60 protein-coding genes, 2 tRNA genes and 1 pseudogene (2 of these 63 only partly in view) are annotated in these 55,792 nt (G+C 58.0%); 31 read left to right on the forward strand and 32 right to left on the reverse strand.

The features are described 5' to 3' along the window. Positions 1 to 411, forward strand: partial view of a polyhydroxyalkanoate depolymerase gene (phaZ, locus tag B30_RS05175; RefSeq protein WP_009570966.1) — the end only. The gene continues 894 nt to the left of window position 1, outside the view; 411 of the gene's 1,305 nt are visible here — the last part of the coding sequence; the start codon falls outside the window, past its left edge; its stop codon occupies positions 409 to 411. 82 nt (positions 412 to 493) lie between these two features. Here phaZ and B30_RS05180 read toward each other — a convergent pair whose 3' ends face one another. Both B30_RS05180 and B30_RS05185 read right to left on the reverse strand, forming a co-directional pair. Further along, on the reverse strand, positions 494 to 1,207 hold the full coding sequence (locus tag B30_RS05180) for an alpha/beta fold hydrolase (RefSeq protein ID WP_040401951.1): 714 nt from the start codon (positions 1,205 to 1,207) through the stop codon (positions 494 to 496). 52 nt (positions 1,208 to 1,259) lie between these two features. Further along, positions 1,260 to 2,003 (reverse strand): alpha/beta fold hydrolase, encoded by a 744-nt coding sequence (locus tag B30_RS05185; protein WP_009570968.1) that lies wholly within the window; start codon positions 2,001 to 2,003, stop codon positions 1,260 to 1,262. 342 nt (positions 2,004 to 2,345) lie between these two features. Between B30_RS05185 and thrS the strand changes: the two genes are divergently transcribed. From thrS to B30_RS05210, 5 genes are all read left to right on the forward strand, one after another. Further along, the gene (gene thrS, locus B30_RS05190) at positions 2,346 to 4,295 is read left to right on the forward strand and encodes a threonine--tRNA ligase (RefSeq protein WP_009570969.1); all 1,950 of its coding nucleotides are present in this window, start codon (positions 2,346 to 2,348) and stop codon (positions 4,293 to 4,295) included. Positions 4,296 to 4,621: 326 nt separating this feature from the next. After that, positions 4,622 to 4,933, forward strand: a complete 312-nt coding sequence (locus B30_RS05195) for a BufA1 family periplasmic bufferin-type metallophore (protein ID WP_009570970.1) — start codon at positions 4,622 to 4,624, stop codon at positions 4,931 to 4,933. Positions 4,934 to 5,001: 68 nt separating this feature from the next. Next, a complete protein-coding gene (gene bufB / locus B30_RS05200) occupies positions 5,002 to 5,874 on the forward strand; it encodes an MNIO family bufferin maturase (RefSeq protein WP_009570971.1) in 873 nt (290 codons plus the stop codon). Then, a complete protein-coding gene (locus B30_RS05205) occupies positions 5,871 to 6,602 on the forward strand; it encodes an HvfC/BufC N-terminal domain-containing protein (protein ID WP_009570972.1) in 732 nt (243 codons plus the stop codon). The genes bufB and B30_RS05205 overlap by 4 nt, the downstream gene beginning before the upstream one ends. Continuing rightward, positions 6,595 to 7,134, forward strand: a complete 540-nt coding sequence (locus B30_RS05210; protein ID WP_009570973.1) for a DoxX family protein — start codon at positions 6,595 to 6,597, stop codon at positions 7,132 to 7,134. The genes B30_RS05205 and B30_RS05210 overlap by 8 nt, the downstream gene beginning before the upstream one ends. Here B30_RS05210 and B30_RS05215 read toward each other — a convergent pair. Then, positions 7,113 to 7,427 (reverse strand): arsenate reductase family protein, encoded by a 315-nt coding sequence (locus B30_RS05215; protein ID WP_040401952.1) that lies wholly within the window; start codon positions 7,425 to 7,427, stop codon positions 7,113 to 7,115. The genes B30_RS05210 and B30_RS05215 overlap by 22 nt on opposite strands. 241 nt (positions 7,428 to 7,668) lie before the next feature. Here B30_RS05215 and B30_RS05220 point away from each other — a divergent pair, with 241 nt between their 5' ends. Together B30_RS05220 and B30_RS05225 are read left to right on the forward strand one after the other, a co-directional pair. Then, entirely contained in the window at positions 7,669 to 7,875 is a 207-nt protein-coding gene (locus B30_RS05220; protein ID WP_009570975.1) for a cold-shock protein, read from the forward strand. A gap of 76 nt (positions 7,876 to 7,951) precedes the next feature. Beyond that, a complete protein-coding gene (locus B30_RS05225; protein ID WP_009570976.1) occupies positions 7,952 to 8,599 on the forward strand; it encodes a GDSL-type esterase/lipase family protein in 648 nt (215 codons plus the stop codon). A 57-nt stretch (positions 8,600 to 8,656) separates the two neighbouring features. Here the strand turns inward: B30_RS05225 and B30_RS05230 are convergent, their stop codons facing one another. The 3 genes from B30_RS05230 to B30_RS05240 form a co-directional block, all read right to left on the reverse strand. Next, entirely contained in the window at positions 8,657 to 8,968 is a 312-nt protein-coding gene (locus tag B30_RS05230; protein ID WP_040401879.1) for a hypothetical protein, read from the reverse strand. Between the two features lie 155 nt (positions 8,969 to 9,123). Then, the gene (locus B30_RS05235) at positions 9,124 to 9,597 is read right to left on the reverse strand and encodes a dihydrofolate reductase (protein WP_009570978.1); all 474 of its coding nucleotides are present in this window, start codon (positions 9,595 to 9,597) and stop codon (positions 9,124 to 9,126) included. 11 nt (positions 9,598 to 9,608) lie between these two features. Next, positions 9,609 to 10,403, reverse strand: coding sequence for a thymidylate synthase (locus B30_RS05240; protein WP_009570979.1), 795 nt, complete (start codon positions 10,401 to 10,403; stop codon positions 9,609 to 9,611). A gap of 147 nt (positions 10,404 to 10,550) precedes the next feature. Between B30_RS05240 and B30_RS05245 the strand changes: the two genes are divergently transcribed. Then, positions 10,551 to 10,973 (forward strand): VOC family protein, encoded by a 423-nt coding sequence (locus B30_RS05245; protein WP_009570980.1) that lies wholly within the window; start codon positions 10,551 to 10,553, stop codon positions 10,971 to 10,973. Further along, entirely contained in the window at positions 10,967 to 11,719 is a 753-nt protein-coding gene (locus B30_RS05250) for a DUF1194 domain-containing protein (protein ID WP_009570981.1), read from the forward strand. The genes B30_RS05245 and B30_RS05250 overlap by 7 nt, the downstream gene beginning before the upstream one ends. A gap of 19 nt (positions 11,720 to 11,738) precedes the next feature. Here B30_RS05250 and B30_RS05255 read toward each other — a convergent pair whose 3' ends face one another. Continuing rightward, on the reverse strand, positions 11,739 to 12,236 hold the full coding sequence (locus B30_RS05255; protein ID WP_009570982.1) for a MarR family winged helix-turn-helix transcriptional regulator: 498 nt from the start codon (positions 12,234 to 12,236) through the stop codon (positions 11,739 to 11,741). 148 nt (positions 12,237 to 12,384) lie between these two features. Further along, positions 12,385 to 12,699 (reverse strand): succinate dehydrogenase assembly factor 2, encoded by a 315-nt coding sequence (locus tag B30_RS05260; protein ID WP_051130591.1) that lies wholly within the window; start codon positions 12,697 to 12,699, stop codon positions 12,385 to 12,387. A 144-nt stretch (positions 12,700 to 12,843) separates the two neighbouring features. Between B30_RS05260 and B30_RS05265 the strand changes: the two genes are divergently transcribed. Then, positions 12,844 to 14,046 (forward strand): pyridoxal phosphate-dependent aminotransferase, encoded by a 1,203-nt coding sequence (locus tag B30_RS05265; protein WP_009570984.1) that lies wholly within the window; start codon positions 12,844 to 12,846, stop codon positions 14,044 to 14,046. Then, a complete protein-coding gene (locus B30_RS05270) occupies positions 14,043 to 14,456 on the forward strand; it encodes a hypothetical protein (protein ID WP_009570985.1) in 414 nt (137 codons plus the stop codon). The genes B30_RS05265 and B30_RS05270 overlap by 4 nt, the downstream gene beginning before the upstream one ends. A 5-nt stretch (positions 14,457 to 14,461) precedes the next feature. On the opposite strand, the gene B30_RS05275 is transcribed toward B30_RS05270, so the two are convergent. From B30_RS05275 to B30_RS05295, 5 genes are all read right to left on the reverse strand, one after another. Continuing rightward, entirely contained in the window at positions 14,462 to 15,820 is a 1,359-nt protein-coding gene (locus tag B30_RS05275) for an MATE family efflux transporter (protein ID WP_009570986.1), read from the reverse strand. A gap of 76 nt (positions 15,821 to 15,896) precedes the next feature. Then, positions 15,897 to 16,787 carry an NAD-dependent epimerase/dehydratase family protein gene (locus B30_RS05280; protein ID WP_009570987.1) on the reverse strand — a complete coding sequence of 297 codons (891 nt, stop codon included), beginning with the start codon at positions 16,785 to 16,787 and terminating at the stop codon, positions 15,897 to 15,899. Between the two features lie 20 nt (positions 16,788 to 16,807). Next, complete coding sequence (locus tag B30_RS21275) at positions 16,808 to 17,368, reverse strand: lipocalin family protein (RefSeq protein WP_009570988.1); 561 nt, start codon at positions 17,366 to 17,368, stop codon at positions 16,808 to 16,810. Continuing rightward, positions 17,356 to 17,706: a hypothetical protein gene (locus B30_RS05290; protein ID WP_009570989.1), complete on the reverse strand. Its 351-nt coding sequence runs from the start codon at positions 17,704 to 17,706 to the stop codon at positions 17,356 to 17,358. Before B30_RS05290 ends, B30_RS21275 begins: the two co-directional genes overlap by 13 nt. Positions 17,707 to 17,731: 25 nt before the next feature. After that, the gene (locus B30_RS05295; RefSeq protein WP_009570991.1) at positions 17,732 to 18,772 is read right to left on the reverse strand and encodes an aldo/keto reductase; all 1,041 of its coding nucleotides are present in this window, start codon (positions 18,770 to 18,772) and stop codon (positions 17,732 to 17,734) included. A 281-nt stretch (positions 18,773 to 19,053) separates the two neighbouring features. On the opposite strand from B30_RS05295, the gene metG reads away from it, so the two are divergent. Together metG and B30_RS05305 are read left to right on the forward strand one after the other, a co-directional pair. After that, entirely contained in the window at positions 19,054 to 20,772 is a 1,719-nt protein-coding gene (gene metG, locus B30_RS05300) for a methionine--tRNA ligase (RefSeq protein ID WP_009570993.1), read from the forward strand. A gap of 162 nt (positions 20,773 to 20,934) precedes the next feature. Further along, positions 20,935 to 21,852, forward strand: a complete 918-nt coding sequence (locus tag B30_RS05305) for a glycosyltransferase (RefSeq protein ID WP_009570994.1) — start codon at positions 20,935 to 20,937, stop codon at positions 21,850 to 21,852. Here B30_RS05305 and B30_RS05310 read toward each other — a convergent pair. Together B30_RS05310 and B30_RS05315 are read right to left on the reverse strand one after the other, a co-directional pair. Continuing rightward, the gene (locus B30_RS05310) at positions 21,836 to 22,678 is read right to left on the reverse strand and encodes a hypothetical protein (protein WP_009570995.1); all 843 of its coding nucleotides are present in this window, start codon (positions 22,676 to 22,678) and stop codon (positions 21,836 to 21,838) included. The two genes, B30_RS05305 and B30_RS05310, sit on opposite strands and share 17 nt — an antisense overlap. 78 nt (positions 22,679 to 22,756) lie before the next feature. Beyond that, a tRNA-Leu gene (locus B30_RS05315) sits at positions 22,757 to 22,842 on the reverse strand. A gap of 206 nt (positions 22,843 to 23,048) precedes the next feature. On the opposite strand from B30_RS05315, the gene B30_RS05320 reads away from it, so the two are divergent. Further along, complete coding sequence (locus B30_RS05320; protein ID WP_040401958.1) at positions 23,049 to 23,792, forward strand: rhomboid family intramembrane serine protease; 744 nt, start codon at positions 23,049 to 23,051, stop codon at positions 23,790 to 23,792. After that, on the forward strand, positions 23,789 to 24,166 hold the full coding sequence (locus B30_RS05325; RefSeq protein WP_009570997.1) for a GFA family protein: 378 nt from the start codon (positions 23,789 to 23,791) through the stop codon (positions 24,164 to 24,166). The genes B30_RS05320 and B30_RS05325 overlap by 4 nt, the downstream gene beginning before the upstream one ends. A 44-nt stretch (positions 24,167 to 24,210) precedes the next feature. On the opposite strand, the gene B30_RS22115 is transcribed toward B30_RS05325, so the two are convergent. Then, positions 24,211 to 24,408 (reverse strand): hypothetical protein, encoded by a 198-nt coding sequence (locus tag B30_RS22115; protein ID WP_009570998.1) that lies wholly within the window; start codon positions 24,406 to 24,408, stop codon positions 24,211 to 24,213. Between the two features lie 194 nt (positions 24,409 to 24,602). Next, positions 24,603 to 25,391, reverse strand: a complete 789-nt coding sequence (locus B30_RS05335; protein WP_009570999.1) for an inositol monophosphatase family protein — start codon at positions 25,389 to 25,391, stop codon at positions 24,603 to 24,605. A gap of 163 nt (positions 25,392 to 25,554) precedes the next feature. Between B30_RS05335 and B30_RS05340 the strand changes: the two genes are divergently transcribed. Continuing rightward, a complete protein-coding gene (locus tag B30_RS05340) occupies positions 25,555 to 25,905 on the forward strand; it encodes a DUF1428 domain-containing protein (protein ID WP_009571000.1) in 351 nt (116 codons plus the stop codon). On the opposite strand, the gene B30_RS05345 is transcribed toward B30_RS05340, so the two are convergent. Continuing rightward, the gene (locus tag B30_RS05345; protein WP_009571001.1) at positions 25,906 to 26,811 is read right to left on the reverse strand and encodes a LysR family transcriptional regulator; all 906 of its coding nucleotides are present in this window, start codon (positions 26,809 to 26,811) and stop codon (positions 25,906 to 25,908) included. Positions 26,812 to 26,904: 93 nt separating this feature from the next. Between B30_RS05345 and metF the strand changes: the two genes are divergently transcribed. After that, positions 26,905 to 27,741, forward strand: coding sequence for a methylenetetrahydrofolate reductase [NAD(P)H] (gene metF, locus B30_RS05350; protein WP_009571002.1), 837 nt, complete (start codon positions 26,905 to 26,907; stop codon positions 27,739 to 27,741). Here metF and B30_RS05355 read toward each other — a convergent pair. Together B30_RS05355 and B30_RS05360 are read right to left on the reverse strand one after the other, a co-directional pair. Continuing rightward, entirely contained in the window at positions 27,738 to 28,772 is a 1,035-nt protein-coding gene (locus B30_RS05355) for a DUF2235 domain-containing protein (RefSeq protein WP_009571003.1), read from the reverse strand. The two genes, metF and B30_RS05355, sit on opposite strands and share 4 nt — an antisense overlap. An 85-nt stretch (positions 28,773 to 28,857) precedes the next feature. Further along, a complete protein-coding gene (locus B30_RS05360; RefSeq protein ID WP_009571004.1) occupies positions 28,858 to 30,000 on the reverse strand; it encodes a type III PLP-dependent enzyme in 1,143 nt (380 codons plus the stop codon). Positions 30,001 to 30,301: 301 nt separating this feature from the next. On the opposite strand from B30_RS05360, the gene B30_RS05370 reads away from it, so the two are divergent. Then, entirely contained in the window at positions 30,302 to 30,733 is a 432-nt protein-coding gene (locus B30_RS05370; protein ID WP_009571005.1) for an Lrp/AsnC family transcriptional regulator, read from the forward strand. Positions 30,734 to 30,749: 16 nt separating this feature from the next. Here B30_RS05370 and B30_RS05375 read toward each other — a convergent pair whose 3' ends face one another. Next, entirely contained in the window at positions 30,750 to 31,895 is a 1,146-nt protein-coding gene (locus tag B30_RS05375) for a serine hydrolase domain-containing protein (RefSeq protein ID WP_009571006.1), read from the reverse strand. 180 nt (positions 31,896 to 32,075) lie between these two features. Between B30_RS05375 and B30_RS05380 the strand changes: the two genes are divergently transcribed. Then, positions 32,076 to 35,201, forward strand: a complete 3,126-nt coding sequence (locus B30_RS05380) for a valine--tRNA ligase (protein ID WP_040401882.1) — start codon at positions 32,076 to 32,078, stop codon at positions 35,199 to 35,201. 73 nt (positions 35,202 to 35,274) lie between these two features. Here B30_RS05380 and B30_RS05385 read toward each other — a convergent pair whose 3' ends face one another. Beyond that, complete coding sequence (locus B30_RS05385) at positions 35,275 to 36,072, reverse strand: crotonase/enoyl-CoA hydratase family protein (RefSeq protein ID WP_009571008.1); 798 nt, start codon at positions 36,070 to 36,072, stop codon at positions 35,275 to 35,277. Between the two features lie 113 nt (positions 36,073 to 36,185). Here B30_RS05385 and B30_RS05390 point away from each other — a divergent pair, with 113 nt between their 5' ends. Further along, a complete protein-coding gene (locus B30_RS05390) occupies positions 36,186 to 37,301 on the forward strand; it encodes a pyridoxal phosphate-dependent aminotransferase (protein WP_040401960.1) in 1,116 nt (371 codons plus the stop codon). Between the two features lie 5 nt (positions 37,302 to 37,306). Here the strand turns inward: B30_RS05390 and B30_RS05395 are convergent, their stop codons facing one another. Continuing rightward, a complete protein-coding gene (locus tag B30_RS05395; protein ID WP_009571010.1) occupies positions 37,307 to 38,500 on the reverse strand; it encodes a pyridoxal-phosphate-dependent aminotransferase family protein in 1,194 nt (397 codons plus the stop codon). Between the two features lie 191 nt (positions 38,501 to 38,691). Here B30_RS05395 and B30_RS05400 point away from each other — a divergent pair, with 191 nt between their 5' ends. After that, positions 38,692 to 39,381 carry a tyrosine-protein phosphatase gene (locus B30_RS05400; RefSeq protein WP_009571011.1) on the forward strand — a complete coding sequence of 230 codons (690 nt, stop codon included), beginning with the start codon at positions 38,692 to 38,694 and terminating at the stop codon, positions 39,379 to 39,381. 12 nt (positions 39,382 to 39,393) lie between these two features. After that, positions 39,394 to 41,307, forward strand: coding sequence for an ABC transporter ATP-binding protein (locus tag B30_RS05405; RefSeq protein WP_009571012.1), 1,914 nt, complete (start codon positions 39,394 to 39,396; stop codon positions 41,305 to 41,307). On the opposite strand, the pseudogene B30_RS21935 reads toward B30_RS05405, so the two are convergent. Beyond that, a pseudogene (locus B30_RS21935) lies at positions 41,234 to 42,016 on the reverse strand (glycosyltransferase); the annotation flags it as partial. The gene B30_RS05405 and the pseudogene B30_RS21935 sit on opposite strands and share 74 nt — an antisense overlap. On the opposite strand from B30_RS21935, the gene ygfZ reads away from it, so the two are divergent. Together ygfZ and B30_RS05415 are read left to right on the forward strand one after the other, a co-directional pair. Continuing rightward, complete coding sequence (ygfZ, locus tag B30_RS05410; protein WP_009571014.1) at positions 41,915 to 42,652, forward strand: CAF17-like 4Fe-4S cluster assembly/insertion protein YgfZ; 738 nt, start codon at positions 41,915 to 41,917, stop codon at positions 42,650 to 42,652. The pseudogene B30_RS21935 and the gene ygfZ sit on opposite strands and share 102 nt — an antisense overlap. Positions 42,653 to 42,764: 112 nt before the next feature. Continuing rightward, on the forward strand, positions 42,765 to 43,598 hold the full coding sequence (locus tag B30_RS05415; protein ID WP_040401962.1) for a 3-keto-5-aminohexanoate cleavage protein: 834 nt from the start codon (positions 42,765 to 42,767) through the stop codon (positions 43,596 to 43,598). Between the two features lie 36 nt (positions 43,599 to 43,634). On the opposite strand, the gene B30_RS05420 is transcribed toward B30_RS05415, so the two are convergent. Continuing rightward, positions 43,635 to 43,946 (reverse strand): hypothetical protein, encoded by a 312-nt coding sequence (locus B30_RS05420; RefSeq protein WP_009571016.1) that lies wholly within the window; start codon positions 43,944 to 43,946, stop codon positions 43,635 to 43,637. Positions 43,947 to 44,076: 130 nt separating this feature from the next. Further along, complete coding sequence (gene efp, locus B30_RS05425; RefSeq protein WP_009571017.1) at positions 44,077 to 44,640, reverse strand: elongation factor P; 564 nt, start codon at positions 44,638 to 44,640, stop codon at positions 44,077 to 44,079. 245 nt (positions 44,641 to 44,885) lie between these two features. On the opposite strand from efp, the gene B30_RS05430 reads away from it, so the two are divergent. The 3 genes from B30_RS05430 to B30_RS05440 all read left to right on the forward strand — a co-directional run bounded on the left by B30_RS05430 (position 44,886) and on the right by B30_RS05440 (position 47,361). Then, positions 44,886 to 45,200 (forward strand): DUF6280 family protein, encoded by a 315-nt coding sequence (locus B30_RS05430; protein ID WP_009571018.1) that lies wholly within the window; start codon positions 44,886 to 44,888, stop codon positions 45,198 to 45,200. Positions 45,201 to 45,323: 123 nt separating this feature from the next. Beyond that, positions 45,324 to 45,821, forward strand: coding sequence for a cupin domain-containing protein (locus B30_RS05435; RefSeq protein ID WP_009571019.1), 498 nt, complete (start codon positions 45,324 to 45,326; stop codon positions 45,819 to 45,821). A gap of 76 nt (positions 45,822 to 45,897) precedes the next feature. Further along, the gene (locus B30_RS05440) at positions 45,898 to 47,361 is read left to right on the forward strand and encodes a cobyric acid synthase (protein ID WP_009571020.1); all 1,464 of its coding nucleotides are present in this window, start codon (positions 45,898 to 45,900) and stop codon (positions 47,359 to 47,361) included. On the opposite strand, the gene B30_RS05445 is transcribed toward B30_RS05440, so the two are convergent. From B30_RS05445 to B30_RS05455, 3 genes are all read right to left on the reverse strand, one after another. Beyond that, the gene (locus tag B30_RS05445) at positions 47,362 to 48,402 is read right to left on the reverse strand and encodes a hypothetical protein (protein WP_009571021.1); all 1,041 of its coding nucleotides are present in this window, start codon (positions 48,400 to 48,402) and stop codon (positions 47,362 to 47,364) included. A gap of 145 nt (positions 48,403 to 48,547) precedes the next feature. After that, the gene (locus B30_RS05450) at positions 48,548 to 49,942 is read right to left on the reverse strand and encodes a TolC family outer membrane protein (RefSeq protein WP_009571022.1); all 1,395 of its coding nucleotides are present in this window, start codon (positions 49,940 to 49,942) and stop codon (positions 48,548 to 48,550) included. A gap of 64 nt (positions 49,943 to 50,006) precedes the next feature. Continuing rightward, positions 50,007 to 50,660, reverse strand: a complete 654-nt coding sequence (locus B30_RS05455) for a protein-L-isoaspartate O-methyltransferase family protein (protein ID WP_009571023.1) — start codon at positions 50,658 to 50,660, stop codon at positions 50,007 to 50,009. A 175-nt stretch (positions 50,661 to 50,835) separates the two neighbouring features. Here B30_RS05455 and B30_RS05460 point away from each other — a divergent pair. Then, positions 50,836 to 50,909, forward strand: a tRNA-Cys gene (locus B30_RS05460). Between the two features lie 166 nt (positions 50,910 to 51,075). On the opposite strand, the gene B30_RS05465 is transcribed toward B30_RS05460, so the two are convergent. From B30_RS05465 to B30_RS05475, 3 genes are all read right to left on the reverse strand, one after another. Then, complete coding sequence (locus B30_RS05465; RefSeq protein WP_009571024.1) at positions 51,076 to 52,995, reverse strand: hypothetical protein; 1,920 nt, start codon at positions 52,993 to 52,995, stop codon at positions 51,076 to 51,078. A gap of 11 nt (positions 52,996 to 53,006) precedes the next feature. After that, complete coding sequence (locus B30_RS05470) at positions 53,007 to 53,588, reverse strand: hypothetical protein (protein ID WP_009571025.1); 582 nt, start codon at positions 53,586 to 53,588, stop codon at positions 53,007 to 53,009. Between the two features lie 101 nt (positions 53,589 to 53,689). After that, positions 53,690 to 54,604 carry a LysR family transcriptional regulator gene (locus B30_RS05475; RefSeq protein ID WP_009571026.1) on the reverse strand — a complete coding sequence of 305 codons (915 nt, stop codon included), beginning with the start codon at positions 54,602 to 54,604 and terminating at the stop codon, positions 53,690 to 53,692. Between the two features lie 126 nt (positions 54,605 to 54,730). On the opposite strand from B30_RS05475, the gene B30_RS05480 reads away from it, so the two are divergent. Beyond that, on the forward strand, positions 54,731 to 55,504 hold the full coding sequence (locus B30_RS05480) for an SDR family oxidoreductase (RefSeq protein WP_009571027.1): 774 nt from the start codon (positions 54,731 to 54,733) through the stop codon (positions 55,502 to 55,504). A 76-nt stretch (positions 55,505 to 55,580) separates the two neighbouring features. Beyond that, a protein-coding gene (locus B30_RS05485) for a type 1 glutamine amidotransferase domain-containing protein (RefSeq protein WP_009571028.1) crosses the window boundary here: on the forward strand, positions 55,581 to 55,792 show its beginning. 550 nt of this gene lie beyond the right edge of the window; the window shows 212 of its 762 coding nt (coding positions 1–212); it begins with the start codon at positions 55,581 to 55,583; the stop codon falls past the right edge of the window.

The following is a 55,792-nucleotide window of genomic DNA, read 5'->3' on the forward strand; positions in this document are numbered from 1 at the left end:
GCCGTGATGGACATGACCGGCGAATTCTACCTCTCGACCGTCGAGCGGATTTTCAAAGGTCTTGAGATCGCCAAAAACGAATTCGTCGTCGCGGGCAAACGCGTCGATATCGGAAAAATCACCGATGTCGCGGTCAAAACCGTTGAGGGCGAGAACGACGACATCTCGGCGCCGGGCCAATGTGTTGCGGCGCTGCGGCTTTGCACTGGTCTGCCGGACAGCAAAAAAGCCTGGCATTTGGAACCGGGCGCCGGTCACTACGGGATTTTCGCGGGCAAGAGCTGGCGCAACAACATTCGGCCCTTGGTGCTTGATTTCATCGACGCCAACTCGGGTCCGCGTGTGGTTGCCGGCAAAGACACCACACGCCCAAGCACTGCCGCCAAAGCAAAGACCAAAGCGGCGGGGTAATCTGGCCGGACAATACTCAAAACCGGCGGCCTTTTTGTCCACATGGTGCCGCTTTTGAGTATTGGCGCAGCAATGAAGACGCTTAGCGCAACACCAATGGTGCCTCGGCCTCCAGCCATGTTCTGAACGCCCGTGACACGGTTTTGGGCGCTTCCAACATCGGCAGATGTCCGGCCTTTTCAATCAACACCAATTGCGCGCGTGGCATCAACTGGGCGATGAAATCCTGCCGTCGGGCCGGACAAATCGTATCGGCCACACCGCCAATCACCAGCGCCGGAAGCCGCGCGCGCCGGAGCACATTTTGCAAATCCGGGCGGCGTTGCAAAATGCGCGATTGGGTCAGATAGGTCTCAGCCCCGGCCTCCATCGCCATATCAAGCCAATAGTCGCGAATGGCATGACGATGCGGCGAATCAAACAGCGCCGTGCTGGGCAATTCCTCCAAAAGCGCCTCGCCAAAACGGCCGGTTTTGGCCTTGATCATCCGCGGCTCGCGGGCGGCTGCGGCGTTGGGCGGTTCGGCTTGCGCGGATGCCGAAATCAACGCCAGTCGCGTCACCCGTCCGGGCGCGCGGCGCAACATCTCTGTTGCCACCGACGCGCCCAGATCATGCCCCGCCAACGCAAATTTCGGCGGCGCGACGGCCAGAACATAATCCGCCATCTCCGCCAAGCTCACCCCTTTGAGCGGCGCGACCATCACGGCGTGATCTCGACTCAAATCATTGATTTGATCGGCAAACACCCGGCCATCCGCAAGAAATCCGGGGAGAAACACTAAGCTTTCCGTCATCGGTTTGGTCATCCTGCCGGGGTCATGCCCCAAATTTGTCTCGGCGCGGGGATCAAATGCGCGCCAGCACGTCAGTGATCGCCGCCTCAATGGTTTTCAGGCAATCCGGGGTCGAAAACGGGTGATCCGCACCTTTGACAATCGTCAGCCGCAGATCATTGCCCTGCGCATGATCAAACAGGCGCAGGGCCGTTTCCGTGGAGACTGCCGTGTCTTCTGTGCCTTGCAAAAACCGCACCGGGAAGGGCAGGTCAAGCGGCGCGCGCAGCACCAGATGATCCCGCCCCTCGCTGATCAGGCGTTTGGTGATCGGATAGGGATCGCCATACTCAGAGGGCACATGCACCACACCTTTGTCCATCAGTTCGGCACGCTGATCGGCGTCGAAGCTGGCCCAAAACCCGTCTTCGGTAAAATCGGGTGCGGCGGCGATGGTGACAAGCCCCGCCACCCGTTCGGGCATCCGTTTGCACATTAAAAGCGAAATCCAGCCGCCCATGGAGGAGCCGACAAGCAACTGCGGGCCGGTTGTCAGCGCCGAAATCACCGCCTGCGCATCTTCGGCCCAATCGCCGATGGCACCGTCTTCAAAGCGGCCCGAACTTGCGCCATGGCCGGAGTAATCAAACCGCAAAAACGGTCGCCCCTCTGCGCGCGCCCAAGCGTCCAAAGCCGTGGCTTTGCTGCCTTCCATATCGGATTTGAAACCGCCCAGGAACACCACGCCGGTGCCCTCGCCTGCAACCTGATGATAGGCGATGCGACGACCGCTTGGGGTGTCTAAAAACTCTGGCATGGCACTGTCCTCCGTCATTGCCTCAGGCCTATCGCGGCTGGGAAAACTTTGCAATCCGCTGGCCCAATGCGCCCCCGCTCACAAAGGGGAGCGGCAGGGGTTCGCTCAGTCACAGGCTCCGCCCCTGACAGCGCCAAACCCACAGGACATTGCCGGGCTGTTGCGCCTTGCTCACGCGTCCCTCCCCGGCCTGCGCCCAGAAAGACGTTCAAACATTGCATTTATGGCCGTCATGGCGGCCCTTTCGCATTGACTCGGCCACACGATAGATTCACATAGGGCGCACACCATAACCCGCAACCGGGCGCTCCGTGGGCGCCAAACTGACGAGGAGTGCCAGACATGGCCCAGATTTCTCTCACCTTCCCCGATGGCAATGTACGCGACTTCGCAAAGGGCGTCACCCCTGCTGAGGTCGCGGAAAGCATTGCGATCTCTCTCGCCAAAAAAGCGATCTCCGCGACCGTGAATGGCACGCATTGGGACCTGCAATGGCCGATCGAGGCCGATGCCACGATTGCCATCAACACCATGTCCGATGAGGCCCCGGCGCTGGAACTGATCCGTCACGATCTGGCCCATATCATGGCGCGCGCGGTGCAGGAGCTTTGGCCCGATGTCAAAGTCACCATCGGCCCGGTGATCGAAAACGGCTGGTATTACGACTTTGACCGCAAAGAGCCATTTACCCCCGAAGATTTGGGCGCGATTGAGGCGAAGATGAAAGACATCATCAACGCCCGTGACCCGGTGCGCACCGAAGTCTGGTCGCGCGAGAAAGCCGTCGCCTATTATAAAGAGCGCGGTGAAGAGTATAAGGTCGAGTTGGTCGGCATGATCCCCGACGACGGGCAACCGATCCGCATGTATTGGCATGGCGATTGGCAGGATCTCTGCCGTGGCCCGCATTTGCAAAACACCGGCCAAGTGCCGAACAACAGCTTTAAATTGATGTCCGTCGCGGGTGCGTATTGGCGCGGCGACAGTGACCGCGCGATGTTGCAGCGGATTTACGGCGTTGGGTTCAAAGACCCGAAGGCGCTCAAGGCCCATTTGACCATGTTGGAAGAGGCGGCCAAACGCGACCACCGCAAGCTGGGCCGCGAAATGGACCTATTCCATATGCAAGAAGAAGCCCCGGGGCAGATTTTCTGGCATCCGAACGGCTGGAAAATTTACACCACGTTGCAAGATTACATGCGCCGCCAGCAAGAAGAAGATGGCTATGTCGAGGTCAATACGCCCCAAGTGGTGAACCGCAAGCTTTGGGAAGCATCCGGTCACTGGGACAACTACCAAGACAATATGTTCATCGTCGAAGTCGACGAGGAGCACGCCCGCGAAAAGACGCTGAACGCGCTCAAGCCGATGAACTGCCCCTGCCACGTTCAGGTGTTCAACCAAGGTTTGAAATCCTACCGCGACCTGCCATTGCGCATGGCCGAATTTGGCTCGTGCAACCGCTATGAACCGTCGGGCGCGCTGCACGGCATCATGCGGGTGCGTGGGTTCACCCAAGATGACGCGCATATTTTCTGCACCGATGAACAGGTCGAGGAAGAGACCAAGAAATTCGTCACCTTCTTGGCCAAAATCTATGCCCATCTTGGTTTTGACCAGTGGAAAGTCAAACTGTCGACCCGTCCTGAAAAACGGGTTGGCACCGAGGAAAGCTGGGACAAGGCCGAAGCGGATTTGGCCAACGGGATTCGGGCTGCGGGATACGATTTTGAAATCCAGGAGGGCGAAGGCGCCTTTTATGGTCCAAAATTGGAGTTCGTGTTGACCGATGCCATTGGCCGCGATTGGCAATGTGGCACCTTGCAAATCGACCCGAACCTGCCTGAACGTCTGGATGCCAATTACATCGGCCAGGATGGGGCCAAACACCGTCCGGTGATGTTGCACCGCGCGGTCTTGGGCTCGTTTGAGCGCTTTATCGGGATTTTGATTGAATCCCATGCGGGCAAATTGCCGTTCTGGTTGGCGCCGCGTCAGGTTGTGGTCACCACGATTGTCTCCGAGGCGGATGACTACGCCAACGACGTGGTGGCAGCCCTCAAAGCCGCAGGTGTGCGCGCCGAGGCCGACACCCGCAACGAGAAGATCAACTACAAGGTCCGTGAGCATAGCCTTGGCAAAGTGCCGGTGATTCTGGCCGTGGGCGCGCGTGAGATTGACGAAAAGACCGTCTCTGTGCGTCGTCTGGGTGAAAAACAGACGGCTGTGATGAGCCTGGACGACATCGTGGCTGAGCTAAAGCTGGCCGCCTGCCCACCCGATTTGAAATAAGTCGCAAAAAACCTGAAACAAAAAGGCCCTGCGCAAGTGGGGCCTTTTTTGCTTGTTCACCTTCCCCAACGTCAGCGTGAGCAATGTTTCACCCCCTGCGTGCCTTTATCCCCCTGATTTTACTCATCTCAGGCCAGCCCAACACCGCTGATCCGCGCGTCTTGCCCCCATGCGATGTCTTTTCAACACACGTTTCCGTTTGTTTCACTCCCTGACAGGCGCGTCAGGACACAGCCCCGTGACTGGCCTGTGAGCCGCCCTATCGGCCATATCTTGCTCACCGCCACTCACGGCGGAAACGCACGATCTTTAGGGAGACACACCCAATGACCACACAAACAAAAACCCTCGCCCTCATCGGCGCTCTTGCCACCGCATTGTCCGCAACCGCCACCATGGCCTCCGCCGAAGGTGCGCAGGAAAAATGTTTCGGCGTTGCTCTTGCCGGTGAAAACGGCTGTCAGGCCGGCCCGGGCACAACCTGTGCAGGCACCTCGAAAGTCGATTACCAAGGCAACGCCTGGACCCTCGTTCCCGAAGGCACCTGCCTGACCATGGAACTGCCCGCAACGATGGACGGCCATGCCCGCATGGGGTCGCTTGAGGCGCTGGATCGCGACCTGCCGATGGACAGCTAAACCTCTTCGGGTCCGGCGCATCTGTGCCGGACCCTCTTTACAAACACAAACCTTTGGGGGGAGATGAGATGTTGGACCACCGTAACAGCTGGCGTGACGCCCGGCGTGACACCCTGCCCAATGGCGCGGGCGTCGGCTACAAACCACAGCATTTTTCAAACCTTGCGTCGGGCAAATCCTCGGTTGAATGGCTTGAAATTCATGCAGAAAATTACATGGGCGCGGGGGGGCGGCCCTTGGCACAACTGCGTGCGCTCTCCGATCTGTTCCCGATCTCCGTGCACGGTGTTGGCCTCTCAATCGGCGGCGACGGACGGCTTGACCCCGACCATTTGGCACGGCTCAAACACCTGATCGACTGGCTGCAACCGGCACGGTTTTCCGAACATCTGGCCTGGTCCACCCATGGTGACGCCTATTTCAACGATCTGCTGCCCCTGCCCTACACCGAGGCCACATTGACCCGTGTCTGCGCCCATATCAACGAGGTGCAAGATCGGATCGGGCGGCAGATGTTGCTCGAAAATCCCTCCGCCTATTTGGCCTTTTCTGAAAGCACCTATGCCGAGGTCGATTTCCTGCGTGAGATCGTCAAACGCACCGGTTGCGGGCTTTTGCTGGACGTGAACAATGTCTTTGTCTCCGCCTCCAATTTGGCCTTTGACCCCATCGCCTATATTGACGCCTTCGCCCATGAGGCCGTGGGGGAAATTCACCTTGGCGGCCATGATGAAGACGCAGATGAGACGGGCGCGCCGTTGCTGATCGACAGCCACGGGCGCGAAGTGGCCGACCCGGTTTGGACCCTTTATGCCCATACCTTGTCTGTCGGCGGTGCCAAGCCGACCTTGATCGAATGGGACACCGATGTGCCCGAATGGGAGGTTTTGGCCGCAGAGGCCGACCGTGCCACCGCCCTGTTACAACGGGTGCCCGCATGACCCAATCTGCCTTCATCGCCGCCGTGCTTGACCCAGACGCCCCCGTCCCCATGGGCCTCACCGATGCGTCAGGCCACCCCGTAGCTGCGCGCTTTAATGTCTATCGCAATAATGTCGCGGTGAGTTTGAAAGAGGCGCTTTCGTCGGGTTTTCCCGCGATCAAATCTTTGCTCGGCGCGGCGTTTTTTGACGCGATGACAGGGGTTTACCTGCGCGCGCATCCGCCGAAGTCGCCACGACTGGCGCTCTATGGCGAGACGTTCCCCGAGTTTCTGGCCGGGTTTGAGCCCCTGCGCCACCTGCCCTATTTGCCCGATGTCGCCCGGCTCGAGTATGTCCTGCACCAAAGCTATCACGCCGCCGATGCCACGGCACTCACCGCGGATGCCATGCAAAACCCCGACGCGTTGATCCGCCCGCTGCGCCTCGCCCCTTCGGTGTTTTGGATCGAAAGCGCCTATCCCGTGACCCAAATTCACGCCGCCGCTCTTGGTGGGTCAAATCCCACAGGCGGGGGCGAAACCGCCCTGATCACCCGCGCCGCCTTCGACCCGGTGGCGACAGGCTTTCCTCCCGGCACCAGTGCCGTTTTGACGGCTTTGAACGCGGGGACGCCTCTGGGTGAGGCAATCGATTTGGCCCCGGCCGCGCTCGACCTCTCGGCCTTTCTCTGCGCCCTGCTGACCGGCGGAGCACTCATTTCATCGCAGGACTCAGCCCATGTTTGACCTTAAAAACACGTTTGATCGTATCAACAGCCTTGCCCTCTGCGCCCTGCCCCTGCTCGCGCGCCTCACCTTTGCCGGAGTTTTGGCCCGCTATTTCTGGGCCTCGGCGGCGACCAAATTATCCGGTCCGTTCACCCCAACCTTCAATGCCTACGCCCAGGTCTTCCCACGCAAAATGGAGGCGGCAGGCTATGACATTTCGGGCTTTGGCCTGTTTGAATGGGCGGTGGTAATGGCGGGCAGCTACGCCGAAATCATTCTGCCCGCGCTGCTTATCGTCGGCTTGTTCACCCGCCTCGCGGCCCTCGGCATGGTCGGCTTTGTCCTTGTGCAATCGCTCACCGATGTCATCGGCCACGGCGCCGATCCCGCCACCGTCGGCGCGTGGTTTGACCGGGCATCCGACGCGCTGATCCTGGACCAACGCAGCTTTTGGATGCTCGGATTTGCCGTACTCATCGGCTTGGGCGGCGGCTGGGCCTCGCTGGATCGGCTGATCTGGAACCGGGTTCAAGCCAAAACAGCGGCCTGAACATCCTTGCCCCAGCCCAGATACAAAACACCGTCCTTTTCGATCACCGGGCGCTTCATCAGCGTCGGGTGATCGGCCAGCAGAGCCAAAGGCGCGCGTGCCCGCTCGTCCTCTGACAAGCCCCGCCATGTGGTCGATCGCGTGTTCAAAATCGCATCGCCAAACGCCGCATGGAACCGCTCCAAGTCCTGTGCGGACAGCGGTTCGGCGCGAATGTCGCGCAATTCTGCCGAGAGCGCTTTGAGAGCCTTGCGGCAGGTGTCACATGTCTTAATCCCGTAAATGACTGTCATTTTGACCTCTTTTCGATTCACCAAACGCCCAATCCACAGCCCCAGCCGCTCAAAAAACCGCATCTGCGCGGTGTTATAAACTTGTTGCTTGCCTTATTTTCAACTTGAGGCAAACTTATCTCGTGACTGCTGACTTTCTAGAACGACCGCTCCTTCTTACGGGGCAGCTGGAAGACTTGGAAGACCAGGCTGCACCGGCCCGTCGCACGTTGTGGCGGATGACATGATAGGAGTGATGACAATGCCCACCGGCACTGTAAAATGGTTCAACACCACCAAAGGCTTCGGCTTTATTGCCCCCGATGATGGCGGCAAGGACGTTTTTGTTCATATTTCTGCCGTCGAGCGCGCGGGCATGACTGGCCTCGCCGACAATATGAAAATCCGCTATGAGCTGCGCGATGGCCGTGATGGTCGCGCCTCTGCGTCCGAACTCGAAGCGATCTGAACGATTTTTCGGTTGATCTTTGACGGTCCCGGGGCCACTCCGGGGCCGTTTTCTATGCACATTTTGGAGGCCACCCGTGCCCACGATCCTCACCTTTGGCGACAGCAACACCCACGGCACTCAGCCGATGCTCACGCGTCCTTCCGATCTGCCACGTCATATGCGCCGCTGGCCTGTGGTGATGGCAGAACGACTGGGATGGGATTTGATCGAAGAGGGCTTGCCGGGGCGGACCTTTGCCTTTCCCGATCCCGAAATGGGGCCGCATATGGATGGGCGTTTAGGCCTTTTCATTGCGCTTGAAAGTCATGGGCCGATTGATGCGCTGACCATCATGTTGGGCACCAACGATCTCAAGGCACAGTTTGATGCCACACCTGAAGACATCGCCGAGGCCGCCGCGTTTCACCTTGATGTCGCGCTCTCGGACGAGATGCAGGCGCGCCATGGCGGGTTTGAACCCTTTCTGATCTTGCCCCCTGCCCCACGCGCTTTGGGCGTTTTAGCCGAGCACTATACTGGCGCGGAGGCCAAATCCATGGCCACCTATGACGCGGTCCGCGCCATGGCAGAGGCCCGCGATGTGGCGGTGTTCGATGCCAATTCTGTGGTGTCGGTTTCTGAGGTCGACGGCGTCCACCTTGAAGCAGCCTCGCATGAGATATTAGGCGTGGCCGTGGCCGATTTTATCCTCTCGGAACGGGTTGAAGACGCCGCCGAGTGACAAAACCCCGCCCCAGACACGGGGCGGGGTTTTGAATTTCCTTAACTTCGCAGGGGCTTAGCTTCCAGACCCCATCGAAATCCGCTCCGGCACGTAATTCGGAGATTTCGGATCTGTGTTGTTTGTCGCCATCGCGGGCACATAGCGCCGCTGGCTCACGGGAGCGTCGCCATAGCCCGTCGCATTCGGCACACCGCAACACACCACGCCATTATAGCGGATCGGCTGCGTCCCTGCGGGACAGAAGTTTTCGACGTTTTTCTCATAGGCGAAATGTTTGACGACAGGATCATAGGGCTGGGTGTCCGCAGCAAACATCGGGCTCGCCCCAAGGGTCATCACAGCGGCAGTCAACGCGGCTTTCATCATTTTACACACTCCGAAACACGAGCCCAATTGGGGCGTAAATCTCTATGCTTAAAGGATAACTCAGCTTGCGCGACTGCGGCAAGTATTTGATGGTTTGGGGCGCGATTGTTTCTAAATGTACAACATTGGTGTCATTTTTCAACCATTGACCCAAATCACCGCATCCATTCCACAACCTCACACTTCGGCCCCTCCGCGCGCAGCACCATCCGCGACACTACGCGCCACGCGTTTGGGTCGAACGTCGGAAACCATGTGTCCGCGCCCTCGACCTCGGTGTCGACCTCGGTGATCACCAAACGGTCGGCCAGCGGCAGCATGGCAGAGTAGATGCCAGATCCGCCCATGCCGTAGATGCGCGCGCGGCCCTCGGAGCGGGCAAATTGGATCGCCTCCTCAACGCTGGCAAAGACATGCTCATAATCGACGCCTTTTGAGGACACCACGATATTCAAACGATTTTTCAATGGCTTAAATGGAAGACTTTCCCAGGTGTTGCGCCCCATGATGACCGCGCCCCCCATGGTTTCCCGCATGAAAAACCGCAAATCTTCCGGCGCTTCCCATGGGATGGTGTTGTCTTTGCCAATGGCACCTGTGCGGTCGCGGGCGGCGATGAGCGTGATCATAATGAGGCTCCTTAGACCGCAACCGGAGCTTTGATGGCGGGATCGGGATCGTAATCCAGCACCTCGAAATCGTCAAAAGTGAAGTCGAACAGGCTTTTGACCGCCGGGTTGATCCGAATGGTCGGCAGTGGTTTCGGCTTCCGCGTGAGTTGCAATGCGACCTGCTCCATATGGTTGGAATAGATATGTGCGTCACCGATCGAATGGATGAAATCGCCCGGCTCATAGCCCGTCACCTGCGCCAGCATTTGCAGCAAAAGCGCATAAGACGCAATGTTGAACGGCACGCCGAGGAACATATCGGCGGAGCGTTGGTAGAGTTGAAGGTGCAGTTTTCCACCCAGGATTTTGACCTGCCAAAGGGTGTGACAGGGCGGCAGCGCCATATTGTCGACCTCAGAGGGATTCCACGCGGAGACAATGAGGCGGCGCGAATCAGGAGTTTTCTTGATTGCCTCGACAAGATTGGCGATCTGATCGAATGTGCCACGCTCCCCGCCCGGCCATTTGCGCCATTGCGCACCGTAGACCGGACCCAAATCGCCGTTTTCATCGGCCCATTCGTCCCAAATCGTCACCTTATTGTCGCGCAGATATTTGATGTTGGTGTCGCCGGAGAGAAACCACAAAAGCTCATGAATGATGGCGCGCAGGTAGAGTTTCTTGGTGGTGACCAAGGGAAACCCGTCGCTCAGCGGATAGCGCGCCTGAAGCCCGAAATAGGATCGCGTTCCTGTGCCAGTGCGATCGGTGGTGTCAACGCCATGGGCAAGGATGGTTTTCAACTGGTCATGGTATTGGTGCACGGCATTATCCCCAAGATGTAGTAGGCGCGAGTTTGGCCTCAGTATTACTGACGCAGAGGGGCAAGCCAAGGCGGAACCTGTGGCAAGGGGATGGAAAAGCGCCCACAAAGGGCTAGAGTTGCACCAAACAAACTAAGGAGAGGCAAAATGCGCTATTTGCACACGATGGTTCGAGTGAAGGATTTGGAAAAAACCATGGCGTTTTTCACGTTATTGGGACTGCGACAGATTCGCCGCATGGACAGCGAAGCGGGGCGGTTTTCGTTGATTTTCATGGCCCCCGAGGGACAGGAAGAGTGTCCGGTGGAACTGACCTACAATTGGGACGGCGACGAGGGCCTGCCCTCAGACAGCCGCCATTTTGGCCATCTGGCCTATGAAGTCGAAGATATTTATGCGCTTTGTCAGACACTTATGGACAATGGCGTGGTGATCAACCGACCGCCGCGCGACGGGCACATGGCCTTTGTGCGCTCACCGGACAATATTTCGATCGAGCTTTTGCAAAAAGGCGAAGCCCTTGCTCCGAAAGAGCCTTGGGCGTCGATGGAAAGTGTTGGGCATTGGTAAAAACCGCCCTCCTCAGCGCGATTTTCGCCGCGTTTTTGACGGCAGGATCGGCGCAGGCCGAGACCTGCCGACAGGCTTTGGCGCTGGGGCTGGATGTGTCTGGCTCGGTCGATGCTCGTGAGTGGCAATTGCAGATCGAAGGTCTCGCCCGCGCCTTGGCCTCCCCCGAGGTGACGCGGGCGTTTTTGGCTGTCGAGGGCGCGCCGGTTTGGATCACCATCTACGAGTGGGCGGGTGACGCCTCGCCGCGCGATTTGGTGCCTTGGGTGGCCATCCGCAGCCAAGACGACCTGCAAGACGTGCAACGCAAATTGCGCAGCTTAACGCGGGTGCCACATGGGCCGGGCACGGCCATGGGCGAAGGCATTCGGTTTGGTGGAGCACGGTTGAGCGAACGTCCCGGCTGTTGGCGCTATACGTTGGATATTTCCGCCGATGGCCGCTCCAACATGGGGCCTCGTCCAGAGCGGGTGCGGTTTGAACCGAACCTCAGTGACGTGACGATCAACGGATTGATTGTCTCGACCGGATCGGACACCGCCGACGCGGCGGCGGTCACCCGCGAGCTTGATGGTTTGGAACGTTATTTCAGAGGGGCGGTGATCAAAGGTTATGGTGCTTTTGTCGAACGCGCCGGGTCGTATCACGACTATGACCGCGCGATGACGCGCAAACTTTTGAAAGAATTACAAACACTTACAATCGTCTGGTTGGACATTCTGCCCGATCAAAACGGTCAAAATTGACCTGTCTGACGACTCCCGTTCAGTAGATATAGCGAATCTGATCGGCCCAATACCGTTCAACGCGGCGCAAAGAGGTGTTGATGTCTTCGATTCCCGCAGAGGAAATCACCCCTTTGCCCTGCAACCCCTCGGCGTGACGTGAAAACAACTCCGCCACGGTGACGCGGACATGATCGCCCTTGGCGGTCAGTTTCACCCGCACCGAGCGGCGGTCAATTTCACAGCGCTGATGGTGCATATAGCCCATATCCACCAGCTTTTTGAGGTTATAGGAGACGTTTGAGCCCTGATAATACCCGCGGGTTTTCAATTCCCCGGCGGTCACCTCGTTTTCACCGACGTTGAACAGCAAAAGCGCCTGAACCGCGTTGATTTCCAAAATGCCGACCCGTTCGAATTCATCCTTGATCACATCCAGAAGCAGGCGATGCAGCCGCTCCACCAGTGACAATGCCTCAAGGTACTGAGACATAAAGGGGGTTTCGATTGGTTTTACGAATGCTGAATGCATGCTCATCTGTGACTCCGCCAAAGGCTATTTGAAGGACAGATTGACCGGAATTTCCCAAAATTCAGTTAAACAGCACAAATTTTTCCAATCTCGACAAATTGGCTGAAAAATAGCGTAGACAGGGCGTGGGTTTCGGTAAGGGTTTGGTAACCTTTTACCCCATCAGCCCCCAAGAGGGATGATCCGCATCCGCAATCACCCGCTCCAACATGGATTTGAGATGATCCGGCACGGGTTTAAGCCCGGTCGCATAGGATAGCAAATCCTGATCATGCTCATCCATCAGCGTCTCAAACTCGTCCAAAGCCGCCGCGTCCATGTCTGCCAAATGCGCATCCGCATAGCCGCCGATCAAAAGATCCATCTCTTTGATCCCGCGCCGCCACGCCCGGATTTTGAGCCGCTTCCGACGGATTTCAATGCTCTCACCCACCGGCTTGACTGCGTTTTTGGGGCTGAACTGAGGCATGGCGATCTCCAACTCTGTGACGTTTTGTGCACCCATATCAAGATTATCGCACCCATACCAAGATTATCGTCAAGCGACGCTTGGCGCGCGGCCCTTTTTGGCGCTATCACTAGGCCAAACCCTTAGCACAATGGACACTTTCCCATGCCTTTCCTCTCCGAGACTCTGTCGCGTGTCAAACCGTCTCCCACCATCGCCGTGACCAACAAGGCGCGTGAATTGAAAGCCGCGGGCAAGGACGTGATCGGCCTTGGTGCGGGTGAGCCGGATTTTGACACGCCCGAGCACATCAAAGCGGCGGGCATTCGCGCCATCGAAGAGGGCAAAACCAAATACACCGCCGTGGATGGCATCCCGGAACTCAAAGAGGCAATCTGCGCCAAGTTCAAACGGGACAACGGGTTGGACTATACCCCCGCGCAGGTCTCTGTGTCGGGCGGCGGCAAACAGGTGTTGTACAACGCGCTGGTGGCAACCTTGAACCCCGGTGACGAGGTGATCATCCCGGCGCCCTATTGGGTGTCCTACCCGGACATGGTGCTTTTGGCGGGCGGCGTGCCCGTGGCGATCGAAGGCAAGCTCGATCATGATTTCAAAATCACCGCAGCCCAGCTTGAGGCCGCGATCACGCCCAAAACCAAATGGCTGATCTTCAACTCACCGTCCAATCCCACCGGTGCTGGCTATTCCAAAGCCGAGCTCAAAGAACTGACGGACGTGTTGATGCGCCACCCGCATGTCTGGGTGATGTCGGATGATATGTACGAACATCTGGCCTTTGACGAGTTTGAATTCTGCACACCCGCCGAAATCGAACCCGGCCTCTATGAGCGCACATTGACGGTCAATGGCGTGTCCAAAGCCTATTGCATGACCGGCTGGCGGATCGGCTATGCGGCGGGGCCGGTGGAATTGATCAATGCGATGCGCAAGGTGCAATCGCAATCGACCTCGAACCCTTGTTCGATCTCGCAATATGCCGCTGTCGAGGCCCTGAACGGCCCGCATGAGTTCATCGCGGTCCACAACGAAGCCTTCGTGCGCCGCCGCAATATGGTGGTCGACATGCTCAACGCCGCCTCCGGCATCACGTGCCCGACCCCGGAAGGCGCGTTCTATGTCTATCCCGACATCGCCGGATGCCTGAACAAAACCTCCGCAGGCGGGGCCAAAATCACCAATGACGAAGAGTTCGCCACAGCGTTATTGGAAGAAACCGGTGTGGCCGTGGTGTTTGGTGCGGCCTTTGGCCTGTCGCCCAATTTCCGCGTCTCTTACGCCACCTCGGACGCCGCCCTCAAAGAGGCCTGCACCCGGATTCAGAACTTTTGCGCGGGGCTTTCATGAGCGTCGCTCTTCCCGAGTATTATTTCCGTATCCGCGAGAACGGTGCCTTCGTCTTTCGCGTGGATACGGAAAACCGTCAACGCCGGATCGAGATGGATCACATCGCGGCGGTCAACATCAAGAATGGCGAAATCAAACCGCAAGGCGGGCGGGAGCTGTCTCCCGAGGACAAGCGCATCATCGAAGACTGGATGGCCGAGCGGGTTGCGCTTTTGGCAAAGCGCGATATTGACGACATACACCGGGCGATTGATTACCTCAACCTGACCGCGCATTGGGCACAAACGCGTGCGACCGACGATCAGTTGGAGAATGTCACAGATGCGCTTTTGCTGGCGATGCATGACCTGCGCACGGTCTTGGTGCGCAAAAAGGCGGATCGGCTGTTGCAAGACCGCGGCGAGGGCTAAGCGCTTTAGGCCTCGCGCGAAATCCGCGATTTTTGCACCCAAAAGCGGTAGCTCATCAACAGGCAGGCCGAGGTCAGGCCAAAGACAAAGCCCATCCAAACGCCCTCTGCGCCCCAGCCGATGACAAAGCCGAACAGGTAGGCCACGGGCAATCCGATGACCCAATAGCTGATCGTTGCCAATACCATCGGTACGGCGGTGTCATGCACCCCGCGCAGCAAGGAGAGCGCCACAACCTGCCCCCCATCCGAGAATTGCACCATCGCGGCGAAGACGATCAGAACGCCGCCAATGGCCAAAACATCCGCGCGCGCTGGTTCATCGGGGGCAATGAACAAGCCGATGAGAAAATCCGGGAACAATAAGAACAAAGACGACGACACGGCGGCCATCATCAGTGACATCACCACAACCACCCGCGCCCCTTTGCGCAGATCCGCCTCATCGCCACGCCCCATGGCGTTGCCGGCACGAATGGTCCCGGCCTGTGACAAGCCGATCTGGGTCATAAACGCAATGGCGGTGAGTTGCAGCACAATCCCATGTGCTGCCAAAGTCGCCGTACCGATCCAGCCCATCATCAAGGCGGCCGCATTGAACAACCCGACCTCTGCCAGCGAGGTCAGTCCGATGGGCACCCCCATGCGAAACACGGTGCTGAACATCGCCCAATCGGGTTTAAACGGGTTGCGGAACAAATCATTTTCGGGCGTTGCCATTTTGGCATACACCGCCAGCGCCACCATCATCAATGTCGAGACGATGAGCGAGGCGATGGCCGAGCCCAACACGCCGAGTTCCGGCATCCCAAATCCGCCAAAGATCAACATATAATTGAGCAGCGCGTTCAGACCGACCGCGCAGATCACCGCGATCAACACCACTCGGGTGCGCTCCAGCGCCGAGAAATACGACCGGAACACCGCGACCACCAGGGCCGGGATCATTTCAAACCCCGCGACCGCCAGATAGGGTTTGGCCATGACGGCGATATGCGGTTGTTGCCCGAGTGCGATCAAAACCTCGTCGGAAAATCCAAACACCGGATAGATCACCACGGCGGCAATGATGGACAGCCAAATCGCCATCCGCGTGGCCCGCCGCACCATGGTCACATCCCCGCGCCCCGCCGCCGTGGCGACCAAGGGCATCACGGCAAAGGCAAACCCTGCCAAGAGGATGAACAACACGAACCAAAAGCCCGAAGCCAAGACCAGTGCGGCCAGTTCGTCCAAACCGTACCAACCCATCATGATCACATCGGTCATATGCACGGCAAATTGCGCAAGCTGACTGCCCGCCAATGGCAGACCCAGCACCAAAACCCGGCGCGCATGCTCCATATATGTCCGCTCAATCATCATGCAGGGGGCTATAAGCGGGATTTTTCAAACCGCCTAGTCAAAAATCCTGCGGACCCCCATCAGCAAATGCGAAGGGTCAGGGTTTCAAGACCTGCCGCCAACCGTGTTTGGGCGCAAACCCCAACAGCCGCTTGGCCTTCTCGTTGGAATAAAAACTCTCATCGTCGCCCATCTCGCGCAGAAACCGCACATTCGGATAAAACCGTTCGGCAATCTCGCGCGTGCGCAGGTTCACCGAATGATCATCATTGGCGGCGTTGAATATCTCAAACCCCAACCCGTCTTTCGCCAACATCAAATCGACCATCTGCCCCAAATCGCGCGCGTCGATATAGGCAAAAATGTTACGCTCCCGCATGGCCGGGCGTTCGAAATAGGTCGGGAAATTGCGCTCATATTCATCCGGTTCGATCACATTGTTGATGCGAATGCCGTAAATGTCGATGCCAGAGCGGCGCTGAAACGACCGCGCGGTCACCTCATTGGCAACCTTGGACATGGCATAGCTGTCCTCGGGCACAACCGGGTGATCCTCATCCACCGGAAGATATTCGGGCCGGCGTGTCCCATCGGCAAAACAGACGCCGTATGTGGTCTCGGAAGAGGCAAAAATCACCTTTTTAATGCCAAGCTTCACCGCCGCCTCAAGCACATTATAAGTGCTCATCACATTGACGCGGTAGGTTTCATTGTCCGGTTTCAAAAGGATGCGCGGCACGGCGGCGAAATGCACCACCGCGTCACATTTTGGCACCCCTGTTCCGGGCTCCAATTCATCGAAATTTGCGTAGGATGTCAGAGCGTTAAACACCTGACCGCTGTCGGTCACATCGACCGTCAGATTGTCCACCCCCGGCGCATCCAAGGGCACCAGATCGGCGTTCAAAACCCGATGACCGCGCGCCACCAGATAAGGCACCACATGCCGCCCGGCCTTGCCTGAGCCACCCGTAAACAAAATCCGCATCTTTGTCCCTCCTTTGAGGCCTATTTGCGCCGCGCCGGTCGCAGCCGGGTCACGTCATAGCCGTTCCACGCCAAAATCTCATGCACCGCGCGCTGCCGATCCGGCGGCAGGCTCATCTCGCGCGACAACACATGCGCCGCCCCCAAAGGCGACCCAATAACGGCCACATGATATTCGGCATCGACCCAAAACACCCAAATCTCGTCGCCCTCAAAGGCAAAGCGCCCCGGCCCGATCCGTTTGGCCAGCCCCTGACGCGGCGCGCCATCGGCACAGGGGCCTTCGGTCACCATCAGATCGCCGGATGTTTGCCGGGTAAACGTCACCGCGCCGATGACGCAGGATTTGCCGTCGGGCACAAACGCCTCAACCTCATACCAGCGGCCAGAGAATTTCAGCGTATCCAACGTGGCCAAAGAGGCCATCGCCACCTCGGGATTGCGTGTGCCGGTGGGTTTGAAGGCCGAGCCGGGAGTCACGCATCCCGCAAGCAGGGGCAGAGCAACAGCACCAAACAAGAGGTTTCGCACATGAAAGTTGCACAAATCGCGCAACTCGCGGCTTTGGCTCACTCCACGCATAATGTCACCCGCCGCCCTTCCGCATCCAGCAGCTCGTTACAGCCAAACAGCGGCTCGATCGGGCTGCAGCTTTGCGAGCGCGCCAGACAATTGCCGGTGCTGCACTCCGAGGATGTGGAACAGGATTTCCCTGCATCTTTCGGCGTCATGAAACAGGCCAAAGCCCCGGACGCCCCGCCCGGTTTGAACGCCCCACCGCGACCCTCGCAGGCTGCCTTTTGCGATGTGGCACCCGGATCATACCCCGCAAGCCCATAGCCCCCGCCCGCCTCCGGCGCATCCGATAGGCAAGCCGTAAGGGCAAATGTGGCAAGCGCAATCCAAAGAGCAGCCCGCATGATGTGATCTCCTGAAGCGCCTCACTTAGTAAGGCATGGGATGGGCTTTATAGACCGCTTCGATGTCTTTGAGCAGCTCTTTTGACAGCGTCACATCGCGTGCGTCCAAAGACTTTTCCAACTGTTCCACAGAGGTCGCGCCGATGATCGGCATGGTGTCAAACGGACGGGTCAGGGTCCAGGCCACAGCCATGGTTGTTGGGTCGATCCCGTGTTTTTTCGCGATCTCGACATAGGCGTCCACCGCAGGCCAGGCGCGCGGGCTGACCCGGCCGCCCAGATCGCCATTCAGATCAAGACGCGATCCTTTCGGCACCACAGAGCCGCCCTTGTATTTATCGGTCAAAAGCCCGGCGGCCAACGGCGAATAGGCCAAAAGCGTCACCTCTTCATGCACCGCCAATTCGCCCAAATCGAGGTCATAGTGGCGGCACATCAGCGAATATTCGTTCTGGATCGACTGCATCCGCGGCGCGCCCATTTCCTCGGCCAAGCGCAACCATTGCGCCATGCCCCATGCGCTTTCATTCGAGGTGCCAAATTCGCGCACCTTGCCAGCCTTCTGCAGCTCCGTCATCTTTGCAAGAACGGCCCGCATGTTGTCCAAAACCTGATCTTTCGGTGGCTGCGACGAGGGGTCAAATGCCCAGTTTTGGCGGAAATGGTAAGAGCCGCGATTGGGCCAATGGAATTGGTAGAGATCGACGTAATCGGTCTTGAGCCGTTTGAGCGAGGCATCAAGGCGCGCCTCAAGATTTTCGGCGGTGATGCCCTCTTTATTGACACTGCCGGTGCCGGCAATTTTGCTCGCGATGATCCAGTCCGCGCGCCCACCGCGCGCCGCAAGATATTCGCCAATGATCACCTCGGTATCGCCCGCCGTTTCCACCCGGACCGGGTTGACCGGGTACATTTCTGCCGTGTCGATAAAATTGACACCAACCTCTTTGGCGCGATCAATCTGGGCGTGGCCCTCTTCCATCGTATTCTGTGTGCCCCAAGTCATTGTCCCGAGACAAATCTCAGACACCATCAGATCGCTCTTGCCAATTTTGCGCAGTTTCATCGCATCATGTCCCTTATCTCTGTCCGGCCTTTACTCAGTCAGGCCTCCAACCCCGTTTGCGCGCAACCTAACGTACTCGCGCCTGAGGGCAATCAATCATCGCGCCCTTGGCCTGAGAGATTTCGCCAAGGCGCTTTGCATCCCTTTGATCACGTCGGTTTTGCGACATATCCATGCGCAATGGCGCGAAAACCCGCGAACAGGCGCTGCCCTCTGGCCCTTTCGCCGCAGCCGCGCTAGAGAGGCTAAAGACTTTGCAACGGACAGACCGGACGACGCACATGGCACGCACGCTCATCACCTCAGCCTTGCCCTATATCAATGGGATCAAGCACCTCGGCAACCTTGTCGGCTCGCAATTGCCCGCCGACCTTTACGCCCGCTATCGGCGCGCGCGGGGCGACGAGGTTTTGTTCCTCTGCGCCACCGACGAACACGGCACTCCGGCCGAGATCGCCGCCCAAAAGGCGGGCAAACCCGTGGCCGAGTATTGCGCCGAGATGCATGATATTCAGGCCGAGATCGCTGCGGGGTTCCGTCTGTCCTTTGACCATTTTGGCCGTTCGTCGAGCGAGCAAAACAAAATCCTGACCCAACATCTGGCCTCCAAACTGGCCGAAAGCGGATTGATTGAGGTGATCGAAGAAACCCAGGTCTATTCCGTCACCGACGGGCGTTTTTTGCCTGATCGCTACATTGAAGGCACCTGCCCCAACTGCGGCTACGACTCTGCACGCGGCGACCAATGCGACAATTGCACCAAACAGTTGGACCCGACCGATCTGATCAACCCGCATTCAACCATTTCGGGCGCGACCGATCTTGAGACCCGTGCGACCAAGCACCTCTATCTCAAACAATCGAACATGCGCGGCGCATTGAGCGAGTGGATCGACAGCAAAACCGATTGGCCCGTGCTCACCACCTCGATTGCCAAAAAATGGCTCAACGATGGCGACGGCTTGCAAGACCGGGGCATCACCCGTGATCTGAGCTGGGGCGTTCCCGTGCAATATGAGGACGCGCCTTGGACCGGGATGGATGGCAAAGTGTTCTACGTCTGGTTTGATGCGCCGATCGAATACATCGCCTGTGGCGCCGAATGGGCGGCCAAACAAGGGCTTGATGACGCGGCTTGGGAGCGCTGGTGGCGCACCGACAAAGGCGCTGATGATGTGCGATATGTGCAATTCATGGGCAAGGACAATGTGCCGTTTCATACCCTGTCCTTCCCCGTCACCATGCTGGGGTCGGATGAGCCGTGGAAGATGGTCGATTACATCAAATCGTTCAACTATCTGAACTATGATGGCGGGCAATTCTCCACCTCGCGCGGACGCGGCGTGTTCATGGATCAGGCGCTGTCGATCCTGCCGTCGGATTACTGGCGCTGGTGGCTGTTGTCCCATGCGCCCGAAAGCTCTGATTCCGAATTCACCTGGGAAAATTTCCAATCCAGTGTGAACAAAGACTTGGCCGATGTGCTGGGCAATTTCGTGTCGCGCATCACCAAATTCTGTCGCTCCAAATTTGGCGAAGAGGTCCCTATGGGCGGAGACTACGGCGATCAAGAGCGCGCCTTGATTGCCGATTTGACCGAAAAAGTCACCGACTATCAAACCCATATGGACGCCATTGATGTACGTAAAGGCGCCAATGCGCTGCGTGCGATCTGGGTGGCGGGCAACGAATATCTGCAATCCGCAGCCCCTTGGTCGACCTTTAAGGAAGACCCGGAATTGGCCGCGATGCAGGTGCGCATGGGGCTTAACCTGATCGGGCTTTACGCGCGCCTCTCGTCACCCTTCATCCCGGACACGTCGGGAAAATTGCACACGGCTCTGGCGCTTGACGCGCTTGATTGGCCCGAAGATGTCGCAGGCTGCCTATCCTCCCTGACACCCGGCCATACATTCGTTGTCCCCGACAATTTGTTTGCCAAAATCTCCGATGAAGACCGCGAAGACTGGCAGGAGAAATTTGCCGGGACGCGGAGCTAACACTCAGCGCCTTAAATGTTCGATTTGTACATACCGCGTCCAGATTCACGCATGATCTGGACGCGGTATTTTGCACATCTGTGTCGGGAAATGGACTGTATCAAAGTCGCGTTTTCTGACATGGTGTCCCGGAGCAAAGACAAGCAACACAGGGCCTGACGCATGACGTTCGATGATCTGGACATCGCAATTTTTTCCTATAACCGCGCGGCCTATTTGCAAAACTGTGTCATGTCAGTTCAACGGCATTGCCCCGGCGCGCGCCTCACCATTTTTGATGATGCCTCCACGGACCCCGACACTCTGGCCTATCTCGCAAGCCTGCCCGAAGGCATGGTAGTTCAACCCGGATCGCAGGATGCAGCGGGACGCCACGGCGGGCTGTACTACAATATGCAGCGCGCTTTGGATCGCGCAGATCGGACCCTTCTTTTGACCTTGCAAGATGACACGCAGGTCGTGCGTTCATTGGATCAATCCGATTGGGACACTATCCTATCCGCGTTTGAAACAGATCCGCTGCGCGCTTTTCTTTCCGTTTTGTTCATCAAATCCGTTCGCGAAACCCGTTACAAACGCCTGTTACGCCCTGTTCCAGAACAGTCCCTCTATGATCTGCGCAACGATCTCTCACCCCAAAATCACGCCAAAAGGATGGCCTATTTCGACATCAGCCTCATGCATGTTGATCGCTTGCACGCCGCCCATTGGCAGATGCAAAACAGCGAGGCCGCCAATGTCGAACAGGCCCGTAGGCTTTTCGCCCCGATGCCAACAATGGCCCATCCTTTTGTGTTTTTCTGCCCCGAAGTGCCGTTTTTTCGCAATCGCGGCCAATCCCTTGCGGCCAAGCTCGCCCTGCGTGTGGTGGGCAGGGATGTGAAAACCCTTAAAGACATGACGCCGGCCCAGATCAAAGCGATGAAAACGCGTGACATGTCCACCTATCCGGTCGCCGAAACCTTTTTGGAGGCGGACAACCCCAAGGTGCGCAAACCCTTTGTCTATAAGGACGTCAAAGCGCGGTGGTGGCTCAGCGCGTTGCACAAAATTGAACAAGCCCTCAAAGGGCGGCGTTAACCCGCAGAACCCCATCCAAAAACGTCTGAAACTCATAGGTTTCACAGAGATAGGTTGCACAGGCCTCAAAGGTTTCGCGCGCCTGTGTCTCATCAAATTCGGCGCCCAATTTAAAGTAATGCTGCCCCGCAACCAACCCCGATGCAAGCGGCTCAGACACCATGACTTTTCCCGCGCGCATGGCGGACAATAGGCGCGGTGCTTCGGTATAAGTGCCTGCATCAAAATGCAGGTTTAAGACTCCGGCATAGGGTCGCAACGCCGTGAGCAGATCCTCATTAAAATATTGACCGTCAAGACCACAGGCCCGCTCTGCGTATCCATCCAATGCGGCTTTGCGCCGCGCATTGAGCGCGCCGAAAAAAATCAAACGCGGGTCGGAGGCCGGACAAAATTCAGGGGGGACAGTTGGAAAAATATGCGGCCCATAGATGATCTTATTCGCCAAATCAGGGGCATATTCTTGATAAAATCTTTCATTGGAGGCGGAGAGATCCAACAAAACATCGCACCGTTTCAACGCCGAAAGCACCGCCTTGCAAAACCTGCGGTTGCGGGACGCCCAAAGCGGATGGCCGGACTCGTCGTAAAACTGCTCGGTTTGAACTGCTATTTTCAAACCACGACGCATCCATTCTGCCCCAAACCGCTTGTGAACCCCCATGTAGACCCAAACTGGCCCTTGATCCCCCTGTACATTTGACGGCACCAATCCCGCGACAATATCAGCACAGATTTGATCCAGGATCGGCTTTTTCGAGAGGAACTGAAGCGCACCGACGCCCCGGCGGAGTGTTTTGGAAAAGGGAGGGAAGAGGTGGCGCATCACATTTGATTCCTACAGGTCTCATCTCTTGCGGCCTGCTGCCCTGGGGCAGGCCCTCCCACAAACACGAAAATGTCTTGGTGCCCGCGGCCGGACTCGAACCGGCACGGCCATTCGGCCGGGAGATTTTAAGTCTCATGTGTCTACCATTCCACCACGCGGGCACGCGGGGCTGTGATGGCAGACCATACTGCCGGCGCGGGCAGTGTAAAGAGGGAAGCGGCGCTTGAGAGCAACGAAAGCACGTGCGAAAAGTCTTCCACACAGGTTTTGGCAAAACGCTGTGCAACATTGCGATACTGGCTTTTAACACGTCCGCCCTGCCGCAAATGAATTGCCAAAGGCTTTCATTCTCGATCAAAGTGGCGGCATGTTTCCAATTCGCGACCACAACCCTTCCCGCCGCCCCGCGCTTGTCACCTATGCGTTGATCGCGCTCAACGCGGCGGTGTTCATGGCCATGCTGCCCTCATATGGCGATGATCGGGCCTTGCTTGGCCTCTATTCCACCTGGGCGATGGTGCCCGCACGGATTTCCATGGGGGATGGGTATTACACTATGCTCACCTCCATGTTCATGCACGGCAGCGTCCTGCATATTGCCGGTAACATGCTGTTTTTGTGGATCTTTGGCGATAACCTTGAGGATGAGATGGGGCATCTGCGCTATCTTGGATTTTACCTGTTCTGTGGTCTGGCCGCCGGGCTGGCGCAATATATGGCCGCCCCGGATGCGCGTGTGCCGATGGTCGGGGCCTCTGGCGCGATTGCCGGGGTTTTAGGCGGCTATATGCTTTTGTTCCCAAAGGCGCGTGTCGATGTCTTTCTCTTTTTCATCATCTTTTTCAAAGTCATCCCTCTGCCTGCATGGTTGATGCTTGGGCTTTGGTTTGCCTTTCAAATTGTCGGCGAAGTTGGCGCGAGCGGCAACGGGGGCGTGGCCTATCTGGCCCATATCGGCGGGTTTATCGCCGGAATTCTTGCCACCTATCCGCTTTGGCGGCGCCTCGGCGGGCGGGCGTTTTGGGATCGCACAGACGGCGCACCGCCCCACTCTGAGGCCCGCTATCGGTTCCAACCCACATCCGTACCCAAAGTCAGAAGGCGCAAATGACCCAAGATTTCAGTACCCCCGTGACCGTGACCTGCCATTGCGGTGGGGTCGAACTCAACGTTCAGCTTTTGGACGGGTTAAACACCGCACGACGGTGCGATTGTTCGCTCTGTCGGCGGCGCGGGGCCATTATGGTGACGGCAGCCTTGGGGGGGATCGAGGTCGTAAGAGGCGAGAGTCTCAGCCTCTACCAATTTGGAACAATGACGGCGAAACATTATTTTTGCAGCATATGTGGCATCTACACCCATCATCAACGCCGCTCGAACCCGCAGCAATACGGGGTCAACGCCGGGGCAATTGTGGGGGTGAACCCGTCCGATCTCTCAGACGTGCCGTGGATGGATGGCGTGCATCATCCCGCGGATCGGTAATTCACAACGTAAGGGATAGCCGTGGATCAGCCCGTCACAATTGATCAGTTCGTCACAATTGAAATGGCTGACAAGGTCGTGTCGATATTCGCCGCAGACACATCCATACCCTTATAAATAAGTGCAATAATCGGGATCGCCAACCCGATGATCGCCGATACCAAAACAACCCAATCAACGGTCACCGCACCGTTTTCGTCGGCCACATAGTGCCGGATAGACTTAAGAATTCGACGTGTCACGGTTTTATCCCTCCAATGATCCGTTCGATTTCCCATGAAAAAACGACGAAAATTGGGCGGATACCGGGCAATTCACAGCCTATCCGGTGAAAAACGGACCTTACCCAAGGCATTGTTCACGCCACGACGGGTAAAAGCCTAATTAAATGTAAATTGTACAGAAACGCCGTAAACACGCGCGACCCGACTCTGGCTCAGGCGGCCCGGATCACGTCGGCAAAGCGGTTGAACAACGCCTCATTGGCGCAAATCACTTCACCATCCTCAAGCGCATTGCCTTCGGGGTGCAGCGGTTCGACGATACCACCGGCCTCTTTCACCAACAAAAGCCCCGCCGCCATGTCCCAGGAATTCAAACGGCGCTCCCAGAACCCGTCATAGCGCCCCGCCGCCACATAGGCGAGATCAAGCGCGGCCGCGCCCCAACGGCGCACACCGGCACAGGCCGGCAACACCCGCGCCAAATCGCGCAGGGTTTCGGGCAAATCGGCCCGACCGCCAAAGGGCAGGCCGGTGGCAAAAATCGCCTCGATCATTTTCGAACGACCAGACACGCGCAGACGCATGTCATTCATCCAGGCACCATTGCCCTTTTCGGCCCAGAACAATTCGCCCTTGGCCGGGTCAAACACCACGGCGGATACAATCTCACCCTTATGCTCAAGCGCAATCGACACCGCCCAATGCGGCAGGCCGTGCAGAAAATTTGTCGTGCCATCAAGCGGATCGACGATCCAGCGACGGGTCGGATCCTTGCCCTCAACGGGTTTGCTTTCTTCGCCCACCCACCCATAGGTCGGTCGTGCCTCCATCAACATTTCGCGGATGATCTGCTCGGTGGTGATATCGGCTTTGGACACAAAATCGCCCGCGCCCTTGGACGAGACCTGAAGGTTCTCGACTTCGCGGAAGTCTTTCACAAGAGAGCGCCCCGCGCTACGTGCGGCTTTGATCATAACGTTGAGATTGGCACTGCCTTGCATGGTCCGGGCTCCGGGTCAGAGATGTCGAGAGATGTTCAAACCGGGCGTATACGCCGCGAAACCCGCGCTGCCAAGGGTTTGTGGGCAAAGAATTGGTCTCCTTTCAGCTTTTACATGGTAACATACCCGCATTTTCTCCCATTCCCCATAAATGAGGTTTTGAATGTCCTACTTTCAGATCGCGATCATTCCCGTACCAACAGCACAGAAAGAGGCCTATCTGCGCGTTTCCACCGGCATGGCACCTTTTTTCAAAGAATTCGGCGCATTGCAGGTGTTTGAGGGATGGGGCGCATTTGTACCGCCGGGCGAGGTCACGTCCCTACCCATGGCGGTTCAACTTGGCCCGGATGAGACAGTCGTGACATCCTTTATCGAATGGCCTGACATGGCATCGGCTGAGGCCTGTATGACGGCGATGGAAACAGATGAACGGATCGCCGCCTTGGGTGACATGCCCTTTGACGGCAAACGCATGATTTTCGGCACATTTGAGACCCTGCTCAAAGCCTGATCATCCCCGTTGCAATTTCACCGCTTCGGTTTTGGCGATGCGCAGGACATGGGCCATATAGGGTTTGGTCGCGTCATCGACGCGCACCCCGGCATACATCCGCCGTGTCACGCCTGTGGCGGTCAGCGGGCGTACGGCATAATCCGGGTGGCTGCGTATGTCGCGCATCACCCAATCGGGCAGCACCGAAATCCCCCGCCCCGCCGCGACCAGCATCAGGATCACATCGGTCAATTCGACCTGACGCACCGTGGCGGGTTCAACCCCCGCAGGCGTCAGCAACTCTTTGAACACATCCAACCGTGCCCGATCCATCGGGTAGGTGATCAGGGTTTGATCACGAAAATCCTCGGCATCGACATAGGGCTTGGCCGCGAGCGGGTGTTTTGCCGCCATCACGCACATCGGCGCATAATCAAACAGCGGCACAAAGGTCACGCCCGCGATCGTGTCCGGGTCGGAGGAAATCACCAGATCGACCTCTTCGCGCTCCAAAGCCGGCAGCGCACCAAAGGCCAGACGTTGCCGGATATCGACGTCAATCTCCGGCCAGGCCTTGCGGAACTGATTGAGCACCGGAAACAGCCAATCGAAACAGGCGTGGCATTCCATCGCGATATGCAGCCGCCCGGATGTGCCGTCCTCAATGCCGCGAAATTCGGCCTCAAGCGCCTCAACGCGGGGCAAGACCTCTTCGGCCAGCGCCAAAAGCCGCATCCCCGCCGCCGACAGCTTCAGCGGCTTTGAACGGCGCACAAACAACTCGACTCCGGCCTGATCCTCAAGCCCTTTGACCTGATGCGACAGAGCCGATTGGGTGATGTGAAGCCGGTCGGCGGCCCGCGCCAAACCGCCTTCTTCATAAATCGCTTTGATGGTACGCAGGTGGCGAAATTCGAGATGCATTGTGAATGACACTCATGTTGATCTTGAGAATTATGAATTTGTCTCACATCAACGGCTGTGAGACAAGGGCCGCCGATTGATAAGGACACAACGATGACCCAAGCGCCCAACATCTCTTTTGAATTCTTCCCGCCGAAGAACATCGAAGCCTGTTTCAGCCTGTTTGAAACGGTGCAGGCGCTTGAACACATGCAGCCGGGCTTTGTCTCCGTGACCTATGGCGCGGGCGGCACCACGCGCGAATTGACCCATGACGCCGTGGCATTGCTGAACCGCAAATACGGCTGGAACGTCGCCGCGCATTTGACCTGTGTGAACGCAACCCGCGAAGAAACGCTTGAAATTGCAAAGAGTTACAAATCCGTAGGGGTCAATGAAATTGTCGCGCTGCGAGGCGATCCGCCGAAAGGTGCGGGCCAGTTCACCCCCGCTCCGGGCGGCTTTGCCAACTCCGTCGAGTTGATCGAAGCCTTGGCCGCGACCGGCAATTTCAAAATTCGCGTCGGTGCCTACCCCGATCCGCATCCCGATGCCGCCGATGACAGCGCCGACATCATCTGGCTCAAGGAAAAGTTCAAAGCCGGGGCAGATTCGGCCATCACCCAGTTCTTTTTCGACGCCGATACGTTTTTCCGCTTTCGCGACCGCTGCGCCAAGGAGGGCATCACCGGCACAATCATCCCCGGCATCCTCCCGATCACAAGCTGGAAAGGTGTGCAAAAATTCGCCGCCGCCTGTGGCACCCCCCTGCCCGCGCAATACGCCAAGGCGTTTGAAACGGCAGAAGATCAACAGGCGGTCTCAATCGAGCTGTGCACCAAGCTGTGCGAAACGCTGACCCAAGGCGGTGTCGAGGATTTGCATTTCTATACGCTCAACCGCCCGACCCTGACCAAGGCCGTTTGCGCCAATTTGGGCGTGAACGGTTAAGCGCGAATCGACGGGTGCAGGACCTCTGACGGGTCCTGTTTCACCATGCGTTTTTGCCTGAGCCAAAAGAATTTGCCCCAGCCCCGGTTCATGCCCACGGACGGCCCATGCGGGTCCGCCAGATAGCGCATCCGCCAGTCTTTCGGCAACTCCAGCCCCGCCGCCTCGGCCTTGTCCAACATCCAAACCAAGGTGCTGTTCGACAGTCTGCGCTCCGGGTTGTTACCGGAAAGCTGCCCGCCGATGTCACCATGCGTGCCACGAAACCACATTTGCCGCAGTACTTGCCCCTTGGCCTCCGGGTTGGTTTCAAACAACACAGGCGCATAGGCGCGGCGGCGTTCGTGATAGGCCAGCGCGTGATAGACATGTTTGACGCAGCCTGCCGGCATTTGGGTGTGGAATTCGTGAAACACTGAGGAATAGCGCCAAACAAGCGGCATATGCAGGCCCACCGCCGCTACCGTATCCCAGACCCCGAGAAAGGCAATCTCGATAGGCTCGTGGCAATGCGCCTTGGTAAACTCCTGCGCCGCGCGCGTGTGCGGCGCGGTTTGATAATGGCGATAGGCGGTGCGGATGTTGCGCTCTGTGGCCTGATCGGCACGCAGCAATCCGAGCATATCAATCAACCCGGACAGCGAGCGCACCGCATAGGCGCCACGCGAATAGCCAAACAGAAAAATCCGATCTCCGGGGCGATAGCGCGACGCCAAAGCGCCATACACGCGCCGGATCTGTTGATTGATGCCGCGCCCTTCGATCACGCCCATCGTGTCGCGCCAATTGCGCCATTGAATACCCGCCTCATAGCGCACCAACATATTCGCGCCCTGCGCCGCCTCCGAACACAACCGATAGGTCAGCCCGGCGTTGGTCTCAAATCCCGGCTCCAGGGACGACAGCGTTCCGTCCATGATGATCACATGGGTGATCGGACCACGGCCATGCACGCCACCCGAAGTCCGCACCTTTTGGCGGAACTTGAACAATAGGCCTAAGTTGCCAAAAATCCCTTTGCGCTCTGACACTTGGTCCTCACAAAATTACCCCGCCCCTTATAGATAGCGGCGGGGCGGGGTGTGTAAAGAACCGTTTGAGACGTGGGCCGCCGGTTCAGCGGTGGGTTTGGACGGTTTCCAAAGTGATCTGACCAAAGCCATTGAATTTGGTCGCTGTCGCCACCGAATAGGCCCCCATGCCGTAAAACATCACATGGTCCTCTTCTTCCATATCTGCCGGAAAGGCCAAGTCAGACGGCAGTTTGTCGAGGCTGTCGCAGGTCGGACCAAACACCGTGCGCATGACCGATGTACCTGTCCGCGGAGTGGCAAAGGGGCCAAACACGCCGATGCGGTCGATCACGCCGACCAAGTGCAACTCGGACAGTGCGCCATACACGCCATCGTTGAGAAACACATGCGCGTCATCGCGGATCGCTTTCACCCGTGTCGCCAAACTGTAGCTTTCGGCCACAAGCCCCCGACCCGGTTCGCACACAAGTTTGGGGGCGTCGGGGCCAAAGGCCTCTTTGGTCACGCGCGCGATGAGATCAAAAGTGGCTTCCAACTGTGGCATCACCTCGTTCAAGCGATGCGACGGGAAACCGCCGCCAACGTTCAAACGGGCAATTTTCACCCCTGCGGCCTTGGCAATATCAGCCGCCGCGCGGATGTAGCTGTCCCAGGCGCGCGGGTCGGTGCATTGTGTGCCCGGGTGGAAGGTCAGCGAGGGGGTAAAGCCAAGCTGTTCCGTCAAGGTGAGCAAATCGACCGCCTTCTCAACACTAGCACCGAATTTCGCGCCAAAATTATAGGCCGCCCCTTCGACCGGCAAGGTGAAGCGCACCGAAATTTCAACGCCGTTGGCGGGCACAAGCTCGCCGAGTTTGACCAGTTCGGAATGGCTGTCGACGGAATAGGAGGCCACGCCCATCGCCACCGCATGGCGGATTTCAGAGCGCGATCGCACCGGGTTGTTGTAATGCAAATGCGCCCCAGGCGCGATACGCGCGATGGTGTCCATTTCGACGGGCGAGGCCACATCAAAGCCTTTGACGCCTGCGGCGACCAAATTGGCCAACACGGTTTCATCCGGGTTGGATTTGACCGCATAGGTCACAAGCCCTGGAAATCCTTTGATAAACCGGCGCGCGGTCGCCTGCAGGATGGCGGGGGAGAAAAACAACACCGGATGGTCCGGGCTGTGATGACGCAGATATTCGGTGGGCGTGGCCCAGATGGTTTTTGAGAGCCCCATTGGTCTGTCCTTTACCAATAGAGCGCAGCCACTCTCTTGCCCGGGATGTCCGGTTGGGATCGCACTTACGCGGTTTCCAAACCAGGCCAGGTACAGGATTTGGGGACGCTTGGCCTCCCGTTTCTGCCCTTGTTCCTGAAACTCAGTGGCCGTTATATGCATGTTGATTTGTTCGATAGAAAGAATAAAAACGTGCATAACTCCGGTCAATTTAACGATATGATCGGTTAAATTGACACTACGCATTGCGTGAAATGCCAGCACGGCGCAAAGGGCGCGCGCCATCGCAAAGGAGGTCGGCTTGGACGATCTGGATCAAAAGATATTGATGGCGCTGGCCGCCGATTCCTCAACCTCGGTGTCGCGGCTGGCCCGGCGGTTCAAAGTCGCCCGGTCCACCGTGCAAGCCCGGCTGGAACGTATGGAAACCAACGGCACGATCGCGGGCTACACGATCAAACTGGGGGATGTCGCGCTCTCACGGCGGATCAAAGCCACTGTGTTGATTCAGGTCGCGCCGCGCACATCTGCAGGCATCGTGATCAAACTCAAGGCCATTCCAGAGGTGGAAATGGTCGCAACCTCCACCGGGCGTATTGATTTGATTGCCCAAATCGCCTGCGACAGCACCGAAGACATTGACGCAACTCTGGATCAGATCAACGCGATCACCGGAGTGCAAGACATTGAGAGCCTGATCCATCTCTCGACCAAATTCGACCGATCCATCTGAGTTCGGGCGCATCGCATTATCGGGCTGGAGGGGACCCCACAAGAGCCGCACCACGCCGATGCGCACCATCTTCGCGCCCGCCGTAAGCGACATCTTCGATCATCTTGATTGATGCAATTACAGATCGCGCGGGGTCCAAAAGTTGATTGACCGTGCCCGCAATATAGACCCCTGCCTCCGGCGCATAAAGGCAGATGGTGCCGCCCAACCCCATATGGCCCAAACTGCGCGGTGCCGATTTGAAAAACCGCGATGGCGGTGCATTCAACCGATGCGGCAGTGACATCCACCACGGCACTTTGATTTGCATCAGGCCGACCCCGTACTCCGTGGGAAAATACATCGGTCGCCAATGATAGAGTCGCGGTAAAATACGTTTGTCGAATAAATAGCCTTCGAAAAAACCACGGATAAAAATCAACGCCTCACGCGAGGTGGTGACAATACCACCATCCGCCTGAAACGAGGCCATGGTGCGCGGCACCCGCACTTCGCGGTCCTTCGACATAAAATTGATCGGACGCGTATCAGACGGATCGCAATACAGATAGGTGGAGGTCAGGCCCAAACGGTCAATCACCCGACGCCGCAGCACCTCGCCAAAATTTTCGCCCTCAATGGCCTCAATAACCCGCCCAAGCATGTGAAAATTCGTGTCGGTATACAGCGCCTTGCGGCTTTGTCCGGGCACGGCAACAGCGCCGTGCGACCGGCTCCGCTGCACCACCTCATCGAAACTCCATGCCGTGTCCACCCCGGCACCAATGGCATGTTTGAGCGTACGCGCCTGATATTTATAGAGGAAGAAATCGCCGAACCCCGAGGTGTGCGACATCAAATGACGGATGGTCACCCGATCCGTATAATCCACCCCTTCTCTGACCAACAATTCCTCATATTGCTTATCGTGGCCCAGATAGGTCAAAAACGGATCGTCCAACCCGATTTTGCCCTCTTCGATCAACTGGAGGAGAATGGACGTGGTGTAAAGTTTGGTCGTCCCGGTCGCGAAATAGGGCGTGCGACTGTCCAGCGCGCCTGAGCCCACATGGTACTCCCGCCCGGTGCTCCGATCATAGAGAGACATCGCGACACCGTTGTGCCACGACGTCCGCGTTAACCGATCTGCAATGATTTGAAGACGCTTCGGGGCTCGCCCCATGGTTCTTCTCCTTTCGGGTTCCGCCCTACTGAATGCACAAGAAGCCTTAACAGCAGGTCAATACGCCCGCTTTCGAGTGAAAATGAACGGGGTTTCTCCCTTTTCCTCGCGCCCCCCGCGCGGTAAACAACGGCAAAGCGAAGTCGGGGACTGCGCGAAAAGGAACTGGGCGAAGAAAACATGGCAATGGAAAAGACATTTGACGCGCGTGACGCAGAAGCGCGGATTTACGAGGCCTGGGACAAGGCCGGAGCATTCAAAGCCGGGGCCAATAAGTCCCGCGACGAGACCTTCACCATTATGATCCCGCCGCCCAACGTGACGGGCGCGTTGCATGTGGGCCATGCCTTTAACAACACCATCCAAGACATCTTGATCCGTTGGCACCGGATGCGGGGCTTTGACACGCTCTGGCAACCCGGCCAAGACCACGCGGGCATTGCGACCCAGTTGATGGTGGAAAAAGAACTGGCGAAATCCGGTAAAAAACGCACGGATTTCACCCGCCCCGAGTTTTTGGAAAAGGTCTGGGAGTGGAAGGGCCAATATGGCGCGACCATCATCAACCAACTCAAACGTCTGGGCTCGACCTGTGACTGGTCGCGCAACGCCTTTACCATGTCCGGCGCGCCCGGCGCCCCCGCAGGCGAAGAGGGCAATTTCCATGACGCCGTGATCAAAGTCTTTGTCGACATGTACGACAAAGGCCTGATTTATCGTGGCAAACGCCTGGTCAACTGGGACCCACATTTTGAAACCGCGATTTCCGACCTCGAAGTCGAGAACGTTGAAACGCCGGGCCATATGTGGCATTTCAAATACCCGCTGGCAGGCGGCGAGACCTACACCTATGTCGAAAAAGACGAGGACGGCACCGTCACTTTCACCGAGGAACGCGATTACATTTCCATCGCCACCACCCGGCCCGAAACCATGCTGGGCGATGGCGCGGTTGCCGTTCACCCGGATGACGCGCGCTATGCGCCGATTGTGGGCAAGCTTTGCGAAATTCCGGTCGGACCGAAAGAACACCGCCGCCTGATTCCGATCATCACCGACGACTACCCGGATATGAACTTCGGCTCGGGCGCTGTGAAAATCACCGGCGCGCATGATTTCAACGACTACCAAGTCGCCAAACGCGGCGGCTTGCCGATGTACCGGTTGATGGACACCCGTGGCGCAATGCGCGACGATGGCCTGTCTTACACGGACAGCGCGCTTTTGGCGGCGGAGATTTTGGCCGGCAAAACGTTCACCGAGGCCGAAGTGGATGCCGTCAACCTTGTGCCCGATCACCTGCGCGGATTGGACCGGTTCGAGGCGCGCAAAGCCGTGGTCGCCGAGATCAACGCCGAAGGCCTCGCCGTGATGACCCGTGTCACGCGCAAAGTCAAAGACGACGAAGGTGTGGAGTCCGAGATCACTGAGACTGTGCCCTACGTCGAAGACAAACCGATCATGCAGCCCTTTGGCGACCGCTCCAAAGTCGTCATCGAGCCGATGCTGACCGATCAATGGTATGTCGACGCCGAAAAAATCGTTGGCCCAGCCTTGGATGCGGTGCGCGATGGGCGCACCAAAATCATGCCCGAGTCCGGTGAGAAAGTGTATTTCCACTGGCTTGAAAACATCGAACCCTGGTGCATTTCGCGTCAGCTCTGGTGGGGGCATCAGATCCCGGTGTGGTACGGTTTGGACCTCTCCGCGCCGAATTTCAAAGACGATGAGGGCGATGGTGCCTTGGACGAGGTGGAATTGTTCCGCCTGTTGACCGAAGGCGGCATGTTGCATCTTGGTGATGTGCATCACTGCGCCGCCGAATTTGACGGCGTGATCGCCGCGTTTGAGGGCGAATTGGCCGATGTGCCGACCCCCATCAACCATGCGCGGATCGTCGAAGTCGACAGCCGCCAAGCCGCGATCGAAGCCTTCGCCGAAAGCCTCGCCGCCTATAATGTCAGTCAAGATCCGACCAAACTGGTCTACCCGGTCTGGCGCGACCCCGATGTGCTCGACACTTGGTTCTCATCGGGCCTTTGGCCAATTGGGACGCTGGGCTGGCCCGAGTGGGATGAGAGCACGTCGAAATATTTCCCGACCGATGTTTTGGTCACTGGCCAAGACATCCTGTTCTTCTGGGTCGCCCGGATGATGATGATGCAACTCGCCGTGGTCGACGAAGTGCCGTTCCACACCATCTACCTGCACCAACTCGTCCGTGACGAGAAGGGCAAGAAGATGTCAAAAACCACTGGCAACGTCATCGACCCGCTTGAGATCATTGATGAATACGGTGCCGATGCGCTGCGGTTCACCAATGCCTCAATGGCCTCCATCGGCGGCGTGTTGAAACTCTCGGTGGATCGGATCAAAGGCTACCGCAACTTCGGCACCAAGATCTGGAACGCCGCGCGCTTTGCAGAGATGAACGAGGTGTTCGAAAACTACGACCCTGCCGTGATCCCGACACCCTCTGCGACCGTGAACAAATGGATCATCGGCGAGACCGCGAAAGTCCTCAAAGAGGTCGATACTGCCTTTGCGGAATACCGGTTCAACGATGGGGCCAACGCGCTCTATGCCTTTGTCTGGGGCAAATTCTGTGACTGGTATGTCGAATTGGCGAAACCGCTGTTCTACGATGGCGACGCCGCCACCTTGGCCGAAACCCGCCAAACCATGGGTTGGGTCTTGGATCAGGCCCTGACCATGCTGCACCCGATCATGCCGTTCATCACCGAAGAGCTGTGGGGCACAGTCAAACCGGGGCGCAGATTGTTGGCGATCTCCGATTGGCCGGAACTGTCGCTTGATCTGGTCGATGCCGAGGCCGACCGCGAGTTGAACTGGGTGATTGATCTGATCGAAACGATCCGCTCCTCGCGCGCCGAAGTGCATGTGCCTGCGGGGCTTAAAATCCCGATGATTCAGGTCGAGTTGGACGAGGCGGGCAAAACCGCTTGGGCCAACAACGAGGCGTTGATCATGAAACTCGCGCGTCTTGACAGCCTGACCCCCGGCCCGATGCCGAAGGGCGCGATCACCATCACGGTTGGCGGCGGCACATTCGCCCTGCCGCTCGAAGGGGTGATCGACATTGCCGAGGAAAAAGCCCGGCTTGAAAAGGTCTTGGGCAAGCTGTCCAAAGAGCTTGGCGGTCTGCGCGGACGGTTGAAAAACCCGAACTTCGTCGCCTCCGCCCCCGAAGAGGTCGTGGCCGAGGCACAAGAGAATCTGGCCGCGCGCGAAGAGGAAGAGGGCAAGATCAAAGCCGCTCTCGCCCGCCTCGCTGAAATCGGTTAAACCTTTGACACCATTAAAAAAGGCCCGTCATCTGGCGGGCCTTTGTTTTGAGTATTTGGGCTGCAATGAAGGCTTATTCGTATTTGGCCGCGCGCTTTTGCATCTGCGCCATGACGCTTTCCATTTGATCCTTGGTGCCAATCAAGGCGCGCTGTTCGCGGCTTTCTTCCATCAAGATATGCGCGCGCGGATTTGGGCTTTCGGCCACATCAATCAACCGCTTGGCGGCCTGAATGGCTGAGGGGCTTTTGCCCGCGATCATCGTGGCAATCTCAAGCGCGCGGGCGTGGGCGTCTTCGGCAATGTGGGTGACAAGGCCGTAGGCCAAGGCGCGGTCCGCCAGGACGACCTCATGGGTATAGGTCAAAAGCCGCAACACATCCGAGCGCAGCACCCGCGGGAACAGAACCATCCCACCCATATCGGGCACCAACCCCCATTTCATCTCCATGACCGACAGCTGCGCGTCAAAGGCGGCAATGCGAATATCGGCGGCGATCGCCAATTGCAGACCCGCACCAAAACAGGGGCCATGGAGGGCGGCAATCACCGGGATCGGTAGGTCATAAAGCGCCAGAGAAAAGGCCTGAAACGCGTTGCCATCGCCATGGGTGCGCCGCATCACCAGATCGTCCAAATCCTCTGACATGAAGCGTTGGAAATTTGAGGTATCAAGCCCGGCACAAAATGCCTTGCCCGCCCCCGAGAGCAGTACCACACGCGCATCCGAACCCGCGATTTCGGTCACCGCGGACAAAAGATCGGTGACCAAAGCCTCTGACACTGCGTTCAATTTATCCGGGCGGTTGAGCGTCAGATGGGCAATGTGATCTTTGATCTCAAGCGTGACAGTCTTGGGGGTTGCGGGCATGGTGGCTCCTCCTGTTGCCACTACGCTATCAAGGAGATGGCATAAGGTCAGGTCTGACGTTGCGACGCTTGCGCAAGGCATCAAGTTGAGGCAGGAAAAGCGCCATGACAGATATGACAGACCCACGCCAAACAGCGCTCGCCCAAACCCTGCCCGCCACCGTGCCCTTCGTGGCCCCGGAACGGATGGAGGAGCTGCGCGGCGCGCCGTTTGATGCCCGATTGGGCGCGAATGAATTGTCCTTTGGCCCCTCCCCGAAAGCGCTGGAGGCCATGGCGCAAAGCCTAAGCGGCGTGTGGACATACGGTGAGCCGGAGAACCGCGATCTGCGTCTGGCGATAGCCGCGCGTCACGGCATCACGCCAGAAAGCGTCACCGTGGGCGAAGGCATCGACGGGCTTTTGGGCAATCTCGTGCGGCTTTATGTCGGACCCGGCGAAACAGTTGTGACCTCGGCGGGCTCCTATCCGACCTTCAATTACCATGTCGCGGGGTTTGGCGGCGCGTTGCATACGGTGCCCTATAAAAATGATCACGAAGACCCGGAGGCGTTGATTTCCAAGGCGCGCGAAGTGGGGGCCAAGCTCGTGTACTTGTCCAATCCAAACAATCCGATGGGATCGGTGCATTCGGCGCAAACTGTGCAAGACATGATAGAGGCGGTGCCCGAAGGATGTTTGATGATCCTGGACGAAGCCTATAGCGAATTTGCCCCCGAAAGCACCCGACCCGCGATTGATGTCACTGACCGCCGCGTTATTCGGTTTCGTACCTTTTCAAAGGCCTATGGCATGGCGGGCGCGCGGATTGGCTATGGCATTGCGCATCCGGTTGTGGCCACTGCTTTTGACAAAATTCGCAACCATTTTGGCGTCAATCGCATAGCGCAGGCCGGGGCTTTGGCGGCGTTTGAGGATCGGGATTACCTGTCTGAAACCCTTGGAAAGGTCGCGCTGGGTCGCGCTAAAATTATACAAATCGCGCAAGACAACGGTTTAACGTCCCTGCCCTCCGCCACCAATTTTGTCGCCGTCGATTGTGGCCAAGACGGGACCTTTGCCCGCGCGATTTTGACCGCTTTGGCGGCGCGTGGCGTGTTTGTGCGGATGCCGGGGATCGCGCCGCTGGACCGCTGCATCCGTATTTCGGTGGGCCGTCCAGAGGAGCTTGAGGTGTTGGCCGCGCGCCTGCCGCTGGCTTTGGCGGACGCACGCGCGGCTGTGGCCTAAGCGGGTTATACCCGCGAGGCCAAGAGCTTGGCCGCCGCCACCGACCCGCCGCTTTGGTGCGGAATATCGAGCGCGACAAAGGCGGTTTCGATCGCACCGATGATGCCAAGCACCATATGGGCGTTGATGTGGCCCATGTGGCCGATGCGGAAATAGCCATCGGATTCGGCCGAGCCAATGTCGCCAAAACCCAAGGAAATCCCCAGCGTGATACCGAGATGTTCGGTCAGCCAAGTCCGCAACTGCGTGGCCGCGGGGGCTGCGAGGCCCAAGGTCGTGACCGCATGAGAGCGCGCCGCAGGGTCCGCGATGTTGAAATGCAACGGTGCCCCCCACTGATCCACAGCGGCCCAATAGGCCCGCGCCAAGATTTCATGCCGGGCATAGACGTTGTCCAAGCCCTCTTCCAAAATCATATCAACGGCTTGGCGCAGACCATAGAGATGATGGGTTGGCGGCGTGCCGTCGAAATATTCATAAAGATGCACCGGATTGGCGCGCGTTTCCCACGCCCAATAAGGCGTGCGCAGATCGACATTGCGCCCCGCCTCAAGTGCCTTATCTGAGAACCAGACAAAGCCCAGACCCGGAGGCGTCATCAGGCCCTTTTGCGAGGCGGCGATCATCACATCGACGCCCCAAGCGTCCATCTCAAACCGCTCACAGCCCAACGAGGCAATCGCATCAACGGCGTAAATCGCGGGGTGGCCGGCGGCATCAATGGCTTGGCGCGCCAGAGCAATATCATTGCGCACCGAGGTGGCGGTGTCGACATGGGTGACCAAAACCGCTTTGATCTCATGTGCCGTGTCGGCCCGCAGGGCGGCTTCCAAACGGGCGGGATCAATCGGGGCTTGTTTGCCAAACTCGATCACCTCAACCTTGGCCCCCAAACGGGCCGCAACATCCGCCCAGCCATGACCAAAATTGCCCGTCGCACAGACCAAAACTTTGTCGCCGCGCGAGATCATATTGGTGAGCGAGGCTTCCCAAAGCCCATGGCCGTTGGAAATATAAAACGCCATGTTATGCGCGGTGCCCGCGATCTTGTTGAGATCGGGCACGAGACTACGGGTCAAATCGACCAATTCGCCGGTGTAAATATTCGGCGCCGGGCGATGCATGGCCTGAAGCACCGGATCGGGGATCACGGAAGGACCGGGAATGGCTAAGTAATGGCGACCGTTGGCAAGTGTCATGGGCTGTCCTCAAACTCATATCAGGCCCAAGCGGTATCTCTCCAAAGCGGCCCCGTCAATTGTCGCTCCTGTCACAGAGGGGTGCGCAGGTTTGGAGGAACCCCTCCGGCACAGAGGCACGCGCGCGCCTTGCTTGCCCCGGCGGGCAAAGGGCGATAAAGAGGCGCGATGATTTTGCAATCGGAGCCCTGATGTTCAAGACGCTAAAAAGAGGGTTCAAAAGGTTTGAGCGCGGTGAGGTCGGCCAGTTTGGCAATGACGTGTCCACACCACGCACCCGCAGGCTTGCGATGTGGCATTTCCACCTGTTTGACCATGCGTTTTTGCGCGGAATTTGGACCAACCTGTATGAGATCGCGCCCTGCGTGTGGCGGTCCAATCAGCCTTCGCCTGCGCGGATCAAACGCTATGCTCGAATGGGGATCAAAACCATCCTGAGCCTGCGTGGCGACAAAGACCTGTCGTTCATGTTGTTGGAAAAACAAGCCTGTGCCGAACATGGGATCACATTGATCACCACCAACAAAGCCGCCGCACGCGGAGCCCTCTCAGGCAAAGACTACGTTGAGCTGATCGACCTTTTGGCCTCGATCCCGAAACCGTTTTTGATCCATTGCAAATCCGGCGCAGACCGGGCGGGGCTGGCCTCGGCGCTCTATCTGTTGCACTGTGAAGGGGCCTCAATCAAAGAGGCCAAAAAGATGTTGAGCCTGCGGTTCATGCATCTCAAAAGTACGAAAACCGGCATTTTGGATCATATCCTTGATCTCTATGAGGCCGATCTCAAAGCCGATGGCCCGATCCCGATCCGGGACTGGTTTGAGACCCGCTATGACATTGAAAAGGCTCGCACCTTCAAAACCATGCGGTCCTTCCCCTAAGAAAGCGCCCCGATGAGCACGCCCGCCCCCATCATCCCGGACACCGGTTCACGCATCTTGATCGCGTGGCTTTGGCGCGATTATTTGCGCCGCTATGTAGTGTTGGTGGCGGTGGCTTTGGTGTTTATGGCCCTCGAAGGCGCGATGTTGGGGGCGCTGTCCTATCTGATCAAACCGATGTTCGACCGGGTCTTGGTAGCGCAAAACGGCGATGCCATTATTTGGGTGGCGCTTGCCGTTTTTGGCGTCTTCACTGCCCGTGCGATCGCGTCCTTCAGTCACCGCGTCATCATGGCCGTGGTCGGCCAAAAAGTGTCCGCGACCCTTCAGGCCCGGCTTGTCGCTCATATGCTGACCCTCGATGGTCGTTTTTTCCAGGACCACCCCCCCGGCACCCTGATCGAACGCACCCGTGGCGACAGCGCCGCCGTCTCAGGCGTCTGGGGTACGGTGCTTGCGGCCTTTGGCCGGGATTTCATTTCGCTCTTGTCACTGCTGACCGTGGCGATTTTGGTCGATTGGCGCTGGACGTTGATTGCTGTGGCGGGGGCTCCCCTGTTGGCCGTTCCGGTGACGGTTTTGCAAAACCTCGTGCGCCGGACCACGCGTAGCGCGCGTCAGGCCTCGGCCCGCGTGTCGACCCGGTTGGACGAGATTTTCCACGGCGCAACCACGATCAAACTCTCGGGCACGGAAGCCCGCGAGGCAGATCGCTTTCATGGCGAAATCAATCACTTCGTCGCCTCGCAAATCAAATCCGAAGCGGGACAAGCGGGCATTCCGGCGCTGATGGACATCGTTGCGGGCTTGGGCTTTTTCGGCGTGTTGCTTTACGGCGGCCACCAGATCATCGACGGCACCAAAACCGTCGGCGAATTCATGTCGTTTTTCACCGCCATGGCCTTGGTGTTTGAACCGTTGCGGCGTTTGGGCAATGTCTCCGGCGTCTGGCAGGCGGCGCGGGCGTCGTTGGAGCGCATTCATGCGATCTTTGCCGAGCGGCCCGAAATCACCTCGCCAGCAACGCCCAAAGCCCTGCCCATCGCCGCCAAAGACGCCGACATCCGGTTTGAAAACGTGCATTTCGCCTATGCTGACGCCCCCGTGTTAAACGGCACGACCTTCACCGCAGAGGCCGGTAAAACCACCGCTTTGGTCGGCGCCTCCGGGGCCGGAAAATCCACCGTGTTCAACCTGATGACACGGCTCGCGGACCCACAGGCCGGCACCATTTCCATCGGCGGGGTCGCCACGATGGATCTGTCCCTGCCCGATTTGCGCGGTCTCTATTCCGTGGTGTCGCAAGACGCACTGTTGTTTGACGAAAGTCTGCGCGACAATGTCTTGATGGGGGCGAAAGCGGATGAGGTCAAACTCACTGCCGCTCTCAAAGCCGCCCATGTCGATGATTTCATCCCCAAACTCGACCATGGCCTCGATACCCAGGTCGGCCCGCGCGGATCGGGGCTTTCGGGTGGACAACGGCAACGGGTGGCGATTGCCCGCGCCGTGCTGCGCGACCGTCCGGTGTTGTTGCTCGATGAGGCGACCTCTGCCCTTGATGCGCAATCGGAAAAGGTGGTTCAAACCGCGCTTGAGACCCTCTCCAAGGACCGCACCACTTTGGTCATTGCCCACCGCCTCTCGACCATTCGCAACGCGCATAAGATTGTGGTGATGGACAAGGGGCAGGTCGTGGACGAGGGCACCCATGATGAACTCTTGGCGCGCGGCGGGCTTTATGCCGACCTCTATCGCCTGCAATATGCCGATGGCCGCACCGTCAGCGACGGTAAGACTGGGCGAGCTTTGAAGGGGCCGCGCCCAGCCGGTAGCGCAGAAGACGGACAAGGTTCCGGCCTCCTTGCCGCAACCAGCCGTGTGTTTGGTAATGTGCTGGGTCTGTTTGGACGCGCAAAGGACTAAGCACGATCCTACCCTTGAGCTTGCGCGCCATGGCCACGTCTTCCATCAGTGGAATGTCGTCAAAGCCACCGATCTCATCATACATGTCGCGCGAGATCAAAAGCGCCTGATCGCCATAGGGCAGATCAAACCATTTGCTCCGCAGATTGGCCCAGCCTGCGGTCCATTTGGCGCGCATCCCCGTGGTGCCGCGAAACGCCAGAGAATACACCATCGCCTTGTCATAGCCATGCGCCAGATGGATCACCGTCGCCTCGGCCCAGCCTTCGGGCAACCATGTGTCGGCATGCAGGAACAACAACCAATCGCCCTGAGCCACCTCCGCCCCGCGTTTGAGTTGCCCCCCCCTTGAGGGTGCGCCGACGATCAACTCGGCACCGACAAAATCGGCCATTTTCTCAACCCCATCGGTCGAGCCGCCATCGGTCAGGATCAACTCCCGCACCAATCCCGCATCCAAGCCCTCCATCAAAGACAGCATGGTATCGCGCAGCTTCGGCGTGGCGTTCAGGGTCGGGATGATGACAGAGATCGGCGCGCGCATGTGTTTCCCGCTTTTCGTGGCTCTTTTCCTTCCTATATGAAGAGTGGAAAAAGGGGAATGAGCATGACAGACACATCCGCACGCAGCGTCATTGAGATCACAGGCGAGGACCGCATCCATTTCCTGCAAGGGTTGGTGTCCAACGATATGCGCCACTTGGAACATGGGCCCGTCTATGCCGCGCTTTTGTCGCCACAGGGCAAATTCATCGTCGATTTCTTTTTGGTGCCCGAAGGCGAGGCCGTGCTGTTGGATGTGGCGCAGTCCGAGGCGGAGGCGCTTTTGAAACGCCTGACCATGTATAAACTGCGCTCCAAGGTGACCTTGAGCCTGAGTGAGCGCACCGTGTCGCGAGGACTTGGCGAGGCACCCGACGGGGCCATCCAAGACCCCCGCACCCCCGACATGGGATGGCGCGCCTATGATGGACGGCCCTCGCAAGAGGTCGATTGGGATGCAATCCGGGTGGCTCATTGCGTGCCTGAAACCGGGATAGAGCTGACCCCGGACACCTTTATCTTAGAGGCCGGATTTGAGCGTCTGAACGGGGTCGATTTCAAAAAGGGCTGTTATGTCGGCCAAGAAGTCACCGCCCGGATGAAACACAAAACCGATCTGCGCAAAGGCCTTGTGCGTGTGACGATCACCGGCTCCGCCCCCGTCGGCACCGAGATCACCACTGTGGATGGAAAACCTGCGGGCGTTTTGTTCACCCAATCCGGTGGCCACGCCATCGCCTATCTGCGCTTTGATCGCGCAACGGGCCCACTGCGCGCCGGGGATGCGGAAATTTCCGCTTAAGCGACAGCAAAGTCTTAACTTTTCAAATCTACCCTGCTCAGGCATGATCATCATATATGATGTCAGGGAGGACAAACGTGCGGGCCAATTCTTTCAAACGGTGGGGCAGCCGATGACCACACCCTGTATCATTTGTGTTGCGATCACCGGCTCTTTGCCAACCAAAGCCGACAATCCAGCGGTGCCAATCACCGTGGCGGAGCAAATCGAGTCCACCCATGAGGCCTATGAGGCCGGGGCCAGCATCGCCCATTGCCATGTCCGCGATGACGAAGGCAAACCCACCTCCGATCCCGAACGGTTCGCGCGGCTCAAAGAGGGCATTCAAACCCATTGCCCCGGCATGATCGTGCAACTGTCGACCGGCGGTCGATCCGGGGCAGGCAAAACCCGTGGCGGCATGTTGTCCCTGCGCCCGCCGATGGCCTCCCTCTCCGTTGGCTCCAACAATTTCCCGACTCGCGTCTATGAAAATCCGCCCGACCTTGTCGATTGGCTGGCCGCAGAAATGATCACCTACGGTATCAAACCCGAAATTGAAGCTTTTGATCTTTCGCATATTTATCAGGCCAAACTGATGGCGGATCGAGGCCAGATCAAAGGCACGCCCTATGTGCAATTCGTCATGGGCGTCAAAAATGCCATGCCTGCCGACAAGCGCGTGTTTGATTTCTACGTCGAGACCGTGAAACACCTGTTTGGCGAAAACACACCATGGTGTGCTGCCGGTGTGGGGCGTCATCAGCTTGAACTCAACGAATGGTCTGCCGCAGCAGGCGGTCACCTGCGCACCGGGCTTGAGGACAACATCCGTATTGATCGCGACACCTTGGCCCCGTCCAATGCCGCCTTGGTCGAACTGGCTGTCCTTGCCGCCCAACGTCACAAACGCCCCGTCGCCACACCTGCGCAAGCGCGGGCCATCCTTGGATTGCGAAAGGGCTAATCGTTCGCGCTGTCAGCGCGTTAAACATCGCGGCGATCAGATGATGATCGTCGCGCATTCCAAGGCACATCCCGCCACGCACAACATATCGCCATTGCAGCCGCGCGAACATTCCTTAAGGCAGTTGGCCGCATGTTCGGGCGTGCGCAATTTCGGGTCCAAAATCGTTAAATCGGGAACGCCCTCCGCACTCATCGTGACGCGCGCGACCTCTTCGTCATCATCGGCAAACAGGATGGTGATCTCCGTTGGGCTGTCGATGCGCGCGCGCAGCCCCTGACCCGTATCCGGGTTGATGGCAGTCAAAGTATAGGCAAGACGGCTTTTCGCGAGACTGGCTTCTGTCATGGCATCCTCCTGTGACAACTGAGCAAAGTTTCCCCCCGTTGCCTCATGCCTGCAATGATCTGAGCCTGTGCAAAAACGCATAAAAAACGGCCCATAAAGGGCCGCCTTTTGTCCGTTTGCTCTAAACTGCTTAGGCGCGTTCAGAATATTCCATCGTCTCGGTGTTCACCACGATGTCCTCGTCCTGGCCCACAAACGGCGGCACCATCACGCGCACACCATTGTCCAGGATCGCAGGCTTAAACGAGTTCGCGGCAGTCTGTCCTTTGACCACCGGCTCGGTTTCCACAATCTTGCAGATCACCTTTTGCGGCAGCGTCGCGTTCAGCGCCTCAGAGTCATGGAATTCCACCACGATTGTCATGCCATCTTGCAAAAACGGACGGCGATCGCCCAGAATATCGGCGGGCATCTCAACCTGATCGTAGGTTTCCATATCCATGATGGTCAACATGCCATCGCTCTCATAGAGGAACTGCATGTCCTTTTGCTCCAACCGCACACGCTCGACCTTATCGGCGGAGCGGAACCGTTCGTTGAGCTTGCGCCCGTCACGCAGGTTCTTCATCTCGACCTGAGCAAAGGCGCCGCCCTTGCCGGGTTTGACGTGATCGACTTTTACAGCGGCCCACAGGCCCCCGTCATGTTCCAGCACGTTGCCGGGGCGGATTTCGTTACCGTTGATTTTGGGCATATGTCTAACCGTGGCCGTTGGTTGAAGAATGAGTTTCGCACCCTATATCCGTCCAAGGGCAGGCTGACAAGGCAGTCCTCTGGCGGCAACTGCGCGGGATTTGATCCGTTTGAGAAAATGTTAGCGCCTGAACTTATGCACAAAATGCATAGGCGCCATGCAAATGCGTCGTATCCGAATCGACACAAACCTGTCATAAGGGCCCGCACGCCAGAAAGACAAGAGCAATAAAACAAGGAAAAACCATGGCTGAGTTCGTTGATGGCACCGCATTCAACTATGAGCAAGGACAACGCGCCCGCAAACTTTTTGCGGCTGTTGTGTTGGCTGCACTCGATGATGCGATCGCCGATGATAAGAAATACGGCAACGGCCCGGAACAAATCGCCCGTTGGGCACGCTCCCGTGATGGGCGCGAAGTTTTGTCCTGTGCCGGGATCGACCCATGCGAACGCGTGGTCTCCGGCCTGATGGAATTTGTGTCGAAAGGCATTCGTACCTCTGTCGCGCTGTCACGCGAAGAAAGCGAACGTCGCAACGCACAGGCGGAAGCTGCCTAAGCTCTCCGATCCCGCTGCTATTTCTGAAGAAGACGCGCCATGCTGCTCGCTGGCGCGTCTTTTCTTTTGCCGCCATGCCGTCATACTGCGCGCACCCTTGGTTCAACCTGATGGAGCCCGCGCATGCCCCAAAAAAAGAAAATCGACGTCCCCTCACTCCCCGCCAAAATCGGCACGCTCTATCCCCCGCCTTACCACACAAACACCCGCGCCCGTGTCAAACGCGCGCTTGGGGACACGGCGGGACTGACGCAATTTGGCGTCAACATGACCACGCTCCCCCCCGGCACATGGTCCGCCCTGCCCCATTGGCACGAAAAAGAAGACGAGTTCGTCTATATCGTTTCGGGCCATCCGACGCTGGTCTATGGCGACACCGAAGAACAGCTCGCTCCCGGTGATTGCGCCGGCTTCAAGGCCGGTGAAGAGATCGGCCATTGCCTGCAAAACCGCACCGACAGCGATGTGATCGTGTTAGAGGTCGGGTCGCGCATCGCCGGCGAACGCGCCTATTATCCGGGGCTCGATCTGATGGCGGACACCGCGTCCGACGCCTTCTACCACCACCTCGACGGCACCCCCTACGCAGACATCAAACGCCGCGGCCCTGATGACGACTGAGATTCCGCGCATTTGGCTTTCGTCTTCAACGCAGTTCAAATACTCCTCTTAAAACCGAAAGAAGAGGGACAGCGGCGTGACCAAAGCGATCATGATCCAAGGCGCGGGTTCGAACGTGGGCAAATCCATGTTGGTCGCGGGCATCGCGCGCGCCATGAGCCGCAGAGGCCTCAAAGTCGCGCCGTTCAAGCCGCAAAACATGTCCAACAACGCCGCCGTCACCGAAGATGGCGGTGAAATTGGCCGGGCGCAGGCGCTTCAGGCCCGCGCTTGTGGCCTACGACCGCACTCCGACATGAACCCCGTTTTGCTCAAACCCGAAACCGACGTCGGCGCGCAGATCGTGGTACAGGGGCAACGGATCGACACCCTCAAAGCCCGCGATTACGGCTCAATGAAAGCCACTTTGATGCCCGCGGTTATGGAGAGTTTTCACCGCCTTGCCAAAGGCGTCGATCTTGTCGTGATCGAAGGCGCGGGCAGCCCGGCGGAGATCAACCTGCGCGCCGGAGACATTGCCAATATGGGCTTTGCCGAGACGGCGAATGTGCCCGTGGTGCTGATCGGCGATATTGATCGCGGTGGCGTCATTGCACAACTCGTCGGCACTTATACGGTCCTGCCCAAGGCCGACCGTGACCGGATCAAAGCCTTTGCCATCAACAAGTTTCGCGGCGACGTCAGCCTGTTTGCGGGCGGAACACGCGCCATTATCGAGGCCACAGGCTGGGCCGATCTGGGCACCCTGCCATGGTTTGATCAGGCCCATCGCCTGCCCGCAGAGGACGTGATGGACATCACCTCACGCGGCACTGGCGAGATCAAAATCGCCGTGCCAAAACTGTCGCGCATCGCCAATTTCGATGATCTCGACCCGCTGGCCGCTGAGCCGAATGTGACCGTTCAGATTGTCGAACCCGGCCACGCTCTGCCGGGAGACGCCGATCTCGTTTTGATCCCCGGATCAAAATCGACCATCGGCGATCTGGCATTTTTCCGCAGCCAAGGCTGGGACATCGACCTATTGGCCCATGTCCGTCGTGGCGGCCATGTGATGGGAATTTGCGGCGGGTATCAGATGCTTGGCCAATGGATCGACGACCCGGACGGGATCGAAGGTCACGCCGGGCGGCATCCCGGACTTGGGCTTTTACAGGTGGAGACGCTGATGTCCGCCGACAAACGGCTGGCCGAAGTCACCGCAACCGAGCGTGCCACCGGCGCGCGTGTCACCGCCTATGAAATTCACATCGGTCGCACGGAGGGGGCCGATTGCGCGCGGGCGTGGCTGTCTCTGGACGCCCCAGACGGCGCGCGGTCCGAGGGCGCGATGTCGGCGGATGGGAGGATCATGGGCTGTTATTTGCACGGGCTGTTTGCCAGCGACAGGTTTCGCAACGGCTATCTGGCGCGGTTTGGCCTGAGCGATGGAATGTCCGATTTTGACGGTGGGGTCGAAGCAACCCTTGAGGCGCTCGCAGATCACATCGAGGCCCATTTGGACCTCGATACGCTCTACGCCCTCAGTTCGGAGATCTGACTATTCGAATTCGCGCAGGGTCAGCGCGCGCTGCACTTCTCGGCGCACCAGACGGCGGACGTTGCGCGTGATGCGCTCGCCCATTGCGCCTTGCAATTCCTCGCGGATCACCTGCGCCACCAATTCGCGCAGAGCCTCCTCGTCCATCATGTCTTCGTCGGCATAGCCGGCCAAAGCCAACTCTTCCTCAAGTCTCGGATCGGGATCGGCCGCCACCTCTTCAGCCGCAGCCATGTCTTCGACCTCTGCCTCTTGCGCTGGTGGAAAATCATCAATCGCGGGGTCCGTGGACGCGGCGGGGGTTTCCTCGATCACTTCGGCGTCGTCAATGTGATCACGGCCTTGGTCAGACGGGCTCATCGCGGGGTCATCCTCCTGCGGGACACGGAAATGAAGCACACGGGCTCCGGGTTCGGCAAAGGCACGCGGCATAGACCGCGGAATTTCCGCCTCAAGATCCTCAGATCCATCCGGCTCCCACTCATAGGACTGCGCCCCCACGGCCGTTTCAAGTTCGGCAATCCGCTGTTCCAAACTCAGCCGCGACACATGGGCCGCAGCTTCAACATCTGGGGTGTCGTCGAACCCGGCGGCCCAATCGACCTCCTGCGGTGTGCCTTCGACGTCGGCGGCACCAACCTCTTGCGCCACCAAGCTCTCAAGTTCGTCGTTCGGCGCTTGCGCCTCGGTCAAATCTTCCTCGGGGGGCCTTTGTGCATCCTCAGGCAGCGAAACCACCTGATCCATCGAAAGAATCAACGGCTGGATGTCTGCCTTCGTCCCGGCCACGTCCTCGATCTCAGGGGCAACCTCATCGGCAGAAGCACCCACGTCCTGCGGCTCAGCAGGGTCTTGGGGCACGCGGAAATCAGGGGTCAGGATCAAAGCGGCCGGAGCCTGAGAGCGAACAGGCGGCTCATCCCGCGACGCAGGTTGAGCGCCACCAGAGGGACCACCATGATGACTATGGGTCTCAGCCACCAAACGCCGGATCGACGCAAGCACGTCCTCCGCATCCATATTCGTCATCGGATCAGACATCCCGACTCCCTCACTCACTACAGTTTATGGTAGCCAGCTTCGGCGTTACACACAAGGGATCGCAGAAAGCAGAAAACCCCCGCCGAACGGTGATCTGGGCAAGATGCCGCAAAACCGTCAGACGGGGGCTGTCAAAAAACTGCGTTTATTTGCGCATCAAACCTTCGAGGACACGATCCAATTTGTCGCCTTGCGGGCTGACATAACGGGTCGGTGCGTTTTTCACCGCATTGTAATAGGCGGCGGGATCATAGACCGGGACGTTGAGTTTCAACTGATCCACAGTGAGCATGCCAAGCGATTGCAGCACCGCATAGGATTGCGATTCGCGGGCAATGCGCGCCTGAATGGCCGACACCTGCGCGTCGAGCAAATCTTGCTCCGCACTCAGCACATCCAAAGTGGTCGAAGCGCCCAAATCGGCCTCTTCTTTCACACCATCATAGGCCACGCGCTGAGCACGAACATAGGCGTTGGAGGCTTCTTCAGAGGCGGCATAAACCGACAACATCGCCCAGTTGGTGCGCACGCCTTGCTCAACTTCGCGCGCGGTTTGTAACAGCTCGGCACGAGAGGCATCGCGGTTGGCGATGCTTTCACGGATCGCCGAAGACACGGCCCCGCCGGAATAGATCGGGCCAGAGACACCAAGGCTCAAACTCGTGACGCCGTTATTGATGGTCAAGTCATCTTTGTAGGATTGCGAGACCTGCCCCTCGACCGTGGGAAACAAATTGCGTTCCGCGATGTCCACCGCAATATCCTGCGCCGCCGCTTGGTGTTGCAACGCAATGATCCCTGGGTGGGTTTGCTTGGCAACCGTCACAGCCGCCTCAAGCGTTTTCGCCGGAAGCGGGATGCTGGGCGGATTTGACAGGTTGCTCGGATAATGGCCGATCGCGACCTTATAGGTCTCGCGCGCGGCGGACAGGCTGCCCTGAGAGGCGGCAAGGCTTGCACGGGCAGAGGCCAGTTGCGCCTCATATTGCGACACTTGTGTACGGGTGATTTCACCCACCTCAAACCGATCTTGCGAGGCTTTGAGGTTTTGCTGGTTCAACCGCACCGCACTTTGGCGCAGGTTCACCAAGGCCTGAGCTTCGCGCACACCCTGATAGGCGGAAACCGCATTGGCCAAAACCTGTTGTTCCACATTCACGAGGCCCGCACGCGTCGCCAAAACCACCTCTTTTTGCAGATCGACAGACAGTTTGTTACGACCAAACGTGTAGATATCCATCGACGCAATAAAGCTGAGCGTCTCGGACCAATCTTCTAGGACATTGCCATCGGAGCCAAACGACTTTGAACCCGAATATTTGTAGGCGATGGTCGGACGCAGATTGGACAGCGCACCGGCCACCCCTTCGTCCGCGGCACGCAGGGTGGCGCGATTTTGCTCCAGAAGACCGGAGTTTTTATAGGCAGACGCCAAAGCATCGCCAAGCGTCTCAGCGGCCGCCGCAAAAGGCACCGCCATCAAACTCAGCACAGCCGCGCCAGAAAAAAGTACCTTTTTAAATCCTGTGGTCTTGCTCATTGGCCTCAGCCCCTTTGTTATCTTACGAACGCCGGGGCCGACCCGGCCTATCGAACGTTCTGCGTCAAAGCGCGAACTCTGCGTGTTTTTCAAATCCGGACAGTACAGGTGCCGTGGCGTTGAACACCATGCGCCATGTGACCTCACCCTCTAATTTGTATCCGATACGGACGATACCAAGAGCTCCGTCGAGAAAAATCGCGCAGATACGCCCTTTTTCCTTCAACTGGGCCAAAATGCCACCCGGCAATTCTTCAACACCGCCTTGCAAGATTATCACATCATAGGGTCCGTGCTGCGGCGCACCCGCGCTGATCGGGCCGGTTTCGACGATCACATTGTCCGATCCATTGTCGGACAGCGCACTGGCCGCCTCTTTGGCCATGTCCTCGTCTTCTTCCACGGCCACGACCGCCTGTGCCATCCGCGCCATCACGGCCGAGGAATAGCCCAAGCCGCAGCCCAGATCGAGCACCAGCTCATCGTTTTGAATGTTGAGCGCATCGAGCATCTTGGCCAAAACCCGCGGATCCAACACAACGCGCCCGCCCCCGAGATCCACATGCTCGCCAACATAGGCACCATCACGTTTGGACGCAGGCACGAAATTTTCGCGCGGCGTGGTGAGCATCGCTTCGATGATCGGGAATTTGGTCACATCAGACGGACGCACCTGTGTGTCGACCATCGTTGTACGGAGCTGGGCAAAGTCTGGCATAAGCTGAACTCTTTCGTTCATTGTCTTTGACCGTGTTTTGCCACAAGCCGCCCGCCTGAGCAACACGTCAATGCACATACAAACGGACCCAACCGCACGCACCCCTGTGCAAAATCCTATCAAATGGCGTCTTGCACAGAAATTATCCTTGCTGTAGATAGCGCCTCACCATTTCGGCGAGTTGGCGGAGTGGTTACGCAGCGGATTGCAAATCCGTGTACACCAGTTCGATTCTGGTACTCGCCTCCAATACTTTTAATGACATAGCTGGTTCCTCTTATTAGGGGTATCATTGCGGGTGTAGCAGCGTTTTAGCTTTCGGACAGAGTGACTACACCTTTCGGACGAAAATTTTCGGCGAACCCGTTTTTGGGTGAGGGGCCTTAATCAGGTGACTCGAGCTGATCGGATGAAATCACGGCACATACTTCTCGGCACGAACCGTTACGGTGCCAGCAGCTGGATGTATGGCTTCGACTGTCTCATTTTTGAGCATCAGACGGGTAGTGTTTGCACCAGACACGAACCCGGTTAGCGTTAGTCCGCTCTGCATCTGGTCAAAACCGACCGACAAAACGTCGCCTGGAGACGCGCCATTTACTGTGATGGTCGTCGTGACGTATCCGCCAGCAGCGATGCTGCCCGGATTCCAAGTTGCGCTTGCACGTACAGATGGGGCGAGCGTGTCTGTGCACGTTGCCTGAATGAGCACCTTTTTCGGCTCAGAACCACCTTCTGTCACAAGCGCATCACTCAATCGCAACCCATGGCAGTTCAGAAGGTCTACAGGTTGCAGTGTCGATGCATGGTTGTCCCCAACATATCCGGGACCGATAGAGCCAGACACGTTGTTCAGCCGCATGCCGACATGAGATGCGCTGTCGTCCTGATTATAATCACGCAAATTCACTGACCCGATTGCGACACCTGTGCAATTCAGACCGACCAAACCTGTTTCACCAGCACTAATTGAGGTGATGTTCCCTCTAATCCCGCTTACGTTCCCCAGATAAACTCCCTGGCCACCCGCGTCTTGCGAGAATATCTGCAGGTCAACGTCCGTTGGTCCGGTCACATCTCCCGCCACTTGGATGCCTCGGTTCGGACCACCGTAAGAACTTACGGAACCAACAATGCTCTCAGTGTTGTTGCCAATATCGATCGACGGCTGAATTGGATCGGCACTGTGCGCGCAGTTGTAGGAGATGACTTCAACATGAGGCCGAATGTTACCATGCGTTTCAGGTGCATTGTTGGGACCGCCGCCCAAATCTTTTACAACCTTGAAACCAGACGACGCACAATTGAATGCGCGACCACGCAATGCACTGTCAATTGACCCGACCAAAACACCTCCGCGTTCAAAGCTGGAAACTACGGTAAAATCCAGATGTCCGCACCGCTCATTTGCGGCCCCGCGCGCGGTGTATCCGACGACCGACACGCCATCATCGCCAGTATTAATCGTGCGAGAACCGATGGTGTAGACATCGACGCATGGCCCATATGTCAGGTCGTTATAGATACCAAACCCGTCGGCGAGAGTATTTCTAGCCACCCCATGATAAGCACGAGAATTCTGGCAGCCTGAGAACATCAAACCACCTCCGAATGTGCTGAGGATATGCGGTTCGTACACCTGCGCATCTTCGCACCCGATCAACTTAATCCCCGGACGTGCGCGCCTTGTGGTCGGCGCAGTAGTAGACCGGACGAAAGGCCTGATAAGTCGCAAAGATGTCGCGCCGGTGATCTCCAGATAGGGGTGGTCGGTTGAGCCGTCGCTGTCATAAATAATAGCATACCCCTCAGCGAATTCGATCGTCGTGCCGACTTGAATAGCACCAGAAAGCAATTGGCCGAGGCTATTGACGCCCGGCAGATGAATATCCGTATCGATGAAAAGGTGCTTTTCGCGGGTTTCCAACAAACCGATAAATTCAGGCCAAAGCGTCGTTGCATCTTCGCCAAAGTTGAACAATCGCGCTGCTATGCGCCCGCTTTCATCTTTCACGGCGGAGACCCCAAGGCCGTTTAAATGCAGGTACGGCACAGACAGATCCTCGCTGTATTTAAATCGACCGTCTTTGGTTTTGTGTACTTTATTCTGGCCGCCCGAATTCTGGCCGCCCGACGTGGCGGTAGCCTGCATTTCGTCAAGCGTCTCATATTCGAACTTCGCCCCATCGACGGATTTCGACAGCGGATCAGTTCGCGCCATCTGTTTGGCGAAATCACCAACCGTCTGAGGCGCCGTGCCATCCTCAGTGTTTACAATCACACTCTGGGCTAAATAAGTCGGGTCGAGGTCACTTGTCTTAACACCATTTGCCATGTGTCGTGCTCCTATATGATGGTGATTTCAAATGGCCCCGTCAGGGGGCCAGACAGGCCATCCGCGTTTTTCGGTTCTATCCAGATGTAGTGGGTGCCTTGGGTCAGACAACCCGAGGTTTCGAGGTAGGCGACAACGTCATCGAGCATGTCGTTGCCGCTAACGGCCTGAATGCGGTCGCTGTAGGTGCCGTCTGCGATGATAGCTGTGCCAGGGCGATCCGAGCCGCCCGTCAGGCGCGGGGTCAGGCTTCCGGCAGTGATGCCAGAGACCGTGTAGCCGAGGCGGTAGTATTTGCCCGCCGTGGTTTCAAAGGGCTGGCTGATCGCATCCGCTGCGCCCGTCGTATGGGTCGCCACGCCGCCTCCAACGGCCCATCCTGCGTCCAGCGTCCAAGTGGCGGGGTTCTCCATGGAGCCGCCCGCAATGAGGTTCTCGCGGGTGGTGTCGCCTAGCGTGGTCGAATAGCTGGACTGTGGCACAACGATGATCGTCACGGTCACAGTAAAGGGGCCATAAACGCCCGTCGCACTGATCCCTCGCGCCCGGATTTCGACCTCGCGTCCGGATTTCGACGGTGTCGCCACTACCATAGGGTATCGAAAATCGAATGCGGCTGTTCGTTCTTTCCCCTCTTAAGTTTGAACCAGAGGTTAAAATGAAGGGAAATTCTGATTGTCCAACGACCCAAATCCTATTGTGATGGCTTGACCACCCCCTCACGCCGCAACACCTCCTCCAGCCAATCCATGAACGCTCTGAGCCGAGGGGCGAGATGGCGCCTGCGCGCATAGAGGATCGAGATCGGAACTGGAGAGGGTCGAAACTCGGACAGTACCTCAACGAGCCGTCCGGCTGCAATGTCATCGGCGACGTCATAGGCGGGAACCTGAATCAGCCCGTGCCCGTGCAGTCCCCCCGCAACATAACTCTCCGCGTTGTCGACGCAGAGATGGCTTTGCATGGCAACGGTGATCTCACGCCCGTCCTTGAGCCCATCCCAGCCCGACGAGAGGGCAGGCATGCGCAGCGCGTAGTTGACCAGATGATGTTTCGCGAGATCGGCAGGCGTCTGCGGCACCCCGAATTCCGCGAGATACTCCGCCCCGGCGCAGGTCAGCATCGGCACATCACCGATCTTGCGGCAGATCAGTTCGCTGTCCTCCAAAACGGCCAGACGCACCACCGCGTCGATCCCTTCCGAGACCAGATCGATCATTCGGTCGGTGGCGCTGATCTCCAGCGTCACCGCCGGGTATCGGGCGCGAAAGTCCTGCAGGTGCGGAATGACAAGACGCCGTGCGATCCGGCTTGGCATGTCGATCCGCAAGCGCCCCGAAATGTCATCGGGACGGAGGCGAAACTGTCCTTCGGCCTGCCCGAACGCATCGACCAGATCACGGGCGGTGTCGGCAAATTGCAACCCTTCCTGCGTCGGACGCACCACGCGGGTGGTGCGCTGCAAAAGCTGCACGCCGAGGCGGTCCTCCAGCGTCTGCACCGTGCTGGACACGGTCGAGCGCGGCAGGCCGAGCACCTCCGCTGCGCGGGTGAAGTTCCCGCTGTCCACGACCTGAATGAACACCTGCATCTGTTGAATCCGATCCATGCCTATTGTTCGTCATTTCTGGCAGGTAATGTCAAGAATGGCCTGATTATCTGAATGGGGTGACAGACTATCTTCCTCGCAAGGCGTCGATCTGAAAGGCGCGCTCAAATGCGGAAAGGAAATGACATGTCGAGAAACAGCATCGAGGGAAAAGTGGTTCTGATCGCCGGCGGCGCGAAGAACCTGGGCGGGCTGCTCGCACGCGAGTTCGCCCAATCCGGCGCGAAAGCCGTTGCCATCCATTACAACAGCGACGCCACCAAGGCGGCGGCGGAGGAAACCGTCGCGGCGATCAAAGCCGCAGGCGCAGAAGCGGTGGCCTTCCAAGCCGACCTGACCTCGGCAGCGGCGATGGAAAAGCTGTTCACCGACGCGGTCGCGGCGGTGGGGCGTCCCGACATCGCGATCAACACCGTCGGTATGGTGGTGAAGAAGCCGATGGCCGAGGTGACCGAAGAGGTTTTCGACCAGTCCTGCGCGGTCAACGTCAAATCCGCCTTCTTCTTCCTGAAAGAGGCCGGCAAGCACCTCAACGACAACGGCAAGGTCTGCACCATCGTCACCTCGCTATTGGGCGCCTATACGCCTTTCTACGCGGCATACGAGGGTCTGAAGGCACCGGTGGAGCACTTCACGCGTGCGGCGTCGAAGGAGCTCGGCGAGCGCGGCATCTCGGTGACCGCGATCGGCCCGGGGCCGATGGACACCCCGTTCTTCTACCCGGCGGAAGAAAAGGAAGCGGTCGCATATCACAAGACCGCCGCCGCGCTCTCGCCCTTCTCGAAAACCGGCCTGACCGACATCGAGGATATCGCCCCCTGGATCACCTTCATGGTCTCCGACGGGTGGTGGATGACGGGCCAGACGATCCTCGTGAACGGCGGCTACACAACCAAGTAACCACGACGGCGGCGGAGCATCGGCTCCGCCCCCTTTTTCGGTTCAAAGAGACGCGAGCACAGCGAAGGGATTTCAAATGACAGCTTCAGACATCGTCCTCAAAACCAGTCTGGGTGTGCGCCGGAAACCGCGGCGCATTCTCTCCATCGTCTCGAACACCGCCGAACTCAAAGGGTTTCCGGTGGGCTTTTTCGCCGAGGAAATGACGCGAGCCTTCCTGATGTTCACGGAGGCGGGACATCGCGTCGACCTCGTGTCGCCGAAAGGCGGCGAGGTGATGTTCGACAC

This window comes from Celeribacter baekdonensis B30 (genome assembly GCF_000299875.1).
GTDB lineage: Bacteria > Pseudomonadota > Alphaproteobacteria > Rhodobacterales > Rhodobacteraceae > Celeribacter > Celeribacter baekdonensis_A.

Bases quoted from the DNA above. Each gene is read 5' to 3' on its own strand.
- B30_RS05180 (WP_040401951.1), bottom strand. From the start codon at position 1,207: ATGACGGAAAGCTTAGTGTTTCTCCCCGGATTTCTTGCGGATGGCCGG.
- B30_RS05185 (WP_009570968.1), bottom strand. From the start codon at position 2,003: ATGCCAGAGTTTTTAGACACCCCAAGCGGTCGTCGCATCGCCTATCAT.
- thrS (WP_009570969.1), top strand. From the start codon at position 2,346: ATGGCCCAGATTTCTCTCACCTTCCCCGATGGCAATGTACGCGACTTC.
- B30_RS05195 (WP_009570970.1), top strand. From the start codon at position 4,622: ATGACCACACAAACAAAAACCCTCGCCCTCATCGGCGCTCTTGCCACC.
- bufB (WP_009570971.1), top strand. From the start codon at position 5,002: ATGTTGGACCACCGTAACAGCTGGCGTGACGCCCGGCGTGACACCCTG.
- B30_RS05205 (WP_009570972.1), top strand. From the start codon at position 5,871: ATGACCCAATCTGCCTTCATCGCCGCCGTGCTTGACCCAGACGCCCCC.
- B30_RS05210 (WP_009570973.1), top strand. From the start codon at position 6,595: ATGTTTGACCTTAAAAACACGTTTGATCGTATCAACAGCCTTGCCCTC.
- B30_RS05215 (WP_040401952.1), bottom strand. From the start codon at position 7,427: ATGACAGTCATTTACGGGATTAAGACATGTGACACCTGCCGCAAGGCT.
- B30_RS05220 (WP_009570975.1), top strand. From the start codon at position 7,669: ATGCCCACCGGCACTGTAAAATGGTTCAACACCACCAAAGGCTTCGGC.
- B30_RS05230 (WP_040401879.1), bottom strand. From the start codon at position 8,968: ATGATGAAAGCCGCGTTGACTGCCGCTGTGATGACCCTTGGGGCGAGC.
- B30_RS05235 (WP_009570978.1), bottom strand. From the start codon at position 9,597: ATGATCACGCTCATCGCCGCCCGCGACCGCACAGGTGCCATTGGCAAA.
- B30_RS05245 (WP_009570980.1), top strand. From the start codon at position 10,551: ATGCGCTATTTGCACACGATGGTTCGAGTGAAGGATTTGGAAAAAACC.
- B30_RS05255 (WP_009570982.1), bottom strand. From the start codon at position 12,236: ATGAGCATGCATTCAGCATTCGTAAAACCAATCGAAACCCCCTTTATG.
- B30_RS05260 (WP_051130591.1), bottom strand. From the start codon at position 12,699: ATGCCTCAGTTCAGCCCCAAAAACGCAGTCAAGCCGGTGGGTGAGAGC.
- B30_RS05265 (WP_009570984.1), top strand. From the start codon at position 12,844: ATGCCTTTCCTCTCCGAGACTCTGTCGCGTGTCAAACCGTCTCCCACC.
- B30_RS05270 (WP_009570985.1), top strand. From the start codon at position 14,043: ATGAGCGTCGCTCTTCCCGAGTATTATTTCCGTATCCGCGAGAACGGT.
- B30_RS05275 (WP_009570986.1), bottom strand. From the start codon at position 15,820: ATGATGATTGAGCGGACATATATGGAGCATGCGCGCCGGGTTTTGGTG.
- B30_RS05280 (WP_009570987.1), bottom strand. From the start codon at position 16,787: ATGCGGATTTTGTTTACGGGTGGCTCAGGCAAGGCCGGGCGGCATGTG.
- B30_RS21275 (WP_009570988.1), bottom strand. From the start codon at position 17,368: ATGCGTGGAGTGAGCCAAAGCCGCGAGTTGCGCGATTTGTGCAACTTT.
- B30_RS05290 (WP_009570989.1), bottom strand. From the start codon at position 17,706: ATGCGGGCTGCTCTTTGGATTGCGCTTGCCACATTTGCCCTTACGGCT.
- B30_RS05295 (WP_009570991.1), bottom strand. From the start codon at position 18,772: ATGAAACTGCGCAAAATTGGCAAGAGCGATCTGATGGTGTCTGAGATT.
- metG (WP_009570993.1), top strand. From the start codon at position 19,054: ATGGCACGCACGCTCATCACCTCAGCCTTGCCCTATATCAATGGGATC.
- B30_RS05305 (WP_009570994.1), top strand. From the start codon at position 20,935: ATGACGTTCGATGATCTGGACATCGCAATTTTTTCCTATAACCGCGCG.
- B30_RS05310 (WP_009570995.1), bottom strand. From the start codon at position 22,678: ATGCGCCACCTCTTCCCTCCCTTTTCCAAAACACTCCGCCGGGGCGTC.
- B30_RS05320 (WP_040401958.1), top strand. From the start codon at position 23,049: ATGTTTCCAATTCGCGACCACAACCCTTCCCGCCGCCCCGCGCTTGTC.
- B30_RS05325 (WP_009570997.1), top strand. From the start codon at position 23,789: ATGACCCAAGATTTCAGTACCCCCGTGACCGTGACCTGCCATTGCGGT.
- B30_RS05335 (WP_009570999.1), bottom strand. From the start codon at position 25,391: ATGCAAGGCAGTGCCAATCTCAACGTTATGATCAAAGCCGCACGTAGC.
- B30_RS05340 (WP_009571000.1), top strand. From the start codon at position 25,555: ATGTCCTACTTTCAGATCGCGATCATTCCCGTACCAACAGCACAGAAA.
- B30_RS05345 (WP_009571001.1), bottom strand. From the start codon at position 26,811: ATGCATCTCGAATTTCGCCACCTGCGTACCATCAAAGCGATTTATGAA.
- metF (WP_009571002.1), top strand. From the start codon at position 26,905: ATGACCCAAGCGCCCAACATCTCTTTTGAATTCTTCCCGCCGAAGAAC.
- B30_RS05360 (WP_009571004.1), bottom strand. From the start codon at position 30,000: ATGGGGCTCTCAAAAACCATCTGGGCCACGCCCACCGAATATCTGCGT.
- B30_RS05375 (WP_009571006.1), bottom strand. From the start codon at position 31,895: ATGGGGCGAGCCCCGAAGCGTCTTCAAATCATTGCAGATCGGTTAACG.
- B30_RS05380 (WP_040401882.1), top strand. From the start codon at position 32,076: ATGGCAATGGAAAAGACATTTGACGCGCGTGACGCAGAAGCGCGGATT.
- B30_RS05385 (WP_009571008.1), bottom strand. From the start codon at position 36,072: ATGCCCGCAACCCCCAAGACTGTCACGCTTGAGATCAAAGATCACATT.
- B30_RS05390 (WP_040401960.1), top strand. From the start codon at position 36,186: ATGACAGACCCACGCCAAACAGCGCTCGCCCAAACCCTGCCCGCCACC.
- B30_RS05395 (WP_009571010.1), bottom strand. From the start codon at position 38,500: ATGACACTTGCCAACGGTCGCCATTACTTAGCCATTCCCGGTCCTTCC.
- B30_RS05400 (WP_009571011.1), top strand. From the start codon at position 38,692: ATGTTCAAGACGCTAAAAAGAGGGTTCAAAAGGTTTGAGCGCGGTGAG.
- B30_RS05405 (WP_009571012.1), top strand. From the start codon at position 39,394: ATGAGCACGCCCGCCCCCATCATCCCGGACACCGGTTCACGCATCTTG.
- ygfZ (WP_009571014.1), top strand. From the start codon at position 41,915: ATGACAGACACATCCGCACGCAGCGTCATTGAGATCACAGGCGAGGAC.
- B30_RS05415 (WP_040401962.1), top strand. From the start codon at position 42,765: ATGACCACACCCTGTATCATTTGTGTTGCGATCACCGGCTCTTTGCCA.
- B30_RS05420 (WP_009571016.1), bottom strand. From the start codon at position 43,946: ATGACAGAAGCCAGTCTCGCGAAAAGCCGTCTTGCCTATACTTTGACT.
- efp (WP_009571017.1), bottom strand. From the start codon at position 44,640: ATGCCCAAAATCAACGGTAACGAAATCCGCCCCGGCAACGTGCTGGAA.
- B30_RS05430 (WP_009571018.1), top strand. From the start codon at position 44,886: ATGGCTGAGTTCGTTGATGGCACCGCATTCAACTATGAGCAAGGACAA.
- B30_RS05435 (WP_009571019.1), top strand. From the start codon at position 45,324: ATGCCCCAAAAAAAGAAAATCGACGTCCCCTCACTCCCCGCCAAAATC.
- B30_RS05445 (WP_009571021.1), bottom strand. From the start codon at position 48,402: ATGTCTGATCCGATGACGAATATGGATGCGGAGGACGTGCTTGCGTCG.
- B30_RS05450 (WP_009571022.1), bottom strand. From the start codon at position 49,942: ATGAGCAAGACCACAGGATTTAAAAAGGTACTTTTTTCTGGCGCGGCT.
- B30_RS05455 (WP_009571023.1), bottom strand. From the start codon at position 50,660: ATGCCAGACTTTGCCCAGCTCCGTACAACGATGGTCGACACACAGGTG.
- B30_RS05465 (WP_009571024.1), bottom strand. From the start codon at position 52,995: ATGGCAAATGGTGTTAAGACAAGTGACCTCGACCCGACTTATTTAGCC.
- B30_RS05470 (WP_009571025.1), bottom strand. From the start codon at position 53,588: ATGGTAGTGGCGACACCGTCGAAATCCGGACGCGAGGTCGAAATCCGG.
- B30_RS05475 (WP_009571026.1), bottom strand. From the start codon at position 54,604: ATGGATCGGATTCAACAGATGCAGGTGTTCATTCAGGTCGTGGACAGC.
- B30_RS05480 (WP_009571027.1), top strand. From the start codon at position 54,731: ATGTCGAGAAACAGCATCGAGGGAAAAGTGGTTCTGATCGCCGGCGGC.